The sequence below is a fragment of the Acidobacterium sp. S8 genome (assembly GCF_009765985.1).
Taxonomy (GTDB): domain Bacteria; phylum Acidobacteriota; class Terriglobia; order Terriglobales; family Acidobacteriaceae; genus Alloacidobacterium.
Window position 1 is genome coordinate 57672 of the sequence record NZ_LMUM01000024.1, and the last position, 56432, is coordinate 114103.

Sequence of the window (56432 nt, forward strand, 5' to 3'; positions counted from 1 at the left end):
GGGAGCGAAAAATACTCTTTATCGCAATCGCGGCGATGGAACCTTTGAAGATGTCTCAGAGAAGGCCGGCATCGACAGTGGTGAACATTACGGGTTCACGCCTTTGGTCCTCGACTATGACAACGATGGCTGGCCCGACCTGTATGTGGCGAACGATTCCACCGCCAGCCTTCTTTATCACAATAACCGCAACGGGACCTTTACCGAACTGGGTTCGTTGGCCGGTGTCGCCTATAACGAGGATGGCCGCGAGCAAAGCGGCATGGGCACAGATGCCGCCGACTACGACGGCGACGGCTTTCTCGATCTGGTGAAGACAAACTTCGAACAGGACACGGCCACGCTCTACCACAACCACAGCGACGGTACATTTGACGATGTGACCTTTCACGCCGGTTTAGGCGTGAACACCAGCTTCGTTGGTTGGGGCACCGGCTTCCTTGATTTTGACAATGATGGCTGGCCGGATATCTTTATGGCCAATGGCCATGTGTATCCGGCGGTCGATAAGGCGCTCGGAGATACCTCCTACAAACAACGTAAAATTCTTTACCATAATCGCGGCAACGGCACGTTTGAGGATGTCTCGATTCGGAGCGGCGACGGCATTCAGTTGAAACGCTGTTCCCGCGGCGTTGCATTCGGCGACATCTTCAACACGGGACAAACCGACATCCTGATCTGCAACATGAATGAAACTCCTACCCTCCTCCGTAACCGAATGCAGTACAAGCGGCGGGCAATCACGATTCAGTTGGCAGGCAAGAAACCCAACGCTTTTGCAATTGGCGCGAGGGTTACGGTCCAAGCGAAATCGCTTCACATGATGAATGAAGTGCGCAGTGGTGGAAGCTATCTGTCACAGAATGATCTGCGATTGCGCTTCGGGCTGGGCGATGCGGACAAGGCAGATAAGGTGATGATCCGATGGCCCGATGGCTCCGAAGATGTTCTCACAGACCTTCCCGGCGACCATCTGGTGGTGTTGGCCCCGGGCGGAAAGATTCTAAGCAGCACGAAGTATCGGGATACGCCGGCGAAACTTCTCAAGGTGTCATAGCGCAGTTACGTGGCCGAATCGCAGAGACCGGCTCGCCTGCCAATCGATCGCGCAACGTCTGTTTACTGGAGCCGAAGTCCGCAGATTGCTGAGGCATGCGGTGCAAGGGTGACGTCGGGCCTCGCAGGCGCGGTCTTCATACGGCCGGACCAGAGATCGCGAGCGCTTGCAGGCTCCGGGAGAAGCCCTCGGGCGACCGGAAATTACGTATCCCACTCTAACGCGGCTTTCACGGCAAACGTTTTCTCTGATATCCTTGACCGGCCTTAAAGAACACTTCTGCATAAGTCGATACCTCGCCGGACAGTGCCTCACCCGTCGTAAGGAATCTCGGAGGAAATCATGCCGTTGAACCGACCGATTATAAGCCGTGTAAGCCTTCATTGTGTGCAGTGTGGGCAAGCGGTGAGAGCATTAAGACAGCGTGTTCCTCCGCTGCTGGCACTGGCTTTTGTTATTTTCCTCCTGGCACCTCGCGAGGCGATCGGTCAGTCAAAGCAGCAATGGAGCCTTCAGTCGCCTGACGGAAACATCCAGGTGGAGGTTCAGCGCTCGCCCCTTGGCTACTCGGTTACATATAACGGACAACCGGTCATTGAGAATTCACCACTGGGACTCGAGTTCAAAGACCAGCCCCCCTTTGGAGAGCTGAAGCTCGTCAACGATCAGCATCATGAAGTAGATCTAACGACTGTTCCGGTGTGGGGGAAATCGAGTTCTATCCGCAACCACTATCGCGAAATGACTCTATCGTTTGAGGAACAAGCCAACCCGGGGCGGAAGCTTGATGTGATATTCCGAGCCTATGCAGATGGCGTTGCCTTCCGCTATTCCTTGCCTGCCTCGTCCCGTACAGAAAAATTTGTGGTGACGAAGGAGCAGACCGCCTTTCGCTTTCCCAGCGACCCTACTGTTTGGGCAACCATCTACGCCTCTTTCCATAACTCGTACGAAGGTCATTTTCCACGCGAGCGCATATCGGATCTCCCTGAATCCGCGATTATCGGACTTCCCCTGCTTGCACAAGTGCAGCCGAGTCTCTATGTCGCGATTACCGAGGCGGACCTCACCGACTGGGCAGGCATGTCCCTGAAGTCGAGCAGGGGAGACCTGGTCGCCAATCTTTCCCCGCGGCTTGATGGCAATGGCCTCGTCGTCGGCACTACTCCGCATGCCTCTCCCTGGCGCGTCCTGATGCTGGGGACCACTCCGGGCGCTTTGATTGAGTCCAATATCATCGAGAACCTGAATCCACCGTCGGCCATCAAAGATACCTCCTGGATTCAACCCGGCATGATGGCCTGGGATCACTGGTGGAGCGGCGATGTGAAGATGGACAACGACACGATCAAGCGTTACATCAGCTTCGCCGGTGAAATGGGCTTTCCCTATCAGCTTATCGACTGGCAGTGGTACGGGCCTTTCAATCAGCCGGGCGCAGACATCACCAGGCCGGCGCCACAGCTTGATATGCCAATGCTGCTGCAGTTCGCCAAAGATCACCATGTGCGCGAGTGGCTGTGGATACACAGCGGCGACGTGAACCGGACGCTCCAGGCGGGCAAGCTCGACGATGCCTTTGCAACCTACGAACGTTGGGGCATTGCCGGCGTCAAGATCGACTTCATGGATAGCGATGACCAGGATATGGTGAACTGGTACCGTCACATCGTGGAGCTCGCAGCCGCTCACCACCTGATGGTTGACTTTCACGGCGCGTTCAAGCCTACCGGGCTTCGCGTCACCTATCCTAACCTCCTTACTCGCGAAGGCGTCGAAGGCAACGAATACAACAAGTTCACCAACCGCGTTACTCCCACCCACAAGTTGACCATACCTTTCACTCGCATGCTCGCCGGGCCCATGGACTACACCCCGGGTGGCTTCCTCAATCGCAGCCCCGCGGAATGGAAACAGACCACGCCGACGGAGGTGATGGGCAGCCGTGCCCAGGAGCTTGCTCTCTTCATCGTGTACTGGAGTCCGCTCACGTGTGTTACAGACGATCCTGAGCAATACCGCAACCAGCCGGGACTTGAGTTTCTGCGCGTGGTTCCTACCGTCTGGGACGAGACAAAGGTTCTGGACGGCGTTGTAGGGGAGCACATCGTCGTCGCTCGCCGGAAAGGAGATAAATGGTTTATAGGCGCAATGACCGGCGATCAGGTCTATAACTATCAGTTGCCGCTCAGCTTCCTCGGCAATGGGACTTATACCGCGCACCTTTTCACCGATCCTGAAGACCCGGGCGTTAGTTACGAAGCTCTCAGCCAGAGCGATCGCACAGTCACATCGAAAGATACCTTGGCGCTTCACATGCGCCCGGCTGGAGGTGCGGCGCTTTATTTCGAACTTGTAAAGGGCAACTAGAGAGGTTACTTCCCAGCGGCGTGACGGTTATATAGACAGGGTAGAAACACGCGATTAGGATCGGTGAGCCGGCGAAAGTGCTATCACTTGGCGGCATAGCAGGTGCCGCCAATGGGCGAGGCTAGGCTCAGCTTGAATTGGATCTAATAAAATGGAGGATTTGTGATGAATTGCTCTGTCAGGAAAGCGTTTACTCGCTGGCTATCCATCGTGCTGCTTTTCATATTCCTGAGCGCGGGTTATGCTCCGGCGCAAACGACCCAGGCTCCACTTGCGAAGATCCCCCTGCTGCCGCTGGCGTGGTCCTCTTGGAACAGCTTCTCGAATACCATCCACTCCGATATCGCAATGCAACAGGCACGTGCCATGGTCTCCACCGGGCTGCAAAAGGCTGGCTATGAATACATCAATATCGATGAAGGCTGGTGGCTGGGCGATCGCGATGCCGAGGGCAACATTGTGGTCGATCCAAAACGATGGCCTGCCATAGCTCTGGGCGACAAGCCGGGAGACATGGCGAATATCGTGCGCTATATTCATTCGCTGGGTTTGAAGGCGGGGATTTATACCGACGCAGGCAAGGATGGATGCTCGATGTATCCGGATATCGGTCCCGCCTACGCCAACGTAGGAAGCGAAGGGCACTACGAGCAGGACTTCCTGCAGTTTGCGAAGTGGGGCTTCGATTATGTCAAGGTCGACTGGTGTGGCGGAGATAAGGAAAATCTGAGTGCCGATCTGCAATACGGAGAAATCGCCCGCGCCATCGCTCGCGCCGAACAAATCACCGGGAAGCGGCTGTATTACTCGATCTGCAATTGGGGGAAGCAAAGCCCGTGGACGTGGGGCCCGGGCGTCGGAGGTTCGATCCAGGATATCTGGCGCGTGAGTGACGACATTGTTGCTCCGGTCGTTGCGAGCGGCCCTCACAACGAACGCAAAGTGGCGTTCGACAAGATGATGCGAAACTTCGACCAGGGAATTCATCCCGCGGCGCAGCACACCGGCTACTACAACGATCCTGACATGATGGTCTTGGGAATGCCAGGAATGAACACCGAGCAGAACCGTCTGCACATGTCTTTGTGGGTCGTATCCGGCGCGCCGTTGATCATTGGCGCAGACCTAACCAAACTGGATGCGGAGACTCTGGATACCTTGCGTAATCCGGATGCGATTGCCATCGATCAGGATCCGCTCGGTCTGCAGTGCATTAAAGTAAAGGACCTATCGCCAGGTCTGGAGATATGGTCGAAGTTCTTGTCTACGCCAGGATCGCGCGCGGTTCTCCTTCTGAATCGCAGCTACTTCCCTGCGCCTATGTCGGTGGACTGGACGGATCTGGGCCTGAAGGGCAGCCCCGCTAATGTCCACGACGTCTGGGCGAATAAGGATGCGGGGGCCGACAAGGATTCGCTCAAAGCGACGGTTCCTGCGCAGGATGCCATCCTGCTCGTCGTTCGTGGCAGTGAGGGCGGCTTCGCGCACTACTTGCCGATCTCGGCAGCAAGCGGCGAAGCGAAAGCCATCACCTCTCCTCAGACTGTCTTCGGCAATGTTTCCCAAGTACCCTCGCCATTTGCTCAGATAAGGATCGTGTATGCAAACGAGACGCGGAGTACCGAGGTAGTCGGCCTTTACGTCAACGGAGAGACAGGAACACGAGTCGCATTTCCGCCTACAAAAGGAGCGGCGTCGGTTTGGATTCAGGCCAGGCTCGATCGCCAGGGTGACATGAATAAGCTCACCTTTGATACCTCGTCCCTATCCGGATTGAAGATCGAATCGATCGATGTTTATTAACTGTCGCGGTCATGGTCACTATTGAAGATGGCTTTGGCTTGCCCGATATTTTGCACCAGTGAGGAGTTAGTGTAGTGCAGTTATGAAGGGGGCCTAGAACTCGCTGCCGTTGTGGCAGAACAGTACCTTCGGCACACCGAGTTCCAGTATCAACCGATTGAGTACACGCATCACGTCCTGTCTCATGGCTGAACCGTGATTGCCATTTGGCGGTACGGATTCGCGAGTAGCAAACACGTAGCGATGAGCATGGGCGGGCTCATCTTCGGCCAGTCTGGGGTGTCTTCGTATCCGCCAACTCAAGCCCATGCAACCGCAACAGCGGTCCCCATTTCCGAGTACCGCGAAATCTTCCCCAATGCGGATCGCAACGCCCTTACAGGCTCGCGCTCAAGCACGCTCTTATAAAGATTTCACGGATCGCACGTAAACGAGGTGATCGAGTGAAATGCTGACTCGCTTTCTTGAGGTACAGCTGCTTCTGGACATTCAGGAGACGCTCTACAATGAGAAGATTCGTCCTTACGGAAAGACCAAGGGACGTACCGCGCAGGCTCCAATCGCTGAAGCACTGCTAGAAAGGTGGTGGAATGGCGAGAGGAATTCAGGAAGAAAAGCAAGGAGGTCTCGCCGGATGCGTTCGTGTTCCGAGGCCGTTTCGGTGGGCCGATGGATCCGAGTAACTTCCGCAAGCGCGTCCTGCACAAGCTGGCTGAGGAACTGGAATTGCCGAAGCTGACATCCCAGGTCATCCGGCGCACCATCGCAACGCTGGCCGAAGGTCATGTCAAGGGCGTGCAGGGCATGATGCGGTACCCTCATGTCTCGAGATGACCAACGTCTATATGCAGATCCCCCAACCAGAGGTGCAATCGACGATCGATTCAATTCATAAAGAGCTGTCGAGGAAGACTATTCCTCCGACTCCTCCGGAGCGGTTAGTGCCAGCTGTTCAGACTGTTGATGGCCCTGTGATCGCGGAGACGCTGGCGGCGTCAGCAGCACTTTCGATCAACACTGCGCGCGGATGAGGTTGCGGTAGTGCCTGCGAAGCCAGCTCGTGGTCTGCTTTTGTAATTTGCGACAAAGATCCGATAAAGTCGCGGAAAGGGGCGCTAAATGCTTGAGAGACTTGGTGGACCTGATCGGGATCGAACCGATGACCTCTTCCATGCCATTTTAGGCCGCTTTTGTCATCTATTGTGTTTTCAAGGCTCTGGTCGCTCCAAAAGCTCCGAAAACGCCCTAGGAATGGGAGTTTTGTTCCCATAATGTTTCCAGATTTTGCTTATTGTTCCCGCGCCATCCTATTCTTTAGAATCATCATTTTAGCTGGATTCAGAATCGAACCCGTGATCGGTCCTAATCATCGGTTCAGAGCCATATGCAAATTCAGAATCCCGCCCCCACAACTATCTGAATTTGCTATCGATTCCTTCAGAAGACCTGATCGAGTCTGTGACGTAAGCCGCGGCATGATGTCGGGTCGATTCGAGGGTGTAAGGACGCGCATCCGGAGCCATAGGGTCAGATTGTGCAAATACTGAAGAAGTTAGCAGAATAGAAAAGGCAAACACAAAAATCGACACGAGGGCACGAGAGCGAATCGGCACCGGGTTCTCCAAAGCAAAAAAGATGAAAACTACAGAGATACAAAATGAGAAAATAACTGCTTTTGAAACATATGCAAAGTATTTAATGAGTAAACAGGATATAGAGATACTTAATTTGCTCTCAGGCCCATGGCTGGAACGTAAGCGCAGAGGACTTTTGAGCCATATTGAATTGCGGAGTTGAACCGCAGATTAGTAGAAGTACGCGGTCCGGATCCTTGTCACGTGGAACGAAACGCAGACCGCAAACCTGCGCCGGGAGCGATCTGCACCTCGGCTTGGACGGTGCGGATCAGACCAAGCTGCCTTAGAGTAGTAGCGCCGTCATCCGAGACCGATCTCTTCAACAATCTTGCCCGTTCTCAAGCCGCAGAGCGGTCGTTTCTGTGAAGCGCATTTTTCGACCCGTCGCTGCCAGCAGTGAGAGCCGTCGAGAAGACACTACCGAGCGCGACGCTCAGAAATGAGTTGGCCGAGGGGGGCGGATGTCCCACCCAAACGAAATCTGATCTGGATGTTGCGGATCAGGCGGCAACTGGAAGGCGACGGTGTCTTGAGGTTGAATGACGTAATAGGTCTGTTTTTTGCACAAGAAATTGACCCTGGCCGTTAGAACGTTCGTGACTACGCCGCCACCGATGCTGACCGATTTGTTTCTGATCGTTGCCGTGTTGTAGGTCTTGTCTTGGGGAAGAATTGCCGTAATCGTTTCGCAGTGGTCAACTCATGAATCCTGTTTTGACCTTTAGGACGTAATGGCCGCATAGCTCAGAAACTCTTGATGTGGGCTGCGTTCCTCATTCCATCGACCGCTAAAGCCGTTAGGCGTTTCACGGTACTCCACGGCGGTGAGCCAAAGGCGGCGCTTCGCTCGTGAGATTCCCACGAAAAATGCCGATCGCTCTTCAACTTCCTTCCCCCAGAAGGTCTGTTCTTCGACCCCGAGTATAACGACCGTATCAAATTCCAAGCCTTTGCTCTTATGGATGGTCATGATGTGCACAGCGCTGTCTTCGGAAAATCGCGCCAGAGCTTGCACGGGGTCGTCATCAACTTGGAGCAGTTCCGCGATGCGATCATGCGTTTGACCGATAACTTCCTCTAACCGCGCTCCCCGCTCATAGTCGGCCTATAATGCCGAAAGCGATTCCCGTCCCAAGAAGCCAAGAAATTCGTTCGATAGCCCTCGTAGAGAGTTTGGATCTGACGCATCGAACCATCTCTGTAGCACACCCTCACGAACGCCATCAAGAAACCGGTGCCAACGAGCATGCATCTCGTAGTTCGCCTCGTCGTCAAGATCTCCGGCTTCCACAACATTCCTTAGGCGACTGTAAGCATCCGGCGCACGGTCACTGATAACTACGGTGAGAAAATCAACGATCAGCCGTGCTGCCGGCTCTGCGGAGAGATCCTGTAGGTTTTGTTCACTGCTGAAGGGAACTCCACGTTTAGCTAGTTCTGCCGTCAATCGGCCAGTATATAGCTCAGGCTGCCGAGAGACCAGAACCGCAATCTCTGAGGGAGCTAGACCCTCATCCTGACCCAAGATTGAATCGCACTAGCCACCCTCGCCGCTTCGTCTTGGCTGCCCTCGAATTCAAGTATCTCGATTGAACCACCTTCGCCTGCTAATTGATCATCTGGCATGGCCGCTTGCCTATCCATCACCTTGACCATCTCGTTTTGCATTCGACGCAGCCGCGGTTGGGATCTAAAGTTTTGATAGAGGTTGAGTCGGCGGGCACCAAAGTCAAGCGCGAAAGTCTGGGATATACCTTCAAGAGCGCCCGCCCAACCCATGATGCGTTGCTTGGTATCGCCGACTGCAGTCAATTGAATATCAGTGCCGCAAAAAGCGGCGTGGATGAGTTGGTACTGCACATTTGTGCAGTCCTGAAACTCGTCCAAAAAGACATGGCTGTAGGTTTGTCGTACGGCATTACGCGCTACATTGCTTTGCTTTAAGATTTCGACAGCCAAAGGAACTAAATCCGCGAAGGTAATTTGACTGCCTAGGAAGCGGACGGTGCCAATCGTGTAGTCCGATGACAGTGCATCCCGGCCAGTCAATACAGGACGGAAGCGGTCGATTATCCGCTTGGCAAAGGCGTGAAACGTGTGGCTGTCGAGCCGGGCCCAGAGTGGACCTACGAGCTCTTATGTTGTCGACCACATAAGAACTCTTCTGTGGCGTTCGGCGTTATGTGGCGCTGCTGTTTCAGCGCAGCCGATAAAGCACACCGCCTTCTTCGCGGCGCCACATAATCTCGTCAGAGAGCTTGCAAGAACTGCATGAGGGAACGGTCTTCCTTCCAGTGCTTCAGTGGAACAGTCCGACGGATCTCGCAAGTCGCGAGCGCCTTAGCCTTCATTTCCAAATCCACTTCCGCATAAATGTTCGTGGTATTGAGCGAAACGTGACCCAGCCATGCGCGGATGGTGTTAATGTCCACGCCAGCACGGAGAAGATGGGTCGCCGTCGTGTGCCGAATAGTATGAGGACTCGCGTGCTTCCTGGCAATCGAAGGTGTCCGGTCCAAGATTCGTTGAACGTATCTTTCAACCATCGTGTGGATGCCAAAGCGGGTGATGGGCATACTGCACTTGTTCAGGAACACGTGATCGGTTGAAGGGCGGCTTCCAATCAACAATGAAAGCTCGATCACTGTTTGCGGCCACAGGGGACAACGTCGCAGTTTGTTCCCCTTTCCACGAATCTGCACGAGTGAATGATCCCGAGCAGAATGTGCGAAGAGGAGATCCGCGATCTTTACTTGCGCAGCCTCGTCAGCTCGTGCACCTGTGTTGTACAGAAACAGCAACAGCACATGATCCCGGCGTCCCAACTCCGTCGATTGATTAGGCGCACCCAATAATGCATCCATTTCCGACTTTTCCAAGTACGTGATGCTCGATTGGAGTGTTCGTTTAAGCGGGATGTTTCGGAGTTGGCCAGACCATTCCACGTACTCAGGGCAACTACTAGACGTTTCGCTCACGATATCCCCGATACCCAGGCACTATCCAGAGAGGTTGGGAGCCGGGGCATCACGGTCAACAATGTCCAACCGGGTCCGATCGACACGGATTTGAATCCCGCCTCGGGTGATTGGGCGGTACCTCAGAAGGCCGCAACAGCGCTCGACCGCTATGGGCGCGTAGATGAGATCGCCGCGATGGTGGCGTTTGTCGCCGGTCCTGAGTCCTCGTACATCACCGGGGCGAATCTGACCGTGGATGGCGGAATGAACGCTTAAACCAATGCGCACTCAATCAATGGGCCTTATGACAGATGGATCCGTTGTGACCGTTGAGAGCCGACGACCTAAAGGAGTCGGCTCTCCTTCGGCTCCGGGTGCCGCAATTATCTTATCCGTTGGCTGACTGACAAGAGGGAACAATGACTACACTCCAAAACAAAACTGCGCTTGTGACAGGTGCATCAAGAGGAATTGGCCGCGCGACGGCAGCGGTGCTCGCTGAGGCCGGGGCGCACGTCCTGGTTCACTATGGCCGCTCCGCGAAGGAAGCGGAATCTCTGGTCGCCGAGATCGAAGCGAAGGGTGAACGTTGTTTTTAAACGCCCGTTGGTGTCATTGGCTCTTTTCCTCGCGTCTCGAGCTGCATTGCAACCCGGTGCGTCGCAGGGCCTCAGACACACAAGCGTGCAACTATCGTATGTTTAGCACCAGATGGCTGAATTGCATCCGATGGCAACATTCTTGGTTGAAGGACGCCCCGACTGGATGGCGGTCACCGACAATGCAATCTGGGTGGCAAGTTCTAACGTCAATCATGTGGTTCGTCTGGATCTAAAAACAAACCCGTCCTGGAACAATTGTGACCGTAATTGAGCCCTGTGCGAGGCTTGCCTTCGGTTTCGGTAACCTCTGGATTCCGAGTTGTGGCGAGCATATGGTCGTTCGTGTGGATGCTCAGACGGGGAGACCACAGGCCAAGATAGCTGCGAGTCCTGCTGACGATGAGGGCGGAATCGCGGTGAGTGCTGGTAGTGTCTGGATCGTGACCTCAAAAGTGGTACTTTTGGTGTGGCCACAGCCCCTGTTCTTGTCGATATACACGCGTTATAAGGTGACGGGTGCAGGCTCCGGATGGCAACATGGTGACACCGCCATGAAGCTGCCCGTTCTCACGCTCTCTGCTTTGTGTTTGTCCGGTTGCCTGCTGTATCCCCGCGCCTTTGCGACAGGCCAGGTATTGTCGACGAATGCGCCGCAACAGAGCGGCGCTGCCACGAAGAGCAGCGGCGAGGCACGCTCCCCGCTCTATGCCGGAGATGGAAGCTGCTTATCGTGTCATCGCGAGCAAAGTATGAGCTATGTTCACACGGCGCACCATCTTACCTCGCAGTTGCCGAGTAGCACATCCATCCTTGGATCTTTCAGCGCGGGCGCGAATGAGTTGGAGATTGCCGAGGCGGCTCCGGTGATCGGCGATCCCGGCGTTGCCTACAAGATGGAGTCCAGGGATGGCGGCTACTTCGTCACTGCGGTCACTGGTTTTCCGGGTCAGCTCGAGACGCGGAGCGAGCGGATCGATATCGTCGTCGGGTCGGGAGTGCGCGGGCAGAGCTATCTTTACTGGCGCGGCGATGAGTTATACGAGCTACCCATAAGTTATTGGTCGGATGGGAAGCAGTGGATCAACAGTCCTGGATACCGGAACGGGCCTCCAAATTTCGATCGGGCCGCGGTGCCGCGATGTCTTGAATGCCACCTGACCTACATCGAGCCGCTCTCGGCTGATCCGGAGACGAGGAGTTATGACAAAGCGAGCCTTGTGACCGGGATTTCGTGCGAGACGTGTCATGGGCCGGGCGCAGCGCATGTAGCGCTGCACCGCAACGGAGCGCCGGCCGTGTCGTCGGGCGAGGCGATTCTGAATCCTGCCAGATTTTCGCGGGACAGGCAGATCGATATGTGCGCGCTTTGCCATAGCGGCGCGCAACAAGTCGAAATTACCCCAGCATTTTCTTATGTGCCGGGCGAGTCTCTTGGGAAGTATCTTGGGCCGAATCCGCTGGACGGCGACTTATATCCCGACGTGCATGCAAACCAGGTGGGGCTGCTCAAGAGAAGCCGCTGCTTTCTATCTTCAGCGAAGATGACGTGCTCCACATGCCACGATGTTCATGCGGAGGAGCGGCCGGCCGCATCGTATTCGGCGCGATGCCTGACGTGCCATCGCGTGGAGAGCTGCGGGATGGAGAAAAAGATTGGGCATGCGATTGCGGAAAACTGCATCGATTGCCACATGCCGGTGGAGCAGACTAACGCCATCGTTTCGGAAACCGCGGACAAGGTCATTCGCACGCGGATGCGCACGCATTGGATCAAGGTTTATCCCGCAGCCGCTTCGGTCGATCAGCCTTAATGCGTTGGCTCGGCGTCAGTCGGCGGGGGTCTGCGGATTGACTCTTACCTGCGTGGCCGCCTTCTCTCGCTTCAGCTCATTATTCAGCACAGACTTGAGACGCGTGAGAACTTCCGCCGCCTCGGCATTGCGATGCAGCTTGCGCAGCAGGACAAATTCGCGGTCGAGGGCGGAGCGGTTCTCGGGCTCGGCTTTCAGCGCAATTTGATAATGATCGAGAGCCGCGGGAAGATCGTTCTCCTGCTCGAGCACTTTGCCTATGAGGACCTGCGCCTCGGCGGAATCGGGTTTTGCCGCCAGGGATCTTGCCAGCGCTGCGTGGGCTTCCTTGAACTCAGGCTGTCCGGGCGCGGCGCCGGAGCGGATCAGAAGATCGGCGAGCATGTAATTCGTAACTGCGTCGTTCGGCGTGAGTTTCAACTGGTTATTGAGCAGCGCCTTTTCTTTGTCTAACTGGTTGCGGTCGGAGTAGAGCAGGCTCATGGCGATGGTGCTGTGCGGCTGGTCGGGCTCGATTCGCGCCGCGGCGACGAAGTCGTCTTCTGCCTTGTCATAGTCGGCCAACTGGGCATAGGCGACGCCGCGAATCAGGTAGAGCGACGCGGTTTGGGGAATCTTTGCGATGCCTGCGGTCGCGGCAACGACCGATCGCTTTTCCTGGTGATGCTCGAGGCAAAGAATGGCGAGGTCAAGATAGTTCGACGGATCTACAGGGCTGATCTCGATGGCGCTCTCGAGGACGCGGAATGCGTCATCCGGGCGATTGGCCTGCGCGTAGGCGGACGCAAGGAGGTTGAGAAGGCCCGAGTCCTTGTCCGAGGAAAGAGGAGCCAGTGCTTCGATGGCTGCGTCGGGGTTATGGTTCTGCAACTCGGCCACGGCCAGGTTGTACCTGAGCTGCACGTTCTCCGGATGCTGCTCCGATGCCTGCGACAGCACTTCGACGGCGCGGCCCGCGTCGCCCTTCTTCAGCAGGCAATCGGCGAATTCGCCCAGAGCGTTTTGATCCTGCGAGACAGCACCGGCGCTGCGCTCGAAATAGGTTACGGAGCTTGTGCAGTCGTGCGATTGATAGGCGAGCGCTCCCGCCATGGCATTGGCGACGGGATTTGTTGGCGCGAGCGCGAGCAGTTGATGCACATAGTGCGAGGCTCGTGGATCGCCGTGGAGATAGGCGGTCTGCGACGCGCCTTCGAGGGCCGGGAGGAAGGTCTTATCAATGACGAGCGCGTGATCGAAACTTGCCAGGCTCTCTTTTGTCCGGCCCACGCCATCGAGGGCAAGTCCACGGAGGGTCCAGAGCGAGGCGTCCTGCGAATGGGTCTTCAGCAGGGGACTCAGCAGGTTGAGCGCGTCATTAAAGTGACGCGAGGAGATGGCTGAGGCGGCCGCGTGGCGCGCGGTCGAATAGTCCTGCCCATGTGCTGGCGGGATGAAGAAGAGCATCAGGAAGAGCACGGAAAGGAGAGGTTTTCTGGGCATTCAGGACAGCTCGTAAAAAAGAAATCCGCCGCGACTCAGTATAGAAGACAAGCTGAGTCGCGGCGGAAAGGAGGCGAAACTTAGAAGCGAATCTTGCCCGATACCTGAATGTTACGCGGCAGATTCTGGTCAGTGGATTTGCCGAATTCTCCGTTCGATAAGTCGCTCACAGGGTTTGTGAGGTTGACTCGATTGAACAGATTCAGGATCTCGCCTCGTATCTGCAAACCACCCTGGTCACCAATGAACGGGAGTTTGAAGGTTCGCGAGGCAGCAAGGTTCACGTTTGCCAAACCTGGGCCGTTATAGGTGTTCCTTCCCAAATTGCCCTCTGTGCCCAGTGCCGGCAGGGGGAAGGCACTGGCGGGGAAGACTCCTTCGAGGAAGTCAGACCGCTCGGTGCTCTTGTTGCTGCCGAAGCTGGGGACATTGGGAACGTCGTAGTTGAAGCCATCGCCGTTGTAGTCGCCGGATGGGAAGGAAGCCGACGTGTAGACGGTGAAGGGCTGGCCCGACTCAAGGACGATGACGGGCGAGACCATCCAGCCGTTGGTGACGAACCCTTGAACTCCTCCATGCAGGCCGGGAATATTCCAGACTGCGTCGATCGAGATTCTATGTCGCGCGTCGTAGTCGGCGCGGCCGTAGTTGCGCGCCGGGTTATTGACATCGATGACGTTTTCCGCGCCTCCCACGCCGTTGTCATTGCTGCTGGTGTAGTCCAGCGCCTTGCCATAGTTGTAGATGGCATGCACAGACCATCCGCGCGAAAAGCGTTTGGAGATGGCGAACGCCGCGACCTCAGCGTTGGCTACCCCGATGCTCTGACCGTAGATGACCGATCCGAAGCTGGAGTTCAGGCGGGCCAAGTTTCCATTATTCACGATCAGATCGCCCGCGAATCGATTGGAATCCGTCTGGAAGTAGAGATGGGTAGCGGAGGTTCCGAAATAATCAGCCTCAACCACGACGCTGCTGCCGATGCTGCGCTGGATGCCGATGGACCAGTTCTGAACCAGCGGCGGGACGAGATTCGGCTGCGGTCCGCCGACGCCGATGCGCGTTCCTACCAGGCCCCCGTGATCATCGACTTCATACTTGATGCCCGGCGGTGGCGCGAAGCCCGTGGGACCAGAGCTGCTGGTTCCGTAGGAGAAGTTTGCAAGCGTCGTTCCCTCGTTGTAGATGCTGATGCTGGGATCGGCGAATTGCGGCGGGTTGGTACGAATCGCATCGACGTAGGAAAGGTCGCCGATCTTATTGTTGTAGAGACCCCAGCCGCCGTGGACCGAAGTTGTGCCGTTGCCGAATACATCGTAGGCGAATCCGAAGCGCGGCGCGAACCGCCATAGCGCGTTATCGACCACTTTTCCGTTTGAGCCGCGGACCGGCATCGATCCATTGCCAACCTGTTCTTCGATGGTCGATCCGGAGCCGGGTGTGAAGAGTGCGAGCGGGTTCGGACCATAGGTGACTGTGCCCAGGTGTCCGAAATAGTCCCAGCGCAGGCCGACGTTGAGCGTGAGTTTGTTGGTGACCTTCCAGTCGTCCTGAACGAAGGGAGCCGTCTGCAGCATGAGCACGCGCGAGTAGAGGCTTTGCGCTGTGCCGCCGGCATGAACATCGACAACCGGGCCGCTCTGGTAGTTCGGATGATCGACGGCGAAATCGACGATATTAGTGAAGTAGAATGTAGGCCGGTCGAGTCCGGCGGTGAAGTTATCCAGATCCTGCTGGCGATCGACATCGATGCCCACGCGGATGCTGTGAGTGCCCTTGACGTAAGTCAGCACGTCGTGCCAGTTCCAGTTGTTATGAACCCATCCGGAGGGCCCCCAAGAGCCGAATCCCTCCCCGAGTCCGCCGGGATAGACGTTGGGCAGCGAGGGCAGAGTTCCGGGCGCGGCCGGCTGATTGCCGTCTGCACGGACATATGACATGCTGGCCTCGTTCAGCACAGTCGGTGAGAAGGTGTGGACGTAGTCGATCTTGTTGTACCAGGTTGCGTTTGGACTTACATACGCCAACTCAGGCCGTGCGTTGGCAACTCCGCCCTCCGTGGTATTGCGGAAGAGGCTGTAGAAGATCTTGTCGTTACCATCGCGGAAGTTATGGTCGATGCGGACGTGACCCTGAAATCCGTTATTGATAGGCGACTGGTTGATGGACACATTGCCGAGGGCGACGAGATCACCAGGAATGTCAGGTATCGGGTAAGGGCTGATGAGATTCTGCTCGATCTGGCTTACTGTCTGGAAGCCGCTCGTGGGAACTCCGCCGGAAGGCGCGCCCTTGAAGAAGGCGGCCGCCAGGGAGTTGGGGAAATTCGTGGTGACGTAATTCACGAACTCGGGAGTCTCCATCGGCTGCGTCAACGTTACGCCCTGGCTGCTCTTGCTCCAGAAAAGCTCGCCGAAGAAGAAGGTTCTGTCTCTGCGGATCGGTCCTCCGATCGAGCCTCCGAAATCGTTGCGGATGTATCGGGGAACCGTGGTCTGGAACTCGGTGCGCGCGGTGAGGGCCGACCCGGTGTAGAACTCCGAGAGAGTGCCGTGAAAGTGGTCCGTTCCCGGTTTGGTGAAGACCTCGATCAGCGTGCCACTTTGACGGCCTTTGTCGGCGGAGAAGACGTCAGTGCTGATCTTCAACTGCGCGACGCTGTCAGGCTCAGGCGTGAGGTTGGTAATGCCATCGCGCGAGTTGCCGTTTACGCTGGTGCCGTCGACCTGGTACTCGTTCGATTCCTGCCGCTGGCCGGCGCCGATGATCTGAAAGCCCGGCTCCGCATTGAAGCTGTTGGTGCCCTGCGAACCGGAACCGCTCGCCCCGCCAAAGGAGCCGCCCAGTCCGGTGACTCCAGGAGCCAGCGTGGCAACGCTGGCGTAGAGATTTTCGCCTACCAGAGGAGCAGCCTGAACGGTCTGCTGTTCGAGCGTTCGACTGATCGTTCCGCTTGTGGTCTCGACAGCGGAGGAGTTTGCCGTGACCTCAACCGTGGACTGCGCAGCGCCTACGTTCAGTTTCGGATAGATGGTGCGGACATCCGTTCCTTCGATATCCAGATCCTTCTGCACCCAGGTGTTGAACCCGGTTGCGGAGACGGTGACCGTGTAGCGTCCGGGGGGGATGTGAAGAATCTGCATGAAGCCCTGCCCATTGGCCGTGGCGATTTGCTTAACCTGCGTCTCCTGATTGGTGAGAATGACCTGCGCACCGGGAACTACGGCTCCGCTCGGATCGGTGACTGCCCCTTCGATTCCGCTGCTGTATTGGGCTCTAGACGGCAATGTAACTGCAAAGAGCAGAGCAGCAAGGCAAAGCGCCCTGACCCAGAAAGTAAGTGATGAATTTGTCTCCCGCATGTCGCCTCTCCAAAAGTGAATTTAGTGAGAGCTGATTGTTTTCTTTCGGCAGCATGGATATCTTTGCTGCATTTTGAAAGCTTTCATTTAAATCCGCCGAGAAGAGTAGAATGGGATTCTTTCGGTTGTCAATGACAAAATTCAGGCGCAAGCGGGCGAGGTGTTCCGCAGCTGCGTTGCGCGGCGAAAAGGATCGGCATCGACGCGAGTTGGTGTCACGGCGAAGAAAGAGATCTCTTCGAGTTACAAATTTCAGAGGATGCAGAATCGCGCTGATGACTGAATTAAAGGGCTTTGCCGCGTTTTCGAGATGTGGCGGGAGCGGTTCGTGCAGGAGTGACGCGAGGTGGCGCAACCGAGTCGCGAATCTTGAGCGCCGTCTCCAGAACGATATGTTTCGCGGGGCTGTCATCTCCGCGCACGCGATCAATCAGCATGCGGGCAGCGGCTGTCCCCATCTGGTAGCCGGGCTGCGAGACGGAGGAGAGCGGAGGGCTGGTCATCTCCGCCAGCTCCAGGTTGTCGAAACCGATCAGGGAAATATCTTCCGGGCAGCGCAGTCCGGCTTCGCGAAAGGCCAGTAGCGCGCCGAAGGCGATCATGTCGTTTCCGGCGAAGATGACGGTGGGCTGGGGAATCATGCGCAGCAGCAGCACGGTCTTGGAATGGCCGGCGTGCTGATCGAAGCTGGCTTCCTGAATGTACTCCGGGCCGATGTGCATCTTTCTTTCCGAAAGCGCGCGCCGGAAGCCCTTCACGCGGTTTTGAGCGTTCGTCAGATGCCGCGGCCCCATGATCATAGCGAGCTGCTTGTGTCCCTGACGCAGCACATAGTTGGTCGCCTCATAGGCTCCGTTCTCGTTATCGGCGGTGACGGTATCTCCGTTCCAGTCGCGCGGAAGACGATCGACGCAGACGACCGCGGTCCCTGATTTTCGGTAGGACTCGGCCTGCGCGGTCAGATCGCTGAAGCTGGATGGAATGACGATGAGCCCGGAGGGAAGATACGTCCGCAGCTCGTTCAGGTGCACGATTTCCTTGGCGTGGTCGTTATCGGTATTGCACAACACCAGCCGGTATCCGTTGGCGAAGGCGACGTCTTCGGCTCCGCGCACCACGGCGGGAAAGAACGGGTTGGTGATGTCGGGAATGATCATCCCGATCATGTTGGTCTTATCGCGGCGCAGGCCGCGGGCAAGCTGGCTGGGCTGGTAGCCGAGGGCATCGACAGCGTCCATCACACGCTTGCGCAGTGGCTCGCGGACCGGGGCGGAGCTATTCAGAACATGGGAAACGGTGCCGAGCGAAACGCCGGCAATCTTCGCGATCTCCTTCATGTTCGCCATCGATACAGCTCCCTGAAAGCGGCCCCCGCCAGGCCTGTTGTTCGCATCTCCCGCAAGATTTATCACAGTGCGAAGGAGGAGTTTAGCAGGCCACAGCGATTTTCAAAGCATACAGATGGCTGAGGCGGTGCCCGATATTTTCTGAGTGTCGCATATGTGCTCGTTCGCTTCTGTCAGCCCTCAAGAGCGATCGAAGTGCTGCTGCCGCAGCCAGGAGAGCGGGTGTACGAGCCCTCAAAAACTCGCCTTGACAAAGGATCGACAACCTTTCTATTCTGCATCAGCTTTGAATTGAAAGCTTTCATTTATTTGCTTTGCCGCTCAGGCTTTTCTTATATCGCATCGCCGCTGTAGCAGTTGCGCCGGAATCTCCGGCTTCGATTGACGGCGCTCGATGGTCAGTTGAACTATGGTGATCGCGAAGGGCTGGCTTGATTTTCGCGGTCTGAAACGCGCATATCGCCCAGGCGCAGAGGAGCAAACCGCCTTGTTCCAACCCGAAACCTACGCTGTCGCGCTCTCGTTCATGTTCATCACCATGCTGTGCTGGGGATCATGGGCGAACACCATGAAGCTTTGTTCCGGATACAGATTTCAGCTCTTCTACTGGGACTACGTTCTCGGGCTGATTGTCGGCGCGTTGATCTGGGGAGTGACCCTGGGCAGCCTCGGCGACACCGGCCGGCCGTTCTTTGCGGACCTGGCGCACGCGGACGCCTCGCATGTGATGTTCGCGATCATTGGCGGAGTTATCTTCAACATCGCCAACCTGCTGCTGGTCGCGGCGATCGAGATTGCCGGGCTGGCCGTCGCGTTTCCTGTCGGCATTGGGCTGGCGCTGGTGGTTGGAGCAATCAGCAGCTACGTCCTGTCGCCCAATGGAAATCCGCTGATGCTCTTCGGCGGCATCTCGCTGGTGGTAGCGGCCATTGTGTTCGACGCCATCGCCTACCGGCTGCGCGAAACCGAGCATCGCTCGCTGAGCAAACGCGGCGTAATCATCAGCCTTGTCGCTGGCCTGCTGATGGGCAGCTTTTATCCGTTCGTCTCAAGGTCGATGACCGGCGTGGATGCGCCAGGCCCTTATGCCATCACGCTGTTCTTCGCGCTGGGCGTTGCTATTTGCGCCATCCCTTTCAACTATCTGCTGATGCGCAAGCCGCTTGATGGAAGCGCGCCGGTTTCGATGAGCGGCTACGCGGCAGCAAATGGATCGTGGCATATCTGGGGAATCGCAGGCGGCGCGATCTGGTGCACGGGCGCCGTACTCAATTTCGTAGCTTCGCGCGCGCACATTGTAGGGCCGGCGGTGTCGTATTCAATCGGCCAGGGAGCGACGATGATCTCCGCTGCGTGGGGCGTTTTTGTGTGGCGGGAGTTTGCCTCAGCGCCACAGCGATCGAAAACGTTCCTGGTGTGGATGTTTGTCTTCTTTCTGTGCGGGCTGACGGCGATCGCACTAGCTCCGGTGTTTTAGCGAAGGCGGGAAGACCGTTGCATTTTGATTCAAGGAGAGGCCATGTTTGCGGGGAAAAAGCCAGTCGTTGTCGTAGGCAGCATCAACATCGACCTTGTCGCGAATACAGAGCGAATCCCGGTGGAAGGCGAGACTGTGCTGGGGACGGATTTTCAAATTCATCCCGGTGGCAAGGGCGCAAACCAGGCGGTCGCGGTGGCGCGCCTTGGGTATCCGGTGCAGATGATTGGCCGCCTCGGCGACGACGCTTTCGGCGCGCAGCTTCGCGCTCATCTGGAAGGTGCGGGGGTCGATGTAGCGGGCGTGGCGACAACGCCGGGAACGTCCGGTGTCGCGGTGATCGTCGTCGGTCAGAAGGGCGAAAACAGCATCGTGATCACACCGGGCGCGAATGCCTTGCTGACTCCGCAGGACCTGGACGCGAACATCGAGATCCTGCGTTCGGCGGGTCTGGTGCTCACGCAGCTTGAGATTCCGATCGAGACGGTGCAGCACCTGGCGAAAATCTGCGCGCGCGAAGGCGTGCCGTTGATCCTCGACCCTGCGCCGGCCAAGGAACTGCCGCCGGATCTGCTGAAGGATGTTGCATGGTTCACGCCGAACGAAACGGAAGCCGCATTTTTTATCGGCACCACCGATGGCTTGAGCGATCCGGCTCCCATGGCGCAGACGCTGATCGGCAAGGGAGTGAAAGGTGTGGTGCTGAAGCTGGGCTCGCGCGGCGCGTACGTGGCATCGGCGGAGTTCAGGGAGCTGCTGAGCTCCTTCGCGGTGACGGCGATCGATACGACTGCGGCGGGAGACGCGTTCAACGGCGCGTTCGCGACGGGGCTGCTGATGCAGATGGGCGCTCTCGAAAGCGCGCGCTTTGCCAATGCAGCCGCGGCCATCTCCGTTACGCGGGCCGGCGCACAGCCGTCGATGCCGGTGATGGCGGAGGTCGAGCAGATGGTGCAGCGCGCGCGCGGGAACAGCCATCCTGGTGCAAAAGCCGGCGCAGAGTCGGAGTGATACGGATTTGAGTAATACGGGGCATAGCAACAAAAAGGGACGGAATTGATGAGAAGATTTATGAAGGTTCAATGCTCTCGAGCCATCCTGGCGCTTTTTGCGGCGAGCGTGACTTTGCCGGCGATGGCGCAGGATTGGCGTTACCAGCCGCGCGAACAGCAGATTCCGCCTCCGGAATGCCTGTCGATGCACTTTCCCTGGGAGGGCGGCAATATCCTCTGCACGGATAAGACGCATCAGGAGTGGCTGAAGGCGGTGACGGATTGGCGCACGGAGCGCAGGATCCGCGTGGGATACGATGGCGCACGCTATGCGATGCCCGCCCTGCAGTGGACGCAGTCGAGCTTCATTCAGCCGCAGATGATGGTGCATGACCGCTACTTCTACGATCCGGTGGCGGGAAAGTATACGGTCGACCGCTATCTCGACGACCTCGAGAAGCGCTACGGCGGCATCGATGCGGTGCTGATCTGGGCGACCTATCCGAACATGGGCATCGATAACCGCAACCAGCAGGATATGGTGCGCTCGATGCCGGGCGGAGTTGAAGGAGTTCGGCAGATGGTTGCCGACTTCCATCGTCGTCGCGTGAAGGTATTGTTCCCGATCATGATGTGGGACCAGGGTACGCGTGAGCCGGGCAAGGATTGGCCGACAGCGACTGCGGAGCTCATGAAGGAGATCGACGCCGACGGCATAAATGGCGATACGCAGGACGGCGTGCCGCTCGCGTTTTCGCTGGCCGCGGACAAGGTCGATCATCCGCTGGCCTTCGAGCCGGAAGACGGGCCCTCCGACGAAGCGCTGGCCTGGAATGTGCTGACCTGGGGACAGTACAAGTTCCAGTTCGCGCCTACGCTGGACAAGTATCGCTGGATGGAACCGCGGCATCAGGTGAATATCCAGGGGCGCTGGAATCGCGATAAGACCGATGACCTACAGTATGCCTTCTTCAACGGCGAAGGATGGGAGAGCTGGGAGAATGTGTGGGGCATCTGGAACGGAGTGACGCCTCGCGATGGCGAAGCTACGCGCCGCATGGCCACGATGGAGCGCGCCGTTGCTCCGTTCCTGATAAGCCCCGGGTGGGAGCCGTTCTATCCAACGCATATGTACGGCATCTTCGCCAGCAGATGGCCGCATGAAAGCCAGACCATCTGGACGATCGTGAACCGCAACGAATACGACGTGCAGGGCCGGCAAATGACCGTCCCCATCGCGCAGGGTGTGCGCTATTTCGATCTTTATCACGGGGTCGAGCTCACTCCGCAGGTCGAGGGCGACAACGCCGTTCTTTCCTTCCCGATTGAGGCGCACGGCTTCGGCATGGTTCTGGCCACGCCGGGCGAACCGGATGCGGCGATGCAGCAGTTGATGGCGAAAATGAAGGCCATGACCAGCCAGCCTCTGTCCAGCTACTCACATGAGTGGAAGACCGTGACGCAGCAACAGGTCGAGATCGCAGCGACTCAGCCGGCGACGAGCGAACCGGAGGGCATGATCAAGATCGCGGGCGGCGAGTATGTCTTCCGCGTGCAGGGCATCGAGGTCGAAGGGTCGGATGACGTGGGCGTCGATGTGCAGTTTCCGTGGGAGGACACGCCGCGGCGCTTCCACGAGCATCGCATGGAGCTGAAGCCCTACTACATCGACAAGTATCCGGTGACGAACGCCGACTTCAAGAAGTTCATGGACGCGACGCACTATCGGCCCTCGGATGGTCTGAACTTTCTGAAGGACTGGACGAACGGGTCGTATCCGCAGGGTTGGGACAAGAAACCGGTGACGTGGGTCTCGGTCGAAGATGCCCGCGCCTATGCTAAATGGGCAGGCAAGCGGCTGCCGCATGAATGGGAGTGGCAATTTGCTGCGCAGGGCAGCGACGGCCGGGTCTATCCATGGGGCAGCGCCTGGGATGCGAGGGCGGTTCCCGCTCCTGACCAGAGCCGTACGATGCGCGGCCCGGACAATGTGGATGCCCATCCCACCGGAGCGAGCCCGTCCGGCGTAATGGACCTGGTCGGCAACGTATGGCAGTGGACGGATGAATACGTCGACGAGCGCACGCGCAGCGGCATTCTGCGCGGCGGCAGCTACTACCAGCCGCAGGGCTCGATCTGGTACTTCCCGCAGGCCTACAGGAACGACAACCATGGCAAGCTGTTGATGATGTCGCCGAGCTACGACCGCTCGGGCGCGCTGGGCTTCCGCTGCGTGAAGGATGCTCAGTAGGTCAGTAACGCCGAGTAGCTGAAGTATACCGGGCAGCTCAGGGGACACTGAGTTGCCCAGCCCGTCGGATCCGCACCACTGGATTTTGGACACCGCTGGCCTGGCCCTCTATTTCCGACAGGATTCAATCAGCTGCCACGCCTGCGGGGAATTCAAGGTCGAGCTTTCCTGGAAAGAAGTAAGGCCGATGCTTCGGGCGGGTTTTCGGATCTGAGCAAATTTAGCTTTGCCTCGTGTCTCATCATAATTATTGCTCCAGCAATATCTGCAGGGAAACCGGTCCGTTTGGCTGGTACGGATTTCAACTGTTGCGTTCAGGCCGATTCGCTCATTGAGCAGTGGTGCGCCGCTTCTGGCACTGTTGCGCGTTCATGTGTTCCTGGACACATGAGAAGAATACATTCTTCTCATAACTGGAAATCACCCGTAGCGGAGGGTACGCCGCGCCAGCGGCTCGATGTGAAGCTGGGATTAGCTCTCGGACTCGTGCCAGCCCTGAGTCGGTGTCCACACTTGAGCGGCATCGGTTTCGGATGAAAGACACGGCACAAGGAAAGCACGAAGGACGGCCCCACTTCGGCTAGAGTAAGGGCTTTATCACCAGCATTCAGGCGTCCCGAAAAAGCTTTCCATAGCTGCATCTTCTGGCTATCGGTCAAGAACTCGTGGGTCAGCGCGAAGGGGACGCCATCAGGCATCGCCGAACCGCGCCGCTGGAAGGACAAAGCGATTGCATTATGCAAGGATTCCAACCTGAATGTCCAAGTGTTCGCCATGAACCAGATGTCGTAAAAATCCTTCATTCGGCTGTTGCGGATGTCGAGTCGAACCATCGCGTGCAACTTTTCCGCAATCGACGCCTCACGTGGATAGGCTCGAATGATCGGCGCTGACATTGGCAGGAGTACAGGAAACGTCGCCAGCTCAGGCTCCGGGAAAACCGCATCGCCAAACCCGATATCGACCTGCAAAGTGATCTGCGCCCCAGCGAGTTCAGCGCGGAACCTGATGTGAACACCGTTGTACTCGTCACCCTCTTTGATGGTCGTCCCTTCGACAGATTGGCTATCAAAGACAATGCCGTCGTTCTCCTTGATTTCACAGATGTCACGAAAGACCTGTTCTACGTCAGCGATGGCAGAGGAACCCCAGCCAAGCAAATCCAAGTCCTTCGTTGGTCGATGGGTTTCCCCGGTCCACAGCGTAAGGAGCGTTGCCCCTTTAAGCACAAGGCGGTCTCTGTATGTCGAAATCCCCAGCCGATACAGGAATCGTTCAATGGCGAACCTGCCGAGCACTCTCTGATAATCTTCGCCCTTCTCGCGGGAGAGCGAGAGGAGCTTGCCTCGGATGGATGCCGCCGGATTCCTGTTGGGTTCTCGCGTCATAGGGCCTCCATGTATGGGCGAATGACATTGCTGACGCGGCAAATCTTAGCGTAGCGGTAGATGTCATTAATGCTCGCCTTTCTCTGCGAAAGGCAATCTCTTAGAGCCTCGATTGCGATGTCGAGACCGATCTTGTTACGAAACTTAAAGCAGTCCGCGACGGTCTTTGCAGCGGAGTAAACACGGACGGAAACGCCCTCGACACGATGGGTCTCAATGCCTTCTGTGAGGGAGGGCCCGGATAGCCGAGCAATCCTGAGCGAAGGAGACTCCAGCGCGGGTGTTCTGGCTCCCTTCCCCAGGGCAATCCATATCGACGATGGGTTCTGAGTCGTGATCTCATGGAAGGCGAGCGCAGTCAGAAGGCAGAGAACAGCTCCCGGAACTCGCTTTGTCACCTCAGCATAGGAATGTCTCTCGGTAATAGCCGCGTCAGGTAGAGTGTAGACGCCGCGACCTGTACGGCTGAGTTTGCCTCGCCGGTACAGACGCAGGAGATATTCGCGCGGAATGCCAAGCGCTTCAAGATCGCGGGGTCTGACGATCCCGTGCTTGCCGACATACCGCATTGTTTTCATCATGTTGTTTGTCATCGCTTAGTGTCTCAAAACGTCATTAGTTTGATTATAAAGGATGACGTATTGCAACACTTCTAAAGGCTCAGTTCCAACGCTTCAACACGCCGCGCGAACTCGGCGCGTATCTCTGGCAATCGAGCCTCGCCCATCGTGTGCTTAAGAGCGTCGCGCATCAAAGAACGCTCGTCGGTCACGGCCTCCCGCTCCATGCCGCGCTCTCGCGCGTAGCTCATACCGTTGGCTGCGGCAGTCAATGATCCTTCCGGGGCAAGCTCGACAGCGGGGCGCTGTGCTGCTGCAACGACAACCTGCTGCGGCTGATCTCCGTGTGCGGTAGCCATCGCCTGATGCTGTGCTCGTACCTCATCGTGCGAGAGGTTCTGTTTGTTGCCGCGCGTGTGATGCGCTGCTATCTCCGCAGCTTCAGGGCCGGTGCGACCATGCTCCGCAAGATGATCTTTGATCTGCTGTCGCCGCGGACTCGATGCTTCCATGTACTCGCGCGAGTAGCCTTTGATCGCCGGCTGGCCGTGCTCCCCGCGCTCAATCTCGTAGCCCATTCCCTGCAAACGCGCCGCCAACTCCGACCGATAAACCGCTGTGGCGTACTGCTGCGTCTTGTATAGTTCCTGCGGCTGTAAGGCCCGCGTGTCGCCGTCCACCGTTTCTGTGATATTGAAGACGACCGCATGGGTATGAAGCTGCGGTGCAGCGTACCCTTCGACGGGTCGGCTGCTGTCATGCTCGAACTTAGCGACAACCCATGCACCTGTCGTCTGTGCTGGAATGTTGCCACCGATTCGTGCCTGAACATATGTCTCCATCTCGTTGAGCGCAACCGTCACACTCTCCCGATGGGCTACTCTAATCCGGTCATCGCCTCCGACAAGCGCGGTTAGCGAGACGGACTTCGGCGCGCTGAACGTCGCATCCCAACCGGCACGATGCTCCATTGAACGCACCATATCCCCGCGCCCGTTCTCATATTCACGCGCCGTCTGGTGCCGAACAAGTTGCTCGCCGGTCACCGGATGCTGGCCTTCGGACAGTCGGGCGAATTGCTCCTCCTGAACCTCGCCGGTCAATCCGAAACGCGCGGCAAGCTGCCCTGCCACTCACCACGCACACCCTTCGTGTAGTAGTTCGCCTTGGCGTTGGCGAACTTCAGTTGGGCACACTTTAGGCACAGAGAAACGCATTCGAAAAACGCGTTTCCTTTCGTAAGTTGTTTATTCTTATGGTGCCGGGAGGGGGGTCGAACCCCCACGAGGTTGCCCTCGGCGGATTTTGAGTTTCCGGATATCCCTGTAAGTCTATGATAATCAATGAAATGATAGCGTAGTCGAGCGTAGCCCTAAGTAGCTGAGTGACCGTAGCTTAGAGCAATTTACGGCAACTGACACAAGCTGATGAGTGTACCGCTACTGTACCCGAAACGTAGCTAAACAAGTTTCTGTTTTCTCCGGTTTGCAGCTTCCCCGTGTTTTCGTCTCTTTCCCATTTCTTAATTACACGGGCATTCTTCAAACGCTCGCTTTGACCTCACACCGATCGGTGAACGGGTCGACGGTGGCTTGCTGGCGCCTGCGGCGTTCTACCCGACCATGAGACGAGCGATGGCCATTGTTTCTGGGGTGGCGCTTCCTCTCATGTCCAGAAGACGGTTTCCACTCCTCTCGCTTCTACTGTGAGGGGGTTGATGACCGCGGCGATCCCGTGGGGAACGAACACGCATCTTTCTCAAAGGCAATTCCGGCTCCAACGTTATACCGGATGCGAACTGGGCCTCTCCCCAGAGCTCCGTATCCCCACAAAAGAACGGCCCTCAATCCAATTACGGAATGAAGGCCAAAGAATGTCGCGATTTAATTCGACCTAGTTGCGAACCGATTGCTGGCTGGCGACCTGAAGATCGTTCGTGACCTTAAAGACTCCCGGAACACTGTTGGCACGAAGACCGGCGACATCCTTATCCGCCTCGCTGTCCACCACTCCGAATAGCGTAACGTTGCCGTTTTGAACAGAGATGCGGATTGGCTTCGCTGGATCCATAGCATATTTATTCAGCGATGGAAATCCATACACTGCATGTGCCGTGGCAACACGAACCCTGTCATCCATCCGCGAAAGGGGGTCAACCTCGATGTTGTCGATCACATCCTTTACGCCGGGCGTACTGCCTGTCTCGATAACGGCGGTCTGCTTGTCCATCGGACCATAAGCATGTCCCCCAAGGATCACGACACCATTTTGCACATTCACAGAGATTGCATTGAATGTGGTCGTCCCATAGCCGATACGGTCGTAGGTGATTGCCTTCGCGAGCTTCTGCTGCAGGTCATGATCGGATACTTCCTTGCTGCCGACTTGAATCTCATTTTGCACCGCGGCGACGTTCTTCAGATGATGCGCCTTCTTGTCAGCGGCTGCTTTATCGTTATAGACCTTTACCGTGCCCGAAAGGGAAACGATCCCGTTTTGCACTGATCCATGTACATCGTTAAATTTCGAGCTGCTTAGGGATTTCGCCAGTTCAGCCTGAATCTGACTGTCATTGCCAGTCTGCTCAGCCACTGCGTGCGGCGCTGCCGGAAGGGCAGACATTGTCAAAAGCACTGCGGCCAGTGGCGATATCCATGCACGTTTTCTGCTATTCATTTCTGTTTGCTCCCATTCGTTTAAACACCGATATAGCGGGGAAGTTGCATGCAGGAAGCCCGCGGGTGTTTATGAATCCAGATGAACTTGCGCATCATTTGGAGGTTCTAGCTAATCTCCTCTACCTCATCGAACATCAAGCAGATGATGCGGCAGCTGTGAGGAGATACACGAGAATAACGGAAAACTCGTCGGAAGTAATTTCCAATCATCTGCGCTTTGGCGGAGAACACGCGGATGGCGGGATGGCGGAAGACCTGTAGTTTTCATCTGACATTGTTGTTGCAACCGAATTGTTTTTTGCGTCATCATGTAGTTGCTGCAGGGCGTCTGGCAAGAGGGAGAGAGATGCGCCCTGCAAATGATCTAACTAGGAAGAGAACACTATGACCGCGACTGGGAGTAGCAGTGAATACGCTCATCGTGAAAAGGCAGACGGAAGTTTTGATTCAATCTGCTTGAGATGTTATAGGACAGCAAGCACCGCAACCAGCGAGGCTGCTTTAGCAAATGGGGAGCGGACGCACTTCTGTTCCGGGGACGAGCCCAGTCATCACCCGCTGAACGACCGGAGGCAGCGTTCCGGCTCACAAGGCACTGACGAAAACAGAACCCCTCAATAGCCGCAAACAAAGAGCAACGGTCGGCAATACGAAAGCCTCATCGAGTGGAGCCGCTCGAGGTATACCGGTTAGCCAAGCTCCGCGGGAATATGACCTGCCAATTCATCACTGACAAACCGCCTGCCCTGAAAGATCACCTCCACGGCAGCTAGTAGATCGATTCGAGCCTTTGTTTTTGCTACGTAGCCCCGCGCGCCTAAGCGAAGAGCTTCTTGTACGACAGCACTAGAAGATTCTTGACTCACGAAGAGTATTTGGGATTCAGGGGAGAGCTTGCGGATTCGTCGAGCCGCTTCGATTCCATTCAGCGTGGGCAACCCTACATCGAACAGAATCAAGTCGGGTTTAAGTTCTTCGGCTTTCTGAACCGCTTCTAGTCCGTCCGATGCCTCGCCGATGACCTGCAATTCCGTTCTCTTCCCCAACGTCGAGCAGACAAATCGGCGAAACGGTTCGTAATCCTCTACTACGAGCACACGGAATGGTGACACGCCTCGGCCGTCGTCAACGCAAGAAATGGTAGCCATGTCTTTACCACCGAAGCAGATGGGCGGACTGCTTCTTGGAGCATTGATGCGAGAGCGTTCAAAGTGAGTTGTCTGCCCGCTCTTGGATCGAGATAGGTGCGGTTGCGCACATACGTTCTCACCTCCGAAGGCGTACAGTTGATACGTCTCGTCTAGCATCTTTCCGCCGTGCCTTCGGGCGTCGGTTCCCTGCAAAAATCAGACAGCGTTTTCGCTTGCAAAGGAGCCTTCATGGCGAAAGATCGTAGTGTCTCTACCAAGGCAATTCCGCCGTCGGCAAGAAAAGGCGGCGATGGGAGGAAATAGGAAATCTCATTCTATCGGCTCTTCCTCAAAAGGAAAGTGCGCAACTCTTTCCCATACTCGAATTCGTCCGCTTGAACCTTCACCATGTGATGCACGAGGCAGGTGAAGTTATCAAATCCACTTGTTTCCTGAACAGCGGGATGGCTTCCGTGCTCACAGTTATGCCGGATGGAAAAAGTGTTGAGGTTGGCTTAATAGGGAAAGAAGGTTTTGTTGGCACGCCGGTCGTCTTCGGATTCAGAACCAGTCCCCTTCGAGTGGTGATTCAGGCCGATGCAACGGGTTACCGGTTGGATGTGACAACTCTGAGGAAATTCTTGGCGGAATGCCCGGAACTGGAAAAACAGATTCAGCGTTTTGCGATGGTCCTGGCGATGCAGTCAACCCAACTTGCTGCCTGCAATCGCTTGCATGAGGTGGAAGAGAGACTAGCCAGATGGCTCATCATGAGCCATGACAGGATTGGCGGCGTGACAATGCCATTGACTCAGGAGTTCTTGGGTCAGATGCTTGGCGCCCGCAGATCGAGTGTCAGTGTGGCAGCCAGTGTCTTGCAGAAGGCAGGAATGATTACGTACACGAGAGGAAACGTGACCATCCTGGATAAACCGAAGCTTACAGAAGCCGCCTGCGAGTGCTACGAGGTCATTCAACGGCAAAAGGCAAACTGGCAGGCGGAAACGAACTAAGCGCAATTGCCTGACTGCGCGGTTTTTCTAGTGCTCTTCGATTCTGACTGATCCGGTCAACACCCTCCTGCGCACACCCCCTTGCGTCGATGCAGCCATTTCCCTATCAAATGTCGCCTAGCCGACAGACGATTTCTTCAAATTCGGATTAGCATAACAATCTTGAAAGGCAGCAATTTCATTCAAACTCAGGGGCAGTCTCCATGAACTCCAGTGGATGTGATAATGGATTTGCACATCGTCGGAATGCAGATGGCACCTTCGATTCCATCTGTCGGTCTTGCTATCAAACCATCAGTTCGGCACCCAGCGAATCAGAACTTGTACACGGAGAAGCAATGCATTCGTGTGCGGAAGTTACTGCTCACAGCAATGGCCACGCTGAATTGCTTCCTTGGTGATTGCCGAACATGACCATCTCTGAAAAGTGAGTCGATATTGCGATGCTCGGGGGAGGTGCGCATCATGATTGATCGCTGCTTCAATTCAGCCTGTAAGAAACGACTTTGCTATCTTCGTGACGGTCGGGTCGTGCGTGTCATCCGAAGTGAAAATGGCCATCTTCACGTAGAGCATTTCTGGCTGTGCGGGCCTTGTTATACGGTGTATGATTTCGCATTTTCCGAAGAGGGCATCCCGTTCCTGAAAGCGCGATTGTCCGATACGTTTGAACACCTGCACGAAATTACCGCTGCATAGCTTACGGAGATTTCATATCGTTTGCTCCATCCGACAACAACTCGACGAAGGCATTGGGACTCTGAAGAGTCGCCTATCCGGTGCATCATCGCGATTAATGAAGCTATTAGGTGTGGACAAAATCGCATTCAATGTCGCCTGCGATGAGTGCATACAGATTCGGAGTGAACTTACGACTATGCGTCTGGAACTCCAGCGCCATCGATCAGATCACGGCTGCTGACTACCGCGCTTCGTCTTCGCCAACCGCCTCCGCTGTACATCCGGTAAGTGTGACGGCCTGAGCGAAGTGCAAATCTTGTTTGTGACTCTCTCATCCGTTGCCATCGCCACGGCTTTCTTCAGCGACACATTCTTCGCCCGTTCGGCATCTGCCATGGAAATGTGAGCAGTGGGAAAGAAGGCATTACGTCAGAAGTCGCTGGCGCTCCTCCGAAGACTTACCGGACGTTCTGGGATTAACTGAATCGCCGGGATGCTGCGATCCGATTTTATCGCCAGATGGAAGGTCGGAGAGCATCCCGGTTACTTCAGGTAACTACTGAGATTGCGGATTCCATATCTTGGTTTGCCAAGCGAAGGCAAAACTTTACTTGTCGCCGGGCCGATCCTCGGAGAAGGCCTTCGCGAATATCTCGATCCATGAGAGAAAAATCGTTACCGCGCAGCCTATTGCTCCCGTGAAGAACATGCCCTCAAGAACGTGGAATCCTATTGGAATAAGTTTGTCTGCCACTAGCCCAGCGAACTCCTCAGAAGTAGATGAGTCTACAGCAGCTTGCCTTACTGGTGTCAATCCGTCTTCATTGTGCCTACTTGGTAACAGCCTTTCTTATGGATGCCTGAGTGATCCTTAGCAATATCCCTGCGTTCTCGATGTGATTCGAAGCGAAGACTTCCGTCAGTCAGCAGTTCTTATACAACTGCTGAACGGTACGTTAGATTTCGGGATTGAAGCCCTTATGTGTGCTTGACCTGCCGGTGAAAGGAAGTGAGCGGAGTTCGCTCGAGGGCGAGCCCTCGTTCGTCTCGCGCAGCTTCGAGGAAATGACGCGACGTTCTCCGCGGTCAGCTCACGACTTCCTGACAATCGCCGTGAGGCCAGATCTCCGGTACGCCGCCACCCGCCTCTGTAAGGTCCGAAAAGAAACTCCTGTCCCGGCGGCTATCAAATCCAAGCTTCTCGTCACCAGGTAGATCGTCTACGGTAGACATACTATCTATGTATGCCGGCAATTGGAACTTGTCAAGTTGCCCTGCGATATTTGTCTCAAGTGATTCGCTGCAATGAAGAGCGATACACGGATAGTTGTTGGTGAAATAAAGTCGTGCCCAGATCGGAAAGAAGCGTCCATGGTCTACCCTCCGAGAATCTCCGTTGTTCCGAGCGCAAAGGAGGACGATAGTAGTCGTTAGAGCGGAGTCGTTGTGCTTGCCGCCATCCTGGGACACAAAGCCAATTTGTGTATGGCTCGATAAAGAAGTGGGTCCGCTTGGGCACCTAACTATGCGCCTGATGAGAAGCCAGTTTCCGGGCTGCATTTATGAGTGCGATATGAGAAAGGGCCTGCGGAAAGTTTCCCATAAACCGTCTTTGCTCGGGGTTGTACTCCTCAGACAGTAACCCTACGTCGTTTCGCTGACTGATCAGCTTTTCGAAGAGCCTTTCTGCATCTAGTAATCGTCCGGCCCCTACGAGATTCTGAACCATCCAAAACGAGCAAGCGATAAAAGCCGATTCGCGATCTTTGCGTGAGCTTGGTGAAAAACGATAAATAAATCCGTCCCGACTGAGTTTCTTCTGGAGGACATCCATTGTGCTCTTTACGCGCTCATCTTTGAAAGATAAAAATCCGAAGATCGGGAGCAACAACACCGAGGCATCCAAGACAGCCGAGTCGAAAGATTGCACAAAGCTGCCGAGCTCACGGTTGAAGCCTCTCCGGCATATCTGACGATGTAAACGGTCGCGTATCGTCTTCCATTCGACAGATTTTTTCCCCTTCTTGCTTTCTACCCCATGATGGAGGGCTAGCCAACTTGCTTTCTACCCCATGATGGAGGGCTAGCCAAGCCATTGCCTTCGAGTAGGTATAGTGCTTTTTTTGATCGCGCTGCTCCCACAGTCCCGATGCGGGAAGGTGGCAAAGAGAAGCTACGCAGTCCGTGAGTTCCGTTTGCAGGTGGAAAAGGCGTTCATCCAGGCGCATTCCCGCCCGTTTCATGCCCACAATTGCGTCCGCCACCTCACCGTAGACATCCAGCTGCATCTGCTCCGATGCGCCATTTCCCATACGCACCGGCTGCGATCTTCGATATCCTTGCAACCATGGAAGCTCGCATTCCGGCAGATGGCGCTCGCCTCGCATCCCGTACATGATCTGTAAGCGTCGCGCGTCGCTCCCAATGGCCTGAAGAAGCCAGTTTTGCCAAGATCGAGCCTCCTCGTAATAGCCAACCGAAAGTAAGGATTCGAGCGTGAACGCCGCATCCCGGAGCCAGCAGTAGCGATAGTCCCAGTTCCGGTCCTCGCCGAAATATTCTGGTAGTGATGTCGTGGGAGCCGCGACGATCCCGCCTGTAGGCCGATACGTGAGAGCCTTGAGCGTAATCAGTGATCGTTCGACGGCATCCTGCCAAGGTCCCTCGTAGGTGTTCGAGGAGCACCAATCTCGCCAAAATTTTTCTGTTTGGTTAAATGCCTTTTGGACATTGATGCGCTTCGGTGGAGGTTCTTGGGCTCCAACATGAGTCAGAACAAAAGTACGATGTTGGCCTTGACTGAGCGTAAATTCGGCAGTTGCAATATCGCCCTTTGTCTCGATCTGTTCCTTGGTTCGCAGATAGGCAAAACCTGGACCGGCGGCGGCCGCCCAGCCATTGCGTTCGCGGGCGCCGGTCCATGGAATGGTGCGTCCATAATCAAAACGGATGCAGAGCTCCATCTGAACCTTTACGCTGCCTTCAAGACATCTCACGATTCGCACAATGTCCGAATGCGTTTCGCGCACGGGCATGAAGTCTGTGAGTAGGAGGACGCCCGCTGCCGTCTCGAAACGGGTCTCTAGAATCAATGTATGCTCGCGATACTGCCGCGTGATTCTTCTGCAACTGTTCTTTGGCGTAATCAGCCATCGGCCATTCTGCTCGGTGCCGATGAGCGCGGCGAAACATGCCGGAGAGGAAAAATCTGGCCAGCACAACCAATCGATCGATCCATTCTTTCCTACCAGCGCTGCTGTCTCGCAATCGCCGATCAGAGCATAATTTTCGATCTCAAGAGCCACGCGCGCCTTCCTCGCTCATCCATCCCCAACACTCCGAAGCGTTAGATGCTATTTCGCTTGGTCCCGCCTGCATCTAACCTGTGGGACCGTATTGTTATGGAGATCAGTAGGATGCTGTCAAATTTCACTGTGGTCATTACGGGAGCGTCAGCGGGGCTGGGACGAGCCATTGCTCATGAATTCGGCAACGCGGGTGCCAGCGTAGGCTTGATCTCGCGTGATCTATAGGCACTCGAAGCAACAGCGGGGGAAGTTGAACGACTCGGAGGCACAGCAGCCACGTATGCAGCCGATGTGAGCGATGACCAGGCTGTCGAGGCTGCTGCAGCATCTTTTGAAGAACGTTTAGGTCCCATCGAAGTTTGGATCAACAACGCGATGGTGTCGGTATTCTCGCCTATCAAAGAAATGGACGCGGCTGAGTTCCGCCGTGTCACCGAGGTAAACTACCTTGGATATGTTCATGGCACGCTCGCCGCTTTAAGGCGAATGCTACCGAGAAATCGCGGCAGAATAATCCAGGTCGGCTCGGCTCTGGCAGTAAGAAGCATCCCTCTGCAGTCCGCTTATTGTGCAACTAAGCATGCCATCGTAGGGTTCACCGATTCGTTACGTTGCGAACTGATTCACGATCGGAGCAATGTAAAGGCGGTCGTAGTTCATATGCCGGCGATGAATACACCTCAGTTCACTTGGGTAAAGAGCCGGCTTCCGAATTTGCCCCAGCCTGTACCTCCGATATACGAACCCGAGGTTGGCGCTCGCGTGATCTTGCGCGCTGCGCTCGCATCTTCGCCCCGGCGGGAGTACTGGGTCGGCGGGTCAACTGTAAAAGCCATCGTAGGACAGAAGTTCTTTCCTGGCTTGCTGGATCTCTATCTTGGAAAGGCGGGTTACAAAGCGCAGCAGCGCGAAGAGCCTGATTCTCCTGACCGGCCAAACAATGTTTGGCATCCGGTCCCGACTACGCTCGGCGCGCATGGGCCATTTGATACGAAGTCACGGACGTTTAGCCTGGAAGCACAAGTGTCGAAGCACCGAGGCTGGTTTGTATTGGGATGTGGTCTTCTGGGCGTCGCCCTTTGCGCTCGAAAATTCCTTAGAAATTAGGCAATACGCGGGTTGCCCTTGAACCGAGTGTAAGGCGGACTCAGATCGTATCGAATCCCAGGTTCATTCAGGTCGCGGCGATTGGAATAAAAAATCGTCTCTCCCTGCTTGATCAAATAGTCCGCGGTTCTTGCGGCAAGGGCCTGTATGGTCAGGCCTGGATTCGCTGAGCCTTGTGTGGGCAGGATGCTTCCATCGCAGACAAACAGGTTCGGGATGTCGTGCGTGCGACCGAACTTATCGACGACCGACGTAGATGGATCGCTTCCCATTCGAGAAGCTCCGACTAGGTGAGCGAAGCGTGATTCCTGAACCACCTGCGTTGCTCCCGCAGCCGCCATGATTTCCATCACCTTGTTTTTCCCAAACTCGATCAGCTTCTTGTCGTTGTCATGCAGATTGAACATGACCTTCGCGACTGGCAGACCGTGTTGATCCTTTTCTTCTGCCAATTCGACTCGATTGTCTTCCCAAGGCAGAATCTCTCCCAAGACTCCTAATGTCGCCCAGTGGTTGTAGTCCATCATGACTTGGCGCATACCCCATCCCCAGGCTCCCATGGCTGCGACCATCTGTTTTGCAAATGCAACCGGTAGTGGTCCCACTGTCTGCACGGCAAAGCCGCGGGCAAAGTCTCGTCCGGGATCGGTCTCGTAAAACTCTTCACTCAGAGCGTGCGCTGGGGGCGCTTTATAAAGACGAATGAGCTCGTCGAATCTCCCGGCTACGACGTTTCCAGCCTGGGCCATGAGATATTTGCCAAGTGTCCCACTCGAATTCGCTAATCCATTACAATGGCCGGGGCATGCAGAGTTTAGGAGTAACCGCGGCGTCTCGATAGCATAGCCCGAAACAATCACTGCGCGGGCTCGCTGGAAGCGCTCTTTCCCTTCGCGATCGAAGTAAACGACCCCATTCACTCGCCCATCGTCGCGCAGACTGATGCGCGAAGCCATCGCATATGCCCGAATCTCTGCGCCGTGGGAGATGGCGTCCGGGACGTGGGTAATCAGTGTGCTGGCTTTGGCTCCGACCTTGCAGCCCTGAAGGCAGAAACCTCGATAGATGCAATGCGGTCTGTCGCCATGCGAAGCAGAAAGAATTGCGACGGGCCCACCTGCGACAGATCGAATACCGAGGTTCGAGCAGCCACGAACTAATACATCGCCAACGCCGCCGAGAGGATGGGGTCCATAGGGATGACCGTGCGGATCGCCCCATGGAAACCAGGCAGGTCCTGCAACAGGAATTTCGCGCTCCAGCAGCTCGTAATAAGGCTTAAGATCCCAGTAGGAGATGGGCCAGTTGGCGCCCACCCCGTCCTCGGAGTAGACCCGGAAATCGGAGGGATGAAAGCGCGGTACGAAGGCAGCCCAGTGAACAGAACCTCCGCCCACTCCCTTGCCGCTGTTGTTCGCACCAAGAGCAAGAGGATGCGTTCCGCCGGTGATACGCAGATCATTCCAATAGAGTTCGTGGGAGCCTTTCTCGTCGCTGACCCAATCTTTCTCCGTGTCCCAGAAGTGGCCTGCTTCCAACGCGACGACACGAAACCCTGCCCGCGCCAAGCGCTGCACCAGCACCCCGCCTGCGCTTCCCACGCCGACGATGCAATAATCCACAATGTCACTCTCTTCGAATCGACGCATTGGCGATGGAAGCGTCTGCATGGGCCCAAGACGATGTGACATCAGTGGCTGCCTCCGTGGCCGTGCAGTGATCCATGTTCAGGAGGAGCGCCCTCTTCATCTGGTTGAGAGACTGAATCGACCGGAGCATTCCACTCATAGCGCTGTTCATCCTTTTCCCAGGGCTCAGGCAGACCGTTCTCTAAACGCATGTATCCCCTCGGATACGCGGGTCCACCGAAACCTATTTCGTCCCACGCCCAGGGATGAGAGTAGTACGCCGTCACGCAGTCTTCCATGAGCATGGCCCAGAAGCGATGTACTGGCATCTTTTGCCACACGGCGTTATCCGGATCAGGCTTTCCGTCATGCAGCGATTTCAAGATCAGCTCTTGTCGATGCACGGTGAGAAGCGGAAAGGATTCTCCAAAGCGCTCTTGCGCCATCTCTTCAATAGCCTTCGCTGCGAGCCGGTATGCCTCCTGATCCGGCGGCATATCCTCATAGCGAAAACCGTTGAGCGAATTCTTATCGAGACGTTCGTCGAGCGCAGGAAGAATGGGGATCGTCCGCCCTTCCGCGCGATCGTCCTGAGGCATCACACGATCGATCACTGCTACAAACAACGCCGCTTCCTTTTCCGAGAAGAACCGAATACCTGACACTTTCTCGACCCGGTCGGTCACCGTCTTCTGCGTCGCTTCGTCCCAGTTCTTCTTCTGGGCCATGCTGCTGTAGCCCTCGTAATAACCCGGTTGTTTGAGGTCTTTGAGCTCGCCGCCTGATGCTCGGAACGGAAAAGATTTTCTTGTCATCTTTTCTCCCTTCGGAGAAGACTGGCCATGAGGCCGAGAAATCCGCAGGCCGCGAACAGGAGCGGGGCGAAGATGGGAGGGCCATAGAGCGTGTTGTAGAGCGGTTTCTTTATGCCCGCTGGCCTCCGAACAATACCGCGCGCATGGTAGTAAAAACCGATACCTCCGTCGGCCAGGGCTAAAGCCGAAACGATCGGCAACACGGTATTCGCAATACGGCGGCTCTTCACCGCTCCCGCAGCTGCGACCATCACCAAAGGTGCCAAAATTACCGGTGTCCACTGAGCCTTATAGCGAAAGTTGGTCTTGTAGTGAGAATAGAGAGCTTCAAAGCCACTGAAAAATGCCCATAAAACCGTTACGGCCGACAAGTGCTTTTGGAACCGTCCGTAACGCAGTTCAGTTCGCCAGTCGGAGCTTCCCGTTTCGACGATCTCATTGAAGCGCTCCCTGAGGCCATGAAGGTCTTCCTCGCGGCGCAGATACGATGCCATTAATCCCAGGTACGCGCTGGTTCCAAACAACAGTGGAGCGAAGATCGGCGGTCCCATCACGCTGTTCGTCACGGGGAGACTCCAGCCTCCAGGTTTTCGTGCCACGCCGCGAACGTGGAAGAAGAATCCAATGATGCCATCCGCGAGCGTCGCAACGCTGACCCAACGAAGAACGGTACGGGCTGCTCTTCGATTGAAAGCTCCTAAGAGGCTGGCCCCCGCAAGGGCGCTACTCAGAACTACAGGTGTATACATAACCGGATTACTGTAGCTTCCTTTGTAATGCTCATATCCGACTTCGAGGCCGCTGGCTACACTGGTCGTGGCGACGATCAGGCAGAGGCTGCGCTGAAAACAGCCCTCCCGCAAATGTTCGAGAACCGTAACGGCAACGTTGGATATGGGAGCGGGCAGATTTCGATCGGCACTCCATTCGAGCGCCCCGGTCAGGACAAACGTCATGCCATCTCTCTCTCATCCCAGGCGACGGCGCGTGTCCATGCCCCACCCGTGCCGTGGACTAAAACTGAAGATAATGCGGAATGCCGCGAACGCCCGTCCAGCATCGCTTCCGGCACGCGAATATCTTCATCTGGAAACAAATGAAACGGTGCGTCGACGTGCCTGGCGGTGTGGGTTATCATTTCCAACCGTTCGACATTCGCCGATTCAATAGCAGTGAGATGCGGAATCGTCATTGTAGTCGGCCGGAACGCCGGCCACTGCGGTACCTTATTGAAGATGGGCTGGCTGAAGTCGTAAATCATTGACTTCTCCAGCTAAGGAACTGCTTCGCGTCGGAATGCTTGAAGATCAGTCCCATGCCGGGTCGGGATCGATCAGGCTTCAACTCACCGTCCTTGGCCGGAATGAAACCATCGAAGAGCATCGCCTCGATCCGCGCGTGATCATGGAAATATTCGACGTGCCGGAAGGCGGAGACGACGCAACCCACATGCATGTGAAGGGAGGGCGCGCAGTGCGCGGAGATGGGAATGCCAAAACTTGCTGCAATAGCAGCTCCTTCCAGAAAGCCGGTGAAGCCTTTGCAGCGGGTCGCGTCCAGTTGCAGGACATCCACTGCTTGTCCCTCGATCATGTGCCGAAAATAGAAAGAGTCGTAGCCATACTCCCCGGCTGCAATCTCGATGGCACCGGGGGCGCGGTCGCGCACGCGGCGGAGGCCATCGAGATCATCGGAGCTGACAGGCTCTTCAAACCATGTGACATCAAGCGCTGCGAATTTGTCCGCAAAGGCGATGGCTTGTCGCACGTCGTAAGCACCATTCGCATCCACAAATAGATTCGTGGATGGCCCGATGGCATCGCGAGCCGATTGAACTCTAGCCACATCCACATTCGGCTCTGCGCCGACCTTCATCTTTACGCTCTTCAGACCTTCTGCAACCCACCCCGACAGTTGTGCCGCCAGTTGGTGGTGACTGTAGGTAGTAAATCCTCCACTCCCGTATGCAGACACACTCACTTGAGCGGTACCAAAGAGATCGAGGAGGGAGGAGCCGAGCAGCTTGGCTTTGAGGTCCCAGAGAGCGACATCAAGGCCTGAGATCGCCATGGATGCAATCCCGCGGCTGCCGTCGTTCCGTATCTGTCGGAGCATGCTTGTGTGGAGACTGGGAATATGGATCGGCGATCGCTGCAGCAAGCACTTACGTGCCAGATAATCGGCCACGAATGCGGTGGCTTGATTGCCGTAGCTGTACCCAAATCCGACCTCGCCCCCTGCATGAATTTCGCAAATGATGAGCGTCGTGGAATCCCATTGCAACGTACCATCGCCTTCAGGAGCATCGGTCGGTATCGTATAGGCGGAAACGTTCACCCTTCCCACGGAAATGTCCGACGGCTTCATCTCTGCGGTACCCCCTAATCACGCGGTTATACCAGCTCGCGGACCTTATCATGTGCATTCGTCAGCGCGATCTTCATACGGTTTGGCTCGCCGCGCACGAGAGCCTCTGCTAATTTCAGAGCCTGGCCTGCCTTGATCTTTGCCGGCATGGGAGGAGTGAATTCGTCGACCACCGCCTCGATCAGTACCGGACCTGGGCGTCCAACTACACTATCGATTTGGCTACCGCACGTAGCGGGATCTTCGATCTGAATGGCTTAGAGTCCGGCACCCCGTGCTATGGTCACAAAGTCGGCAGGATACAGATCGCAGGCGTATTCAGGATTTCCGAGGAAGACCATCTGTTCCCATTTGATCTGCCCAAGTGTGTTGTCTTTGATCACGATGATTTTGATGTTCAGCTTGTAGGCAGCAACAGTGATCAACTCGCCCAGCAGCATACTCAAGCCACCATCGCCAATGATGCAGAAGACCGGCCGATCCGGATATGCGACCGCCGCCGCAATGGCGTAAGGCAAGCCACAAGCCATGGTGGCAAGGTTTCCCGAGCAACTATGCTTTTGGCCGCGCAACGCAGGCACGTAACGCGCCCACCAGGTCGTAATCGTACCTGAATCTTAGGTCACAATCGCATTCGATGGAATACGCTTGCCTAACTCCCAGCCTACGACCTGCGGCTTCATCGGCTTATCCGGTCGCGTCCCACGCTCTTCCATGAGCTTCTGCCACTCGGCCTTGGCCTTCTGAGCTTTTTCAAGAAAACCCTTGTCATGCTTTTCGAGCAGTGGAAGCAGCGCGCGAATCGTGTTTTTTGCGTCTCCAATGAGGCCGACATCAGCGGGATGGCGAAGACTAATGCGCTGAGGATCGATATCGATCTGCACACATTTGACCGATCCAGGCTCGGGAAGAAATTCGATATATGGGAAAGATGTTCCCACCATAAGAAGCGTGTCGCATCCTTCAATGGCATCCTGCGAAGGTTCGGTCCCCAGCAAGCCGATCCCACCGGTGGTGTAAGGGCTGTCATCCGGAACAGCAGCTTTACCCAGGAGAGCCTTGATGATTGGGGCGCCGAGCATTTCTGCCAGCTCTTCCAGTTCCAGGGTGGCGTGCAATCCGCCTTGACCGGTTAATATGGCGATCTTCTTTCCACGATTGAGAATATCCGCGGCATGCACCAACTCGATGCGAGCGGGAAGCTGGTCGAAGTATGCTGGAATCGCCGAGGTGTGGTGTATCGGGTTCCTCTCCGAGCGTCCCTTCTTGATCTCCTGAACCTGTACGTCCACGGGAATGGTGATATGAGCTACGCCACGGGATGCCAAGGCCCGCGGATCGCCAGATCGGCCACGCTTTCCATATGCGCTCCGCTCATGATTCGCTCGTTATAAACTGCGACATCGATGAAAAGCTTATCTAAAGCTACATCCTGTTGAGTAAAGGTCCCAATCAGATCACTATGCTGCAGACCTGTAATAGCAAGCACCGGCGCATGGTCCAACTTCGCATCGTACAAGCCATTCAGGAGGTGAATGCCTCCCGGGCCGGATGTCGCGATACACACCCCCAGCTTACCGGTGAACTTCGCGTAGGCACAGGCCATGAAAGCCGCAGCCTCCTCATGCCGCACATGAATAAACCGTATCCGTTCCTTCTGCTTGCGAAGGGCTTCGAAGACCCCATTGATGCCGTCGCCCGGCAGACCGAATATGGTGTCGACCCCCCACGCGAGCAGTCGTTCTACGAGTATGTCCGATGCGTCAGTCATACATATGTATCTCCGAGACAGGCTAGTCCCTATTTGGCTGGACAGACGATTGGACGCGCGTTTGGTCAGGCGGGTTTCATGAGGAGATAAATGAGGCGATCAAACAACGCCGCTTTCGATGAGACTCAACGTATTTCGCTTCATTGGCATCCAAGATCAAGAGGATGCCATGCGTTCCAAACAGATTGCTGAAAATCCCAGGACTTTAATCGTCATCCTAGACACGGGAGACGAAATTCTCTCCTCTCTCAAGTTAGTCGCTCAAACTGAACAGCTGGCTGGCAGTAGTTTCAAGGCAATCGGCGCCCTCAGCGGTGTCGAATTGGGTTGGTTCAATTGGGAGACCAAGAAGTATCAAACCGCGATCAAGCTACAGGAACAGGTCGAGCTACTCTCTCTTATTGGAGACATCGCGCTGAAAGATGATAAGCCACAGATTCATGCCCATCTGGTCATCGGGCGCAAAGACGGAACCGCCCACGGAGGTCACCTTCTAAGCGCGAAGGTTCGTCCGACCTGCGAGATCATCATCACCGAAAGTCCAAAACATCTTCAGAAAGAAATTAATCCTGAATCCGGCATTGCTCTCATCCGCCTGTGAGCGGAGCTCAAAAGGGCTGCCAAAGATCCGAAGTATAAGGAATTGTTCATGGGAATCAAAGAGCTAATCGGGATAGAATCGGAACGCAAAATCCGGTACGCGATCGTGGGGCTCGGCGATATTGCTCAGGAAGACATGATGCCAGGAGTTGAACACACGGGCAATTCCGAGATCTCTGCGCTCATTACTTCAGATCCAGTTAAGGCTGATGAACTCGGGAAGAAGTATGGTGTTGCAGCGGTCTTCGGCTACGAGAATTTCAGGAAGCGCTCACTTCTGGAATCTTCGACGCGATTTGGCGGAGAGCTCAAGTACTTCTCCGAATGCATCCTCAATAACGAAAATCCAGAACCGGAATGGAGAAGAAGGCTTCGCCGATGTCCGGGTCCTAGAAGGGATTATTGCAGCGCTAGAAAGTGGAAAATCTTCAGCATTAGCTCCATTGACACGGTCACCGCGAATCAACACGGAGCGTCAGAAGACCACTTTACGGGCTGCTTCGACTCCCGAACTCGTTCATGCCGGTAGTCCCGGCAGAGGCGCGGAAAAGAAGCCTAAGAATTGACCGTAAGCGTTGCGCCTTAAGGAGGCAAAGCTATGCCATTTCCTCAGATTCGATGCGAGTGCCCTCAAGCATTCCGCAAAAGTCCAAGATAAGAGCGGAAAACGCGCGTATTACACGTCGTGAAATCTTTTGGCAAAGCAGTGGTTCAGCGCTTCCAATGGCGAAGGATTTCTCCCGGCAATGGTTGATTTAAAATCTGGTCTACTTCGGCTGCCCTGCCAGGTGACTCACCCTGGCAGTTGCGGAGCCAGCTTTTGAACGGCCGGACTGTCGGAGCCTAACCAGTCCGGATGCCGGGCGGTGGTATCAAAGTGGGCCGTCGTCTTGAAGAGTTCGTACTTTCCACTTAGTGCAGCCTCCTGGGTTTTCGAGACTAACTCTGCCACAGCACTTTCATCCATAAGTTTGAATGATTTGACGGAAGCGAAAGCCTGATCCAACAATTGCTGGTTGTTGATTCCGGTAATGAGTACCGACAGAGGGAGATTCAATGAATAATGCAGGCAATCCATCGGCTGAACAACGCCGGACTTGAGAATGACTCCGCTCCCGAAGCACTTCATCCCCAACACTCCAATCTGCTGTTTCACAGCCCGGGGGACCACTAGCTGCGAGAAGCTGCGAAAATGCGCATCCATAATGTTGAGCGGCATTTGAACGGTGTCGAAACGGAAGCCGTGTTTCTGGGCGACGTCCATCATATACAGATGAATATGTGGATCTTTATGCCCTGTGAAGCCGATGAATCGAATCTTGCCCTCTTGCTTGGCTGCCAATACGGCTTCCATGGACCCGCCTTCGCTAAAGATACGATCGGGATCGTCATACCGCAGCACCTCGTGATGCTGCAGCAAATCGATGTGATCCACTTTGAGCCTTTTCAGTGATTCATCAATCTGGCTCGTCGCCACTTCCTTTGTGCGCCCGTCTATCTTGGTCATGACGAAGGCCTTCTGTCCGTAGCCGCCCTGGGATAGCGCTTTTCCTACCCGTTCTTCGCTTCGTCCCTCGTTGTAATCCCACGAGTTGTCCAGAAAATTGATGCCACGATCCAAACCCTCATGGATGAGTCGCACAGCGTCATCTTCGGTAACACTAGCTTGCCCCAGATGTGAGCCACCCAGCCCAATGACAGAGACCTGAACACCGGTCGAGCCCAGGTCGCGATAGAGCATTTCACCACGCATCGTGCCCGCGGTTGAAACTCGCGGAATGCGACTGGCAGCAGCTTCGGATGAAGATTCGGACACGATCAAAGATGTGACCGATCCTACCATTCGCAATATCGCTCTCATCGGTGCGGCGCAGCAAGTGGAACATCACGAGATCGCTGTCTACGGAACATTGCGGCATTGGGCCGAAATCCTTGGCCTAAAGGAAGATATCACCGTCCTCGAATCGATTGAGAAAGAGGAAGAAAATGCCGACCAGCTTCTCACGGAAATATCGGGTCGGGTAAATACACAGGCAGCAGCCTGATTACATTATGACAATTGTATTTTCAGAAAGCCTGCAATCTCAGAGCGTGAGATTGCAGGCTTTTTCGTGAACATAATTTAATCTCAACGCTGCCAAGTATCGACGTTAGTTAAAGAGCGGTTCCGTCACCATCCAAGCTTAGATGAATCAACCTTGTTGTTTGGCTTGAGCATTGACCTGCTTCGAAGCTTCGGTTAACGTCCTATCGGCATTTTTCTCTTCTGCCAACGTCTCATCGAGCAGAGCGGCCACTTCTTTCTGTCCGAGCAACTTGGCAAAGTCCCGAGCCGAGCCATAGCCTGCCATCTCATAGTGCTCCACTCGCTGGCAGGCGGAAATCAGAGCGGCATCTCGGACGAGGCCCTTTTTGGTGTCTTCTAATACCTCGGAGCCTTCTTCAAGCACGCCTTTCATACCGACACATGCCTTTCCAGTCATCTTCTTACCGAGGATTTCACCGATTTTCTCCAGCCGTATCACTTGGCCTTTAGTCTCTTCAAGATGATTCGCGAGACCTTGTTGCAGCTCCGGTGTCGAAACAGCCTTGATGATTTTGGGCAAGGCTCGAACAATCTGTTTTTCTGCGGAATATAGATCCTTCAACTCGTCTATCAGTAGCTCTTCTAAAGTTCCAATGCTCATTTTTCACCTTCCGTTTGATGAGATATGGAGCGAGCCGTAATAGTTGTACTGACAGCAAGTCGCGATGCGATTGAATTACCTACGTCTACTTCAATCTCTTAGAACTCGATGCTGATCTCTGAATTGTGCTCTGATGAGTGGCACAACATAGCAACTCATCCCCAATAACAGTCGTTAGCCAACCACATACTATTCGCCATTTGGCCAATACGTAGTCGACAAATGGCGTCCCTCAGTTCTGGGAAACGTCAGCTTCGGTTACGTCAGGCTTCCAGTGGTACAGCTCACGGACCTGAGAAGTTCCAACAATTCCATATGACCGTCACCGAAAACGTGGCTGTTCAATGTTTTCCGAAGGTTGGCGACCCTATTTGCCTAGACCGCATTTTTGACTTCCGAAATCAGTGAACCAACTGGATTGGTAACAGCCTGTGTGGTGATTGATAATATTGATTCGCCTCGTCGATACATCAGGTAAGCCGCAATCACCCCAGAAGCTATCGTCGCAAAAAAGATCAGTTTTCTTAGGACTCTATGTTCTGAATGGACTTCTGTCACCATAAAAGACTCCTCGTAGACTTTCTTTAATCTAGATGCAGATTCACCCCGTAAAGACACGAGGTCCTATGCGTCTAATTAAATCGTAATACGGCATATCGCAGTGGTCACTCTTCTACACAAGCCAATCTAAATCTGATTTTTAACGTCACCCGACAGCTTGCAGCTCATCCGTCGGTGAGTGGAGTCGGGGTGGATCTTTGGTGAGCCCTTCGCATTAAATTTTCCTGCGGGATATCCCCAACGGAAATTTTCCACTGAACTTAAGCGACGCTCCTTACAATCGACTTTTGATTCATATGAGATGCACTGATGGCAGCTGCGATTGAGGGGTAGCAGACCTTTTTGACTCATTGACGCATCTATATGGCCAAGAGCGGCTTCCAGGATCTTGGAGCACGATATGCGCATCGGACTAATCGCCTCCCCCTTTATCTCCGTTCCGCCCACCGCTTATGGCGGAACAGAATTATTTGTTGCGAATCTTGCTGAGAGCCTCAGACGCCTGAATGTGGACGTGACTGTATACGCGAACGGCGACTCTACGGTGAAAGCCGATCTGCGCTGGGTATATCCAAATCAGGATTGGCCCCTCGCCGCAGAGATGTCGGGCTTGACGAAGGATCTTGATCACACCTCATGGTCGATTAAGGATGCGGCGGGAAGCTGCGACCTTGTGCATGTGAGTAATGCTCTGGCTGTTCCCTTCTCTCGTTTTAGCCCGTTGCCGTTCGTTTGTACTTTGCATCATCCGTGCGAACCCTCCATCACCGACTTATATGAGCGATATAAAAATGTTACTTACGTTTCGATTAGTCATCACCAAGCATCCGTGCATCCGACTTTAACCCCTGAGATGATCCACCACGGATTGGATCTTTCGCGCTACCGCTTTTCCGCGGAGAAGGACCCCTACGTTTGTTTCCTGGGACGGATATGCCCAATTAAGGGAACGCATAATGCGATTGCGATTGCCAAAAAGCTGGGTATGCCGTTGAAGATTGCCGGAGAGGTGCAGCCCATTTTCCAAAGCTATTATGACGGTCAGGTGCGCCCCCAGGTGGACGGGCGAAATGTCGAGTTTCTGGGCGAGGCGGACTTTTCGATGAAAAATGATTTGTTGAGCCGAGCGACTGCGTTGTTGTTCCCGATCGAATGGGAAGAGCCATTTGGCTTGGTGATAATCGAAGCGATGGCCTGTGGCACACCGGTCATTGCCTTTCCTGGAGGCGCAGTCGAGGAGATAGTAGCCGACGGCATCTCTGGCGCCGTCTGTCAGAATGTAAAAGATGCCGTCAGGGCGCTGACAATAGACCGCTTCGATGCGCGGATCGTACGGGCCTATGCCGAACAGCACTTCTCCGCGGTAGCCATGGCGCGCCAGTATCACCAACTTTACATGAGCATACTCAGCGGGGGGCTTGCCCCCGTTGGAAGAGACGAGGAAGCTGCTTGAGTGATTCCGCAACGCACACGTTTTCGGTTAATTATATTGATCCGCCGACCGAGCCAAAGGTGGCTTATCCAGAGCCTCCGCTGAGTTCCGCCGGCATCCTGGCGCTTATCCACGGATCAACCTTTTTTGCAGCTACAGAAGAAGGCGCCCTGGTACCGCCAGGTTCGCCAAACATCGGCCTTTTTATGAGGACACCCGCTTCCTAAGCCACTATGAGCTGCGCACCAATGGACAACCGCCAGCTCTGCTATCTTGCACCAACACGGGCGCTGACCTTGCGCAGGTGGGAATGACAGTACGCGGCGGTGCAGTGCCGGGCACCGACCTGGATTTACCCATCAACACAATTTTTATAGAACGGGAATTCCTGTTGGGGCACGATCGGCTGTTTGACACTCTGACATTTCAGAACTTCCATCACACGAACGTAAAGATGACGGTTGAGCTGCTTTTCTCTGCCGATTTCATGGATATCTTTCAGGTGCGAGGATTACTGCGGGGCAAAAGCGGGCGATATACTCGGCCGTTGGTGGCGGATGCCCGCGTCCGCTTGCGCTACGAAGGATTGGATGACCGAATCCGATTTACCGAGATCGGATTTACCCCACAGCCGCAGTTACTGGAGGCGTCTCACGCGCAATGGGAGCTAGACCTTCCACCGCACGAGCAGGTTTGCCTAATTGTGACAGTGGCGATGGCAATCACCTCTTTTAGTGAAAATGGGGTTTCCAGTTTTAAGGAGGCCCCGGCTGCCGCTCGGGAAGAAGAGCGGCAGCGATCTCGCACACGCCACGCGGAGTGGAAAGAGCGATGCACCCGGGTCTACTCAGATAATAAGATTTTCGACTCCCTGCTTGAGACCTCGGTAGAAGACTTTTTCGCACTGCGCATCCGAGAGAGCCAGGGCGTTGCGGTGGCGGCGGGCGTACCGTGGTTCGCGGCTCTATTTGGGCGCGACTCTCTCATCAGCAGCTACCAGACGCTATTGCTTGATTCGGACCTGGCCCGAGATACCCTGCGTGTCCTCGCCAGTTATCAGGGCACGACTGAAAATGATGAGCGAGACGAAGACCCGGGAAAAATCCTGCACGAGCGGCGTTCGGGAGAGATGACCGCTACGAATGAGGTGGCATTTGGCAGATCATATGGCTCGGTCGATGCTACTCCATTATTTCTGATCCTGCTGCATGAGTATTTTTGTTGGACAGCGGACTCGGAGCTGATTTTGGCATTGAAGGACGCATTGAAGGCAGCAACGCGCTGGCTTCTCCAGTACGGCGATCTGGACGGCGATGGCCTGATCGAGTACTGCCGGCGGAATCCAAAAGGTCTGTTTAATCAAGGATGGAAAGACTCAGGCGACGCGAATCGCCATAGTGATGGACGCATCGCTCAGCCACCGATCGCCCTTGTAGAAGTGCAGGGATACGCGGTGCGCGGTCTTGCAGGCGCGGCGGAGTTGCTTACAATGTTAGGCGAACCCACGCTGGCGCTCGAGGCAATGAAGCGCTCGGAGCAACTGCGCGAGTTGATCGAGCAGCGATTCTGGCTGGAAAATCGAAGTTATTATGCAATGGCTCTGGACAAGGATAAAAGTGAGCTCCGAGTAGATGGTTCAAATCCGGGACACTTATTGTTTTGCGGTGCGATCAGTCTAGAACGTGGGCGCCAAGTGACGGCGAAACTCATGAGCAATGAATTGTTTTCGGGCTGGGGAATTCGCACGCTTTCTTCCGCAGAGAAGTACTACAACCCGATGAGTTACCACTGCGGTTCTGTTTGGCCGCACGACACGTCGATGATTGGTTATGGGATGGCCCGCTACGGACTTCATTACGAGGCATCAGTATTGTTTCAGACGCTGTATGATGCAGCCCTACGCTATCGTCGATACCGGCTGCCAGAGCTAATGTGCGGTATTGGGCGGCAACTCAGCGGCGAGCCAGTGCACTACCCCGTTTCTTGCTCGCCTCAGGCCTGGGCTTCGGGCGCGCCATTTCTGTTACTCGCGGGGCTGCTCGGTCTGCGGCCTCGGGCTCAGGCGGGAGAGTTGGTGATCGACCATCCGCACTTACCTCCGTTTCTACAGTGGCTGCGGATTGATGATCTGAGGATTGGGTCCACCCGGCTTTCACTCGAGTTTACGCGCCAAGGCACGCAGACGCGTTGGGATGTGGTTAACGTTCTAGGAGAGGGGTTGCGAGTAGTGAGTAATGGGTCATCGATCTCGGCAGTGACGCCGACATGCTTCAAAGGCCCCCAAACTTCCCTAATGACCTATCGTTGAACGATCGGAGCGTAGTGGAAGAAGAAGAGCAGCACGATCGTCAATGCGGCCACGAAGAAAAATGAATAGCCCCATCACGATTCTGCCGATCTTTTCGGATTCTCATCATTTTTTTTAAGCCATTAACATCAGTTTGTCCATTCTGTGGCTGGTGCTCTTGACGTCATGACCGCCGCTCGTCGAAACTCGCGAGGATAGAAAAGCTTTGGAGCTGGTCAATTCGCAAGCGTCTACGGCGGTACATCTGCTCTGCTGCCCACTGCGCCGAGCGCTCCAAGGTGATACGGTGCCGAATAATACCCAAGTCCTTACCAACGCGGAGATTGCGGACAAGCTTTCGGCTTTGGCGCAACTGTTGTCAATGGAGAAGGCCAATCCCTACAAAATCAAGGCGTATCGTCGCGCGGCAAATACGATTCGGGGCTTGGGAGACAGTGTGGATGAGCTCGTTCGGAGTAATGCAGACCTTACCGTGTATGCCGGCATCGGAGAGGCGATCAGCGGTCCGATCCGCGAGATTGTTCTGACGGGTAGGCTCGCAAGTCTCGAGAAGCTGCGATCTAATGCAAGCCCGGAGCTTCTAAGCATTAGCACCTATCCCAGGCTCGATCCAAAACGCGTACTTCGCATTTTCAAGAAGCTTCAAATCTCATCGACACAAGGGTTACATCAAGCATTGGAAAATGGGGAGATCGAAAGGATCTTCGGGCCACGGATGGATCAGCACGTCAGGCAAGGACTTGTGCAGACGAGCAGCATTCTTCTGTATCACGCGCATGATCTGGTCCCGTTAATCGAGGCATATCTTCTCAAACGAGCAGGGGCTACGCGCGCTGAGGCAGTTGGCGACTATCGACGCCGGGTTGAGGTGATCGAGGAGCTTTCGTTCGTCGTCGAAACGGGAGCTTTCGACGAACTCATCGCTGCGATGGAGAGGTACGGGGGACGAACGCCATTACTTGAGTCGAAGAACGACTTGGCCCTCTTCGCGCTTTCTTCCGGACCGCTGTTGAGAATTAATCTGGCCGATTCAACAAACTGGGGTCTGTCGCTGATCTGGCGTACAGGAAGCGGGGCTCATCTGAAAAAGCTTGTCGCGATCACTGGCAGTCTCAACCGTCGTGAAGCGAATAGCTCATTTGCTACTGAACAATCCTTCTATGACAGCTTCAAGATGGTATTCATCGAGCCCGAACTACGAGAAGGCCTTGATGAAGTCCAGCAGGCTCGTCGAGGAACTCTTCCCATCCCAATCACTCAAGGAGATATCCAAGGCGATCTTCATATGCATACCAAGGCGAGTGATGGATCGAATTCCATCGAACAGATGGCTGCGGCGGCGCAAGACGCAGGGTACGCCTATATCGGTATCAGCGATCATTCACAGAGCTTGAAGATCGCGGACGGCGTTTCGGAGGAGGCACTTTGGACACAAATTCGAAAGATTGACAAGCTCAATAAGCATCTCGATGGAATTAGAACTTGAAATCAGCAGAAGTCGACATCCTGGCAGACGGAACACTCGACTATTCGGACGAACTGCTACGCGCACTGGATTACACCGTTTGTTCCATCCATTCACGCTTCGCCTTTGAAAAAGACAAGCAGACTGAGCGAATCATGCGGGCAATGGACAATCGTTTCTTTACAATTCTGGGCCATGCCACCGGCAGACTTCTCTTGAAGCGTCCAGGCTATGAAATCGATATGGAACGGATCGCTCGGCACGCAAAGCAATGTGGATGTTTCTTTGAGATCAATTCTAGTCCGGACCGGCTGGATCTTTCGGCGGAAAACGCGAGAGTCGCTGCGGAAATCGGCATACTCATCGCCATCTCGACGGATGCGCACAGCGTTCACGAATTTGGGACGATCCGCTACGGAATCGAGCAGGCTCGCAGGGCCGGCCTCGAAAAAGCCTCCGTCCTAAATTGCCAGCCTCTGGAAACGCTAACCAAACTTTTCAAGAGATAGAGAAGCTCAAAGACAAGCAGCGGGACCGATGGCTCACCAATTCGGCAAAGTTCCACAATGTGCGATTGCTCTGAACTACCGAGCTGAAGTGGCTCGTCGCGAGATCTGTGCCGCACGAATAAAATTGCGCAGTTTGAGCATCGGGGAACGCTTGATACTCGCTCCAGCCATAGCCTCCAGCTGCGCCAGTGCCTGTTTATGTTCTTTCGCATTGCGCGCACACGAACAATCTGGCGGAATATAAATGTCGAAGCCGCGCATGTTCGCGTCATGCGCCGTGATGGTAATGCAGCTATTGGACGTTAACCCAGTTAGAATTAGCGTCTCCACCTCGAGATGCTCGAGCAAAACCTCCAGCGGTGTGTCATGTAAATTGCCGAATGCATTGGCTTCAAGACAAAGTAATCTTCGCCGTCAGGCAATAGTGGTCTTACGAACTGCGCCCCTTTAGCTTCCAGGCAACGGCCGAGTAATACCTCCTTCTCGCTCCGCCAATCTCTAAAGTTATCGTTCACATAGAGAACTGGGATGCCGGCCTCGCGAGCACGCGATTTTAGCCGGACCAGCGGGTCTCGCATTGCTAACGCAGCTTGCAGAATCGCATTACCATCCGGAAACTGAAACGTCGTCAGCACATCGATTATCAGCAATGCAACAGGCACCGGCGAGGGACGAGTTTGTGCATGCTTCCGAGATCTCATAACCTATCTGATGCCATCTCTGCATACTGAGCAATTCGCTCATTCGACGTCGCAACTTGGCGATGTAGGTCAGCCTTCGGTCCACGAGATTACTACGCTCCCCTTAGGATTATGCTTGACGCTTGATTATTAGCGAACAAATGGCGAAAATAAGGATTGAGGTTGATTGAGATGAAGCGTTCTGGCACCGCCGATCTTCCCCTCCATGGAGGACGCGTGCCTCCGTGGCTTGCCAATCGCATGACCGAACTTGGAACAGCCATCGCCGAGCAGGTCGTTTTGAATTACGGGCAATCTGAATTTCTGACGCGATTAAGCGATCCATTCTGGTTCTAGGCTTATGGGCAGTTATGGGCATGGATTGGCATTCTTCTGGCATCACGACCTCCGTAGTCGGAGCATTGAAGCGTGGCCTCAATCCGCGCTTTTCGGATCTTGGGATCATGATCTGCGGCGGTCGAGATCGACATTCCACAAATACGCCGAATGAACTTCGCGCATTCGCCATGAAAGCCGGGCTTGATGGAGATGAATTGGCGCGCACGAGCCGTCTTACCGCAAGAGTCGATAACAACGCCATTGCGGACGGTTTTCAGCTTTATCTGCACTCCTTCGTCATTACGAAATCCGGAGAATGGGTCGTCGTTCAGCAGGGGATGAATCCTCACAATCGCATCGCGCGGCGTTATCACTGGCACTCGGTCACAGTGCGAGACTTTGTGTCTGACCCTCATACCGCCAGTGTGGGCAAACCGCAGGGAGAGATTCGGAATCTCGTGGACGCCCGCGCCGAGAAAGCACGCGATACCTTGCTTGCAATTACAAAGCAACCTCTTGAGGACGCATTACGCGATATTCGAAATCTTTCGATGCCGATGCGTCATGACGTCCGTGCCAAGGATGTCGATCTGAAGCGATTAGGGGCAGTTCTTGCAGTTGCATACGAAAAAGACCTTCGAGACTTTGCTTCATTGCTTCTTGTAGCGGGCCTTGGACCACGAACACTGCAATCCCTCGCCCTCATCGCGGAGGTCGTGCACGGAGCACCCTCTCGCTTCTCCGATCCGGCTCGCTTCTCATTCGCGCATGGTGGCAAGGATGGGCATCCTTTTCCGGTTCCACTCAAGGTCTACGATGACTCGCTCGCTATCCTGCGTCGCTCTCTGGAAGCAGCTCGACTCGGATATACAGAAAAGCTTGAGGGGTTCAAGCGATTGGACCGATTGACACGTGATGTGGAAGAGAAACGTGAACCGCTTGCAGACTTCAATTCTGTGGTGTCGCATGAGCGGGCCATTTCCGCATCGATCGGTGGCAGGACAGTCTTCGATGACAATCCCCAATACAAACGATCAGTACGAATACCACAACTGAATTTATTCTGAGGCTTTTAGGAGCTTGTGATGGGAACGCAGAAGGCTCTCTTCGCCGAACTTGATAGTCCGCAGGCCTCTGCGATGCCGAGCGGTTTCCATTATCAAGACGGCATCATCAGTGAAGCTGAAGAGACGGCTCTTGTAGCCTCCCTCGCAACACTTGAACTCAAACCATTTGAATTTCACGGGCACATTGGAAATCGACGTGTCACCTCGTTTGGTCTTCGCTATGACTATGCACGTCGAACAGTTGAGCCTGCTGAGAAGTTTCCGTTGTTCATCGAAGAACTTCGAAGGAAGGCCGCAGCCTTCGCCGGAAGAGATATCGACGAAATTCAGCAAGGTGGAGTGAACCAGTATCCACCAGGTGCTGGAATTGGTTGGCACAAAGACAAGCCGCAATTTGGTGTGATCGTTGGCGTCTCACTTTTGGCACCGGCCGTCATGCGTCTTCGGCTTCCCACGGGAACAAAGTGGATTCGCAAATCCCAAACGCTCAACCCGCGATCGATTTACATCTTGGAAGGTGAAGTTCGAACGCTTTGGGAGCATAGTATTCCTCCCGTCGACTCATTACGGTATTCACTTACGTTCAGGACTTTAGCTCGATAGCCACGACTATACGGCAGAACTTCCGATCAACTTCTGAAGTTGAAGAGCATTTGACATGCGTGCAACAAAGCCGTGTTGTCGAAGATATGATTTGGCGCATGAATGTGGATGCAATGGATGTTATAGGGGTGTCCTGCCACCGGTAGCGCTAAATATCTCACCTGAAAGATAGCCGGCATCTGCAGAGGCCAGAAATACAAATAACTTTGCCAACTCGATCGGCTGGGCAGGGCGTTTAAATAACGTATTCTCCCCGAATGACCGCACCTTTTCAGGAGGCATCGTCGATGGGATAAGCGGGGTCCACACTGGCCCAGGTGCTACAGCATTTACTCGAACCCCTTGTTTTGCCGCTAGCTTGGCCAGGTTCTTTGTCATGTTCGCAATCGCTGCTTTTGTGGCAGCATATGCGACTAGTTGCTCACTCGGTTCAAAGGCCTGAATGGACGTCGTATTGATTACAGAACCACCAGGCTTCATTTTTTGGCAATGCCGCCTGGGTAAGAAAGAATGTGCCAAAGACGTTCGTCCGGAAAGTATGCTCAAATTCTTCGAAGGGTATTTCTTCGATGTCGTCATGTGCCATCTGAAACCCTGCATTATTTACGACGATATCTAAACGACCCAGATCTTGGATTGCGGCGTCAACCAGGCTCTTGGCGTAGTCGGTCGAACCGATATCTCCTGGGTGTCGAAGCACCTTCCTTCCCATCTCGTGGATCATGGTAAAAACTTCGAGCGCATCCGACTCTTCTTCCGGCAGATAGGAAAGCACAATGTTCGCGCCTTCTTTTGCGAACGCAATTGCTGTTGCACGTCCGATCCCGCTATCTGCTCCTGTGATGATCGCAGCCTGTCCTGATAGCTTGCCCGTTCCGGTATAGGTAGTTTCTCCATGGTCAGCAGGCGGATCCAACCCCTTTACAGTTCCAGGATGGTTCTGCTGCTGATCAGGGAATGGTGGTTTCGGTCCTTCGTCTCGCGGATCAGGATTTCCGAGCATATTTTCCTCCAGATATTGGGCAGTGTGATGCCAGAAAAAGTACATGAGGACTTCTGGACTTCTTACTTAATTTGGGCCCAACCAATTGACTTATGAAAGAACTTCTCCTGGAAGCAACATGACCATCCACGATGCCCTTGGTTTAACGGTTCAGGAGTTTTCAGCATCAGACAGTCAGAGTCGACGGGTTGATCGTACCTTATCTTCAGAAGAGAAGGCTCCGGTATGGATGTCCGCGAAGTCACGGCAGCCGTCCCTTCCTGAGATCTTACTTCGGCCCGCCCGGCTTCGACTGAGATTTTTTGGTCTGCATGACCGTCGACACTACAAGCCGCGCGTTTTTTGATGCGCTTTATGAGCGCAATCCAGATCCATGGAATTTTGCATCAAGCAGTTATGAGCTCGGACGCTACGAGCGAACGCTTCAGGCGCTCTCTCTTCCTCGATATAAATGGGATGAGCAGGTCTTCCGGAACGGAGAGAGACTATTCCCATGAAGAAACCAGCGCAGCACCCCATCTCTGAAGGCCCACGCAGACAGGCCAGGGTTGAGATCACGATCGGCATCGACCTTGGCGATGTCTGGAGCCATTACTGCACCCTCAACCAGGACGGATTAGTGGTCGACCGTGGCCGCTTCAGGACCACCCCGAAGGCGATCGAAAAGTGGTTCACCGACGTGGCTCCAGCACGGGTCGCGATGGAGGCTGGAACGCACTCGATCTGGATCAGCGAACAGCTTCAGGAGCTAGGCCACGAAGTCATCGTGGCGAACGTTCGTGAACTGCGCGCGATCTCGCACAGTGATCGGAAGAGCGACCAGGTTGATGCTGAGAAACTAGCACGATATGCCCGGCTTGATCCGAACATCCTCCGTCCGATCGCCCACCGCACCGTCGCACAGCAGGAGGCCCTCACCCTGATCCGTGCGCGAGCCCTGCTGGTGCGGCTGCGCACGGCGGCAGTGAACGCAGTTCGTGGTCTAACGAAGGCCTGCGGCTATCGTATGCCTGCTTCCGCGACAACGTGCTTCGCGCAGCGCAGCCTTGCTGTCATGCCGCCTGGACTGGCACAGGCACTCGGCCCGGTGCTGCAACAGATCGCGGACATGACAGTAAAGATCAAGCAGTACGACCGGCAGATCCAGCAGCTAGGCCAGACCGAGTATCCGGAGACGCAGGCGCTGCTGAAGGTTCACGGCGTCGGCCACCTCACCGCCTTGACCTTCGTCTTGACACTCGGCAGCAAGGAGCGGTTCGGGCGAAGTCGTGATGTCGGTTGCTATCTTGGCCTACGACCTCGTCGAAGTCAGTCCGGAGATCATGATCCTCAGCTTGGCATCACCCATGCCGGCAACGCCTATCTCCGAAGTCTTCTGATCGAGTGCTCCAACCATATCCTTCGACCGCATGGACGAGACTCGGCTCTTCGGCAGTGGGGCCTGCACTTAGCTGCACGAGGTGGCAAGCAGGCCAAGAGCAAGGCCGTTGTTGCAGTAGCTCGCAAGTTGGCCGTGTTGCTTCACCGCCTCTGGACTACGCAAGAGCCGTACATAGCGTTCTACGAACAAGCGGCCTAA

At 55.2% G+C, this 56432-nt stretch carries 51 protein-coding genes and 3 pseudogenes (1 of these 54 only partly in view); 26 read left to right on the forward strand and 28 right to left on the reverse strand.

Annotated elements, in window-relative coordinates; all coding sequences use genetic code 11:
* From GSQ86_RS08825 to GSQ86_RS08840, 4 genes are all read left to right on the forward strand, one after another.
* A protein-coding gene (locus GSQ86_RS08825; RefSeq protein WP_158749600.1) for a CRTAC1 family protein crosses the window boundary here: on the forward strand, positions 1-1060 show its 3' portion. It extends 728 nt beyond the left edge of the window; only the last 1060 of its 1788 coding nucleotides appear in the window; its start codon lies beyond the left edge, outside the window; it ends in the stop codon at positions 1058-1060.
* 405 nt (positions 1061-1465) lie between these two features.
* Positions 1466-3430 carry a glycoside hydrolase family 97 protein gene (locus GSQ86_RS08830; protein WP_158749601.1) on the forward strand — a complete coding sequence of 655 codons (1965 nt, stop codon included), beginning with the start codon at positions 1466-1468 and terminating at the stop codon, positions 3428-3430.
* 165 nt (positions 3431-3595) lie between these two features.
* Positions 3596-5233 carry an alpha-galactosidase gene (locus GSQ86_RS08835; protein ID WP_158749602.1) on the forward strand — a complete coding sequence of 546 codons (1638 nt, stop codon included), beginning with the start codon at positions 3596-3598 and terminating at the stop codon, positions 5231-5233.
* Positions 5234-5875: 642 nt separating this feature from the next.
* On the forward strand, positions 5876-6067 hold the full coding sequence (locus GSQ86_RS08840) for a hypothetical protein (RefSeq protein WP_158749603.1): 192 nt from the start codon (positions 5876-5878) through the stop codon (positions 6065-6067).
* 1524 nt (positions 6068-7591) lie between these two features.
* On the opposite strand, the gene GSQ86_RS22965 is transcribed toward GSQ86_RS08840, so the two are convergent.
* The 3 genes from GSQ86_RS22965 to GSQ86_RS08850 form a co-directional block, all read right to left on the reverse strand.
* A complete protein-coding gene (locus tag GSQ86_RS22965) occupies positions 7592-7885 on the reverse strand; it encodes a 3'-5' exonuclease (protein ID WP_216841065.1) in 294 nt (97 codons plus the stop codon).
* Between the two features lie 488 nt (positions 7886-8373).
* On the reverse strand, positions 8374-8919 hold the full coding sequence (locus GSQ86_RS22970; protein WP_254062245.1) for a UvrD-helicase domain-containing protein: 546 nt from the start codon (positions 8917-8919) through the stop codon (positions 8374-8376).
* 200 nt (positions 8920-9119) lie between these two features.
* The gene (locus GSQ86_RS08850; RefSeq protein ID WP_371720499.1) at positions 9120-9848 is read right to left on the reverse strand and encodes a tyrosine-type recombinase/integrase; all 729 of its coding nucleotides are present in this window, start codon (positions 9846-9848) and stop codon (positions 9120-9122) included.
* A gap of 12 nt (positions 9849-9860) precedes the next feature.
* On the opposite strand from GSQ86_RS08850, the pseudogene GSQ86_RS08855 reads away from it, so the two are divergent.
* From GSQ86_RS08855 to GSQ86_RS08865, 3 genes and pseudogenes are all read left to right on the forward strand, one after another.
* Positions 9861-10106: pseudogene (locus tag GSQ86_RS08855) on the forward strand (SDR family oxidoreductase); the annotation flags it as partial.
* A gap of 143 nt (positions 10107-10249) precedes the next feature.
* Positions 10250-10429 (forward strand): SDR family NAD(P)-dependent oxidoreductase, encoded by a 180-nt coding sequence (locus GSQ86_RS08860; protein WP_305782148.1) that lies wholly within the window; start codon positions 10250-10252, stop codon positions 10427-10429.
* Positions 10430-10689: 260 nt separating this feature from the next.
* Positions 10690-12243 carry a multiheme c-type cytochrome gene (locus GSQ86_RS08865; RefSeq protein ID WP_158749604.1) on the forward strand — a complete coding sequence of 518 codons (1554 nt, stop codon included), beginning with the start codon at positions 10690-10692 and terminating at the stop codon, positions 12241-12243.
* A 15-nt stretch (positions 12244-12258) separates the two neighbouring features.
* Here GSQ86_RS08865 and GSQ86_RS08870 read toward each other — a convergent pair whose 3' ends face one another.
* From GSQ86_RS08870 to GSQ86_RS08880, 3 genes are all read right to left on the reverse strand, one after another.
* Positions 12259-13725, reverse strand: coding sequence for a lipopolysaccharide assembly protein LapB (locus GSQ86_RS08870; protein WP_158749605.1), 1467 nt, complete (start codon positions 13723-13725; stop codon positions 12259-12261).
* 80 nt (positions 13726-13805) lie between these two features.
* Positions 13806-17087: a carboxypeptidase-like regulatory domain-containing protein gene (locus GSQ86_RS08875; RefSeq protein WP_158749606.1), complete on the reverse strand. Its 3282-nt coding sequence runs from the start codon at positions 17085-17087 to the stop codon at positions 13806-13808.
* A gap of 284 nt (positions 17088-17371) precedes the next feature.
* Positions 17372-18433, reverse strand: coding sequence for a LacI family DNA-binding transcriptional regulator (locus GSQ86_RS08880; protein ID WP_254062247.1), 1062 nt, complete (start codon positions 18431-18433; stop codon positions 17372-17374).
* A 487-nt stretch (positions 18434-18920) separates the two neighbouring features.
* Between GSQ86_RS08880 and GSQ86_RS08885 the strand changes: the two genes are divergently transcribed.
* From GSQ86_RS08885 to GSQ86_RS08895, 3 genes are read left to right on the forward strand one after another with little or no spacing between them, the layout of a single operon-like run.
* Positions 18921-19910, forward strand: coding sequence for a GRP family sugar transporter (locus GSQ86_RS08885; protein WP_158749607.1), 990 nt, complete (start codon positions 18921-18923; stop codon positions 19908-19910).
* A 42-nt stretch (positions 19911-19952) separates the two neighbouring features.
* Complete coding sequence (gene rbsK / locus GSQ86_RS08890; RefSeq protein WP_158749608.1) at positions 19953-20921, forward strand: ribokinase; 969 nt, start codon at positions 19953-19955, stop codon at positions 20919-20921.
* Between the two features lie 60 nt (positions 20922-20981).
* Positions 20982-23153, forward strand: coding sequence for an SUMF1/EgtB/PvdO family nonheme iron enzyme (locus GSQ86_RS08895; RefSeq protein WP_158749609.1), 2172 nt, complete (start codon positions 20982-20984; stop codon positions 23151-23153).
* 407 nt (positions 23154-23560) lie between these two features.
* Here GSQ86_RS08895 and GSQ86_RS08900 read toward each other — a convergent pair whose 3' ends face one another.
* The 4 genes from GSQ86_RS08900 to GSQ86_RS08915 all read right to left on the reverse strand — a co-directional run bounded on the left by GSQ86_RS08900 (position 23561) and on the right by GSQ86_RS08915 (position 27723).
* Positions 23561-24541 (reverse strand): nucleotidyl transferase AbiEii/AbiGii toxin family protein, encoded by a 981-nt coding sequence (locus GSQ86_RS08900; RefSeq protein WP_158749610.1) that lies wholly within the window; start codon positions 24539-24541, stop codon positions 23561-23563.
* Positions 24538-25134 (reverse strand): type IV toxin-antitoxin system AbiEi family antitoxin domain-containing protein, encoded by a 597-nt coding sequence (locus GSQ86_RS08905; RefSeq protein WP_216841068.1) that lies wholly within the window; start codon positions 25132-25134, stop codon positions 24538-24540. The genes GSQ86_RS08900 and GSQ86_RS08905 overlap by 4 nt, the downstream gene beginning before the upstream one ends.
* A gap of 59 nt (positions 25135-25193) precedes the next feature.
* On the reverse strand, positions 25194-26234 hold the full coding sequence (gene mobF / locus GSQ86_RS08910) for a MobF family relaxase (RefSeq protein WP_158749611.1): 1041 nt from the start codon (positions 26232-26234) through the stop codon (positions 25194-25196).
* Positions 26235-26994: 760 nt separating this feature from the next.
* Positions 26995-27723 carry a BON domain-containing protein gene (locus GSQ86_RS08915; RefSeq protein ID WP_158749661.1) on the reverse strand — a complete coding sequence of 243 codons (729 nt, stop codon included), beginning with the start codon at positions 27721-27723 and terminating at the stop codon, positions 26995-26997.
* Between GSQ86_RS08915 and GSQ86_RS22975 the strand changes: the two genes are divergently transcribed.
* Positions 27723-28040 (forward strand): hypothetical protein, encoded by a 318-nt coding sequence (locus GSQ86_RS22975; protein WP_216841084.1) that lies wholly within the window; start codon positions 27723-27725, stop codon positions 28038-28040. The genes GSQ86_RS08915 and GSQ86_RS22975 overlap by 1 nt on opposite strands.
* Positions 28041-28468: 428 nt before the next feature.
* Here GSQ86_RS22975 and GSQ86_RS08925 read toward each other — a convergent pair whose 3' ends face one another.
* The gene (locus tag GSQ86_RS08925) at positions 28469-28927 is read right to left on the reverse strand and encodes a response regulator transcription factor (protein ID WP_158749613.1); all 459 of its coding nucleotides are present in this window, start codon (positions 28925-28927) and stop codon (positions 28469-28471) included.
* A 395-nt stretch (positions 28928-29322) separates the two neighbouring features.
* On the opposite strand from GSQ86_RS08925, the gene GSQ86_RS08930 reads away from it, so the two are divergent.
* Together GSQ86_RS08930 and GSQ86_RS08935 are read left to right on the forward strand one after the other, a co-directional pair.
* Positions 29323-29922 (forward strand): Crp/Fnr family transcriptional regulator, encoded by a 600-nt coding sequence (locus GSQ86_RS08930; RefSeq protein WP_254062263.1) that lies wholly within the window; start codon positions 29323-29325, stop codon positions 29920-29922.
* A gap of 465 nt (positions 29923-30387) precedes the next feature.
* Positions 30388-30621 (forward strand): hypothetical protein, encoded by a 234-nt coding sequence (locus tag GSQ86_RS08935; RefSeq protein WP_158749615.1) that lies wholly within the window; start codon positions 30388-30390, stop codon positions 30619-30621.
* Positions 30622-31210: 589 nt separating this feature from the next.
* On the opposite strand, the gene GSQ86_RS08940 is transcribed toward GSQ86_RS08935, so the two are convergent.
* The 3 genes from GSQ86_RS08940 to GSQ86_RS22985 form a co-directional block, all read right to left on the reverse strand.
* Positions 31211-31357, reverse strand: coding sequence for a hypothetical protein (locus GSQ86_RS08940; RefSeq protein ID WP_158749616.1), 147 nt, complete (start codon positions 31355-31357; stop codon positions 31211-31213).
* 765 nt (positions 31358-32122) lie between these two features.
* Positions 32123-32596 (reverse strand): glycoside hydrolase family 15 protein, encoded by a 474-nt coding sequence (locus GSQ86_RS22980; protein ID WP_371720535.1) that lies wholly within the window; start codon positions 32594-32596, stop codon positions 32123-32125.
* On the reverse strand, positions 32547-33908 hold the full coding sequence (locus GSQ86_RS22985) for a glycoside hydrolase family 15 protein (RefSeq protein WP_254062248.1): 1362 nt from the start codon (positions 33906-33908) through the stop codon (positions 32547-32549). Before GSQ86_RS22985 ends, GSQ86_RS22980 begins: the two co-directional genes overlap by 50 nt.
* Positions 33909-34019: 111 nt before the next feature.
* Between GSQ86_RS22985 and GSQ86_RS22990 the strand changes: the two genes are divergently transcribed.
* Together GSQ86_RS22990 and GSQ86_RS08950 are read left to right on the forward strand one after the other, a co-directional pair.
* Entirely contained in the window at positions 34020-34136 is a 117-nt protein-coding gene (locus tag GSQ86_RS22990) for an SDR family NAD(P)-dependent oxidoreductase (RefSeq protein WP_216841071.1), read from the forward strand.
* A 12-nt stretch (positions 34137-34148) separates the two neighbouring features.
* Positions 34149-35018, forward strand: a pseudogene (locus tag GSQ86_RS08950) (SDR family oxidoreductase); the annotation flags it as partial.
* Here the strand turns inward: GSQ86_RS08950 and GSQ86_RS08955 are convergent.
* The 9 genes from GSQ86_RS08955 to GSQ86_RS23385 form a co-directional block, all read right to left on the reverse strand.
* Complete coding sequence (locus GSQ86_RS08955) at positions 35015-36709, reverse strand: GMC family oxidoreductase (protein WP_254062249.1); 1695 nt, start codon at positions 36707-36709, stop codon at positions 35015-35017. The pseudogene GSQ86_RS08950 and the gene GSQ86_RS08955 sit on opposite strands and share 4 nt — an antisense overlap.
* Positions 36709-37461 (reverse strand): gluconate 2-dehydrogenase subunit 3 family protein, encoded by a 753-nt coding sequence (locus GSQ86_RS08960; protein WP_158749617.1) that lies wholly within the window; start codon positions 37459-37461, stop codon positions 36709-36711. The genes GSQ86_RS08955 and GSQ86_RS08960 overlap by 1 nt, the downstream gene beginning before the upstream one ends.
* Positions 37458-38417: a hypothetical protein gene (locus tag GSQ86_RS08965; RefSeq protein WP_254062250.1), complete on the reverse strand. Its 960-nt coding sequence runs from the start codon at positions 38415-38417 to the stop codon at positions 37458-37460. Before GSQ86_RS08965 ends, GSQ86_RS08960 begins: the two co-directional genes overlap by 4 nt.
* Positions 38414-38722: a cyclase family protein gene (locus GSQ86_RS08970; RefSeq protein ID WP_158749618.1), complete on the reverse strand. Its 309-nt coding sequence runs from the start codon at positions 38720-38722 to the stop codon at positions 38414-38416. Before GSQ86_RS08970 ends, GSQ86_RS08965 begins: the two co-directional genes overlap by 4 nt.
* Entirely contained in the window at positions 38719-39828 is a 1110-nt protein-coding gene (locus tag GSQ86_RS08975) for an enolase C-terminal domain-like protein (protein WP_158749619.1), read from the reverse strand. Before GSQ86_RS08975 ends, GSQ86_RS08970 begins: the two co-directional genes overlap by 4 nt.
* Positions 39829-39854: 26 nt before the next feature.
* A complete protein-coding gene (locus GSQ86_RS23370) occupies positions 39855-40001 on the reverse strand; it encodes a hypothetical protein (protein WP_254062251.1) in 147 nt (48 codons plus the stop codon).
* An 84-nt stretch (positions 40002-40085) separates the two neighbouring features.
* Positions 40086-40409 carry a thiamine pyrophosphate-dependent enzyme gene (locus GSQ86_RS23375; RefSeq protein WP_254062252.1) on the reverse strand — a complete coding sequence of 108 codons (324 nt, stop codon included), beginning with the start codon at positions 40407-40409 and terminating at the stop codon, positions 40086-40088.
* 36 nt (positions 40410-40445) lie between these two features.
* Entirely contained in the window at positions 40446-41156 is a 711-nt protein-coding gene (locus GSQ86_RS23380; RefSeq protein WP_254062253.1) for a hypothetical protein, read from the reverse strand.
* A complete protein-coding gene (locus GSQ86_RS23385; protein WP_254062254.1) occupies positions 41138-41599 on the reverse strand; it encodes a thiamine pyrophosphate-binding protein in 462 nt (153 codons plus the stop codon). Before GSQ86_RS23385 ends, GSQ86_RS23380 begins: the two co-directional genes overlap by 19 nt.
* Positions 41600-41768: 169 nt before the next feature.
* On the opposite strand from GSQ86_RS23385, the gene GSQ86_RS08985 reads away from it, so the two are divergent.
* The gene (locus tag GSQ86_RS08985; RefSeq protein ID WP_158749620.1) at positions 41769-42200 is read left to right on the forward strand and encodes a PPC domain-containing DNA-binding protein; all 432 of its coding nucleotides are present in this window, start codon (positions 41769-41771) and stop codon (positions 42198-42200) included.
* 48 nt (positions 42201-42248) lie between these two features.
* Complete coding sequence (locus tag GSQ86_RS08990) at positions 42249-42728, forward strand: hypothetical protein (protein ID WP_254062255.1); 480 nt, start codon at positions 42249-42251, stop codon at positions 42726-42728.
* Positions 42729-42992: 264 nt separating this feature from the next.
* Here the strand turns inward: GSQ86_RS08990 and GSQ86_RS08995 are convergent, their stop codons facing one another.
* Positions 42993-43952: an aldo/keto reductase gene (locus tag GSQ86_RS08995; RefSeq protein WP_254062256.1), complete on the reverse strand. Its 960-nt coding sequence runs from the start codon at positions 43950-43952 to the stop codon at positions 42993-42995.
* A gap of 25 nt (positions 43953-43977) precedes the next feature.
* On the opposite strand from GSQ86_RS08995, the gene GSQ86_RS09000 reads away from it, so the two are divergent.
* The gene (locus GSQ86_RS09000) at positions 43978-44244 is read left to right on the forward strand and encodes a DUF892 family protein (RefSeq protein ID WP_158749622.1); all 267 of its coding nucleotides are present in this window, start codon (positions 43978-43980) and stop codon (positions 44242-44244) included.
* Between the two features lie 147 nt (positions 44245-44391).
* Here the strand turns inward: GSQ86_RS09000 and GSQ86_RS09005 are convergent, their stop codons facing one another.
* Positions 44392-44886 carry a ferritin-like domain-containing protein gene (locus GSQ86_RS09005; RefSeq protein ID WP_158749623.1) on the reverse strand — a complete coding sequence of 165 codons (495 nt, stop codon included), beginning with the start codon at positions 44884-44886 and terminating at the stop codon, positions 44392-44394.
* A 961-nt stretch (positions 44887-45847) separates the two neighbouring features.
* On the opposite strand from GSQ86_RS09005, the gene GSQ86_RS09015 reads away from it, so the two are divergent.
* The 4 genes from GSQ86_RS09015 (at position 45848) to GSQ86_RS09030 (ending at position 51161) form a co-directional block, all read left to right on the forward strand.
* On the forward strand, positions 45848-46900 hold the full coding sequence (locus GSQ86_RS09015) for a glycosyltransferase family 4 protein (protein WP_158749625.1): 1053 nt from the start codon (positions 45848-45850) through the stop codon (positions 46898-46900).
* Between the two features lie 115 nt (positions 46901-47015).
* Positions 47016-49187: a glycogen debranching N-terminal domain-containing protein gene (locus tag GSQ86_RS09020; RefSeq protein WP_256366826.1), complete on the forward strand. Its 2172-nt coding sequence runs from the start codon at positions 47016-47018 to the stop codon at positions 49185-49187.
* A 286-nt stretch (positions 49188-49473) separates the two neighbouring features.
* Positions 49474-50673, forward strand: coding sequence for a PHP domain-containing protein (locus GSQ86_RS09025; RefSeq protein WP_158749627.1), 1200 nt, complete (start codon positions 49474-49476; stop codon positions 50671-50673).
* A complete protein-coding gene (locus GSQ86_RS09030; protein ID WP_158749628.1) occupies positions 50670-51161 on the forward strand; it encodes a hypothetical protein in 492 nt (163 codons plus the stop codon). The genes GSQ86_RS09025 and GSQ86_RS09030 overlap by 4 nt, the downstream gene beginning before the upstream one ends.
* Before the next feature lie 75 nt (positions 51162-51236).
* Here the strand turns inward: GSQ86_RS09030 and GSQ86_RS23835 are convergent.
* Positions 51237-51862 (reverse strand): annotated as a pseudogene (locus GSQ86_RS23835) (cysteine hydrolase family protein).
* Between the two features lie 171 nt (positions 51863-52033).
* Here GSQ86_RS23835 and GSQ86_RS23005 point away from each other — a divergent pair.
* The 3 genes from GSQ86_RS23005 (at position 52034) to GSQ86_RS09045 (ending at position 53850) form a co-directional block, all read left to right on the forward strand.
* Positions 52034-52198: a DUF763 domain-containing protein gene (locus GSQ86_RS23005; RefSeq protein WP_216841074.1), complete on the forward strand. Its 165-nt coding sequence runs from the start codon at positions 52034-52036 to the stop codon at positions 52196-52198.
* 20 nt (positions 52199-52218) lie between these two features.
* Positions 52219-53247 carry a DUF763 domain-containing protein gene (locus tag GSQ86_RS09040; protein WP_216841075.1) on the forward strand — a complete coding sequence of 343 codons (1029 nt, stop codon included), beginning with the start codon at positions 52219-52221 and terminating at the stop codon, positions 53245-53247.
* 72 nt (positions 53248-53319) lie between these two features.
* Positions 53320-53850, forward strand: a complete 531-nt coding sequence (locus GSQ86_RS09045; protein WP_216841076.1) for an alpha-ketoglutarate-dependent dioxygenase AlkB — start codon at positions 53320-53322, stop codon at positions 53848-53850.
* A gap of 120 nt (positions 53851-53970) precedes the next feature.
* Here the strand turns inward: GSQ86_RS09045 and GSQ86_RS23390 are convergent, their stop codons facing one another.
* Both GSQ86_RS23390 and GSQ86_RS23395 read right to left on the reverse strand, forming a co-directional pair.
* Positions 53971-54330 (reverse strand): SDR family oxidoreductase, encoded by a 360-nt coding sequence (locus tag GSQ86_RS23390; RefSeq protein ID WP_254062257.1) that lies wholly within the window; start codon positions 54328-54330, stop codon positions 53971-53973.
* Positions 54281-54766 (reverse strand): SDR family NAD(P)-dependent oxidoreductase, encoded by a 486-nt coding sequence (locus GSQ86_RS23395; protein ID WP_254062258.1) that lies wholly within the window; start codon positions 54764-54766, stop codon positions 54281-54283. The genes GSQ86_RS23390 and GSQ86_RS23395 overlap by 50 nt, the downstream gene beginning before the upstream one ends.
* Positions 54767-55346: 580 nt before the next feature.
* Here GSQ86_RS23395 and GSQ86_RS09055 point away from each other — a divergent pair.
* Entirely contained in the window at positions 55347-56432 is a 1086-nt protein-coding gene (locus tag GSQ86_RS09055; RefSeq protein ID WP_158749630.1) for an IS110 family transposase, read from the forward strand.

What these genes read in the sequence shown, in the direction of transcription:
- GSQ86_RS08835 (WP_158749602.1), top strand. Translation starts at nt 3,596, where the DNA reads ATGAATTGCTCTGTCAGGAAAGCGTTTACTCGCTGGCTATCCATCGTG.
- GSQ86_RS08860 (WP_305782148.1), top strand. Translation starts at nt 10,250, where the DNA reads ATGACTACACTCCAAAACAAAACTGCGCTTGTGACAGGTGCATCAAGA.
- GSQ86_RS08870 (WP_158749605.1), bottom strand. Translation starts at nt 13,725, where the DNA reads ATGCCCAGAAAACCTCTCCTTTCCGTGCTCTTCCTGATGCTCTTCTTC.
- GSQ86_RS08875 (WP_158749606.1), bottom strand. Translation starts at nt 17,087, where the DNA reads ATGCGGGAGACAAATTCATCACTTACTTTCTGGGTCAGGGCGCTTTGC.
- GSQ86_RS08880 (WP_254062247.1), bottom strand. Translation starts at nt 18,433, where the DNA reads ATGGCGAACATGAAGGAGATCGCGAAGATTGCCGGCGTTTCGCTCGGC.
- rbsK (WP_158749608.1), top strand. Translation starts at nt 19,953, where the DNA reads ATGTTTGCGGGGAAAAAGCCAGTCGTTGTCGTAGGCAGCATCAACATC.
- GSQ86_RS08895 (WP_158749609.1), top strand. Translation starts at nt 20,982, where the DNA reads ATGAAGGTTCAATGCTCTCGAGCCATCCTGGCGCTTTTTGCGGCGAGC.
- GSQ86_RS08900 (WP_158749610.1), bottom strand. Translation starts at nt 24,541, where the DNA reads ATGACGCGAGAACCCAACAGGAATCCGGCGGCATCCATCCGAGGCAAG.
- GSQ86_RS08905 (WP_216841068.1), bottom strand. Translation starts at nt 25,134, where the DNA reads ATGACAAACAACATGATGAAAACAATGCGGTATGTCGGCAAGCACGGG.
- GSQ86_RS08915 (WP_158749661.1), bottom strand. Translation starts at nt 27,723, where the DNA reads ATGTCTGCCCTTCCGGCAGCGCCGCACGCAGTGGCTGAGCAGACTGGC.
- GSQ86_RS08925 (WP_158749613.1), bottom strand. Translation starts at nt 28,927, where the DNA reads ATGGCTACCATTTCTTGCGTTGACGACGGCCGAGGCGTGTCACCATTC.
- GSQ86_RS08930 (WP_254062263.1), top strand. Translation starts at nt 29,323, where the DNA reads ATGCACGAGGCAGGTGAAGTTATCAAATCCACTTGTTTCCTGAACAGC.
- GSQ86_RS08935 (WP_158749615.1), top strand. Translation starts at nt 30,388, where the DNA reads ATGATTGATCGCTGCTTCAATTCAGCCTGTAAGAAACGACTTTGCTAT.
- GSQ86_RS22990 (WP_216841071.1), top strand. Translation starts at nt 34,020, where the DNA reads ATGCTGTCAAATTTCACTGTGGTCATTACGGGAGCGTCAGCGGGGCTG.
- GSQ86_RS08955 (WP_254062249.1), bottom strand. Translation starts at nt 36,709, where the DNA reads ATGTCACATCGTCTTGGGCCCATGCAGACGCTTCCATCGCCAATGCGT.
- GSQ86_RS08960 (WP_158749617.1), bottom strand. Translation starts at nt 37,461, where the DNA reads ATGACAAGAAAATCTTTTCCGTTCCGAGCATCAGGCGGCGAGCTCAAA.
- GSQ86_RS08965 (WP_254062250.1), bottom strand. Translation starts at nt 38,417, where the DNA reads ATGACGTTTGTCCTGACCGGGGCGCTCGAATGGAGTGCCGATCGAAAT.
- GSQ86_RS08970 (WP_158749618.1), bottom strand. Translation starts at nt 38,722, where the DNA reads ATGATTTACGACTTCAGCCAGCCCATCTTCAATAAGGTACCGCAGTGG.
- GSQ86_RS08975 (WP_158749619.1), bottom strand. Translation starts at nt 39,828, where the DNA reads ATGAAGCCGTCGGACATTTCCGTGGGAAGGGTGAACGTTTCCGCCTAT.
- GSQ86_RS23385 (WP_254062254.1), bottom strand. Translation starts at nt 41,599, where the DNA reads ATGACTGACGCATCGGACATACTCGTAGAACGACTGCTCGCGTGGGGG.
- GSQ86_RS08985 (WP_158749620.1), top strand. Translation starts at nt 41,769, where the DNA reads ATGCGTTCCAAACAGATTGCTGAAAATCCCAGGACTTTAATCGTCATC.
- GSQ86_RS08990 (WP_254062255.1), top strand. Translation starts at nt 42,249, where the DNA reads ATGGGAATCAAAGAGCTAATCGGGATAGAATCGGAACGCAAAATCCGG.
- GSQ86_RS08995 (WP_254062256.1), bottom strand. Translation starts at nt 43,952, where the DNA reads ATGCGTGGTGAAATGCTCTATCGCGACCTGGGCTCGACCGGTGTTCAG.
- GSQ86_RS09000 (WP_158749622.1), top strand. Translation starts at nt 43,978, where the DNA reads ATGCGACTGGCAGCAGCTTCGGATGAAGATTCGGACACGATCAAAGAT.
- GSQ86_RS09005 (WP_158749623.1), bottom strand. Translation starts at nt 44,886, where the DNA reads ATGAGCATTGGAACTTTAGAAGAGCTACTGATAGACGAGTTGAAGGAT.
- GSQ86_RS09015 (WP_158749625.1), top strand. Translation starts at nt 45,848, where the DNA reads ATGCGCATCGGACTAATCGCCTCCCCCTTTATCTCCGTTCCGCCCACC.
- GSQ86_RS23005 (WP_216841074.1), top strand. Translation starts at nt 52,034, where the DNA reads ATGAAGCGTTCTGGCACCGCCGATCTTCCCCTCCATGGAGGACGCGTG.
- GSQ86_RS09040 (WP_216841075.1), top strand. Translation starts at nt 52,219, where the DNA reads ATGGATTGGCATTCTTCTGGCATCACGACCTCCGTAGTCGGAGCATTG.
- GSQ86_RS09045 (WP_216841076.1), top strand. Translation starts at nt 53,320, where the DNA reads ATGCCGAGCGGTTTCCATTATCAAGACGGCATCATCAGTGAAGCTGAA.
- GSQ86_RS23390 (WP_254062257.1), bottom strand. Translation starts at nt 54,330, where the DNA reads ATGAAGCCTGGTGGTTCTGTAATCAATACGACGTCCATTCAGGCCTTT.
- GSQ86_RS09055 (WP_158749630.1), top strand. Translation starts at nt 55,347, where the DNA reads ATGAAGAAACCAGCGCAGCACCCCATCTCTGAAGGCCCACGCAGACAG.